Raw genomic sequence first — 56,383 nt, forward strand, 5'->3', positions numbered from 1 at the left:
GCGCACCATGTATATATAAGGACACGTTCGACGCCGTTCAGCCAACCTTCGCTTGTCGCGGTGGGTTGGGTGCCGGCCCGCCGTGGTCTACGTCCTTACGATCCCAAGATCCAGATGCGTCAGTGAGGCCGGGATCCGGCCCAACAACGCAACCGCGCCTGAGTTTTCCCGTGCCCGCCGGGAAAGCCCGGCATCGGCGTCGTTCTGCTTCGGCTGTAGCTGGGCAGGAGTTGGGGGAAGCGTATCGCGATCCAGCCTGACCTTGTCCCGGCCAGGAATGCACGCCGTGGATACCGGGGCGATGAGAGATTCAACCGAAGTCTCTATGGCAGGGGAAAATTGGGCCGCGGAAACAGAAGCTGTGGCCACTTGCATGCCGGCCGATGCCTGTGCGCCGCTGCAGCCAAAGGCCACAAGCAGCATTCCAGCGAACGCCAGCAGGACGGCATGGGCGGCAAGACGGACAGTGAAGGAGCTGCTTCGCATCCGCTGTCCTTTCATTCCCTGTACCGTCAGGGCTGATTCCCCGCACATTCGCACCACTATACGTGAGCTGGTGGGGATCCAACGGGGCAGGAACCGTCCGTACCTGCAGCCCTGGTCCTGCTGATTCCCGCCCCCGGCGGCATTTTTGAAATCTGTTGCTGTCCCGCTAGTTGGGCAACTGTGCTGGGAGGTGGATTTCGGCGTCGAACATTTCTGCGGAGCGCAACATTTGGACGACATGCCGGTGAACACGAGGACAACTCTGAGTGTCATGTCACGGAAAATAACTTTGTGATCCGCGCCAAATCAACGATTCTGCGCGAATCTTCCACCGCCAAGGGAATAAAAGTGACCCACCTCTCAGATCTTTATGGCATTGGGCCAATAAACATGTATACTTGGACGTAGTTGTAGTGTTGCGTTTTTTGTAGTTGAAGCGACGCCATCCTTTCGGGGAAGACGTCGCTTTTCTGGAGAAGCGGACTTACACCGTATAAACGGAGGCCCGAAGGTCGGGCGGAATCTCCAACTTCAGAAGGAAATAGAAACAATGGCAACAGGTACCGTTAAGTGGTTCAACGCTGAAAAGGGCTTCGGCTTCATCTCTCCCGATGACCAGAGCCAGGATGTGTTCGCACACTACTCCGCAATCAACTCCTCGGGCTACCGCTCCCTCGAAGAGAACCAGAAGGTTTCCTTCGATGTTGAGCAGGGTCCCAAGGGTCCTCAGGCAGTCAACATCCAGGCTATCTAATTCTAAAGAAAACGTGCGGGTAACCGCGCATTCTTTAGTCCTTAGGGCTTGAACAAATAGGGTTCGGGATTTATCCCGGGCCCTATTTGTGTTTAACGCTGCGATTTGCCGAATTCCGGCCCGTCATGGCTCCAAATGCCTGCTTGGCGCAGTCCGGGGGCGTTGTGGACATTCGCCCATGGCAGACCAGGCGCGAATGTCAACTGCGGCCCCGCGAGTTGTCCTTGCGACCGGCCCTTGCGACCGGGCCCGTATCGGGGCCGGTGGAACCCGCTGGATCTTGTGGTGGATTCCACCGGCGGCGCTCACGACCGTGCGGCCCACCATGTGGCACCATTGAAGACGATGAACACCAAAGCGGATAAGCGCCAACGCGACGGAATTCCCATGCCGCTTTGGCTGCAAGGGGTGTTTGAGGCTGCGCAAATGTTTGTTATTTCGGCACTTGCGGTCAGTGTTCCACTGCTGGCCACGTGGCTGGCCGGCGGCTTTGGTGAAAAGGACGCCTCTGTCATTGCCCGGCTGGCGGGCCAGATTTGGCTGGTGGGGCACGGCGTTTCGCTGCACCTGACCCAGGCCACAGGTCCCAGCTCCGCCACGGTGGAAACCGGCATCTTCAGCCTTTTGCCCCTGGGTCTGGTGCTGATTCCTTTCTTTCTGTCCTGGCGCTCGGGCCGGCGCCTGGCCAGGGCTTCCTATACTGATCAATTGTGGCAACCCCTTGTGGGTGCCGTGGTACTTTACGCGGGGGCAGGGTTGGCCACAGCCTTTGTCTGCAGTACGCCCGGCATTGAAGCGCCCCTGCTGACCAGCATGCTGGTTCCGGCCATCCCAGCAGCTGCCGGACTCATTGTGGGCTCACGGCTGGAAGCCGGTTCCTGGAGCCGGCTGATCGGCGTGAATGCGGCCGACTGGATCTCCAAGACAAGCCAGGACCAACGATGGGCAGGCTCCTACGCGTGGACTGTGGTCAGCTCAGGTTTCCTGGCCATCATGGCAGCGCTGTCCCTCTCGGCCCTCATGCTCACGGTGAATCTGGCCATGCGCTGGAATGACATCATTGGCGTCTACCAAGCCTTGCGGCCCGGCGCTATTGGCGGCGCGGCACTGACCCTGACCCAATTGGCGTTTATGCCCAACCTGGCCATCTGGGCCCTGGCGTGGGCCGGAGGAGACGGATTCTCCCTGGGTGCAGGCTCAAGCGTCTCCCCGATGGGCACCTCCGTGGCACCTGTTCCGCCCATCCCGCTGTTGGCAGCCCTGCCCACGGGCACCCTGAGTTGGGGATTCGCGGCACTGATCATCCCCGTATCAGCGGGCCTGCTGGCCGGCTGGTGGTTTGTGCGGGCAGGGGAGAACCATTTTGATGAATGGGTTTCCTTGAAGGTGCGCCAACGCTGGCTGTCATTGCCCCTGTCAACACTGTTCGTAGGCGCCGTCATAGGCTCCGTGGCTGCCGTCCTCTCCGGCATTTTGTTCTGGCTTTCCCAAGGATCCATTGGCCTGGGCCGACTCACCGACCTGGGCCCCGACCCCATCACCGCTGCCCTGTGGGTGGGTGCCGAGGTGGGCATCGGTGTCATGGCGGGTTCGCTGCTGGGGCCCTGGCTGGAAGGCGAGCGTGCAGACACCGCCCCCACCCGCCGTCGTACCGAAAGTGCCGAATAGGGACTGCGGTCCGCATCGCCTAAAATCGAACCCATGCGCATAGTTGTTTTAGTCTCCGGAACCGGCTCAAATCTCCAAGCAGTGATCGACGCCGTTGAAGCCGGCTCCCTGCCCCTGGAAATCGCTGCCGTGGGCGCAGACCGGCCCGGCACCTTGGGCGTGGAGCGCTCAGCGGCAGCCGGTTTGGAAACCTTCGTGGTGAACTTCAAGGACTACGCCACCCGCGGCGACTGGGACGCAGCGCTGCTGGAAACAGTTGCGGCATACAAGCCCGACTACGTTGTCTCCAGCGGTTTCATGCGCATTGTGGCGCCCAGTTTCATTGACGCCTTCGAGGGCCGCTACGTCAACACGCACCCGGCGCTGCTGCCGTCCTTCCCGGGCGCCCACGGTGTCCGCGACGCCATGACCTACGGGGTGAAAGTCACCGGATGCACGGTCCACTTTGCCGACGCCGGCGTGGACACCGGCCCCATCATCGCCCAGACACCCGTGGCGATCTTGCCCAACGACACCGAAGAAACGCTCCACGAGCGCATCAAGGTTGCTGAGCGTGAGCTCCTGATTGAGGTGTTGAATGATCTGGCCCGCGCCTAACTCTCACCAGCCCGCCCAGCTGTGACGCACTTGTTGCGCAAATTTCCCCGAGAATGAGGGTTTTGTCGCATCAACTGCGTCACAGTTGGTTAAGGGGCGACGGCGGAGACTTGCCTCGAGTGTTTTCTGTCCAGGAACCAGGTGGAGACTTTGCCCAGCAGCCAGCCCAGGGCAATCGATGCGACGATGGCTATGACCACGGCCATTTGGGTTGAGATGTTGGGCCAGTAGCGGGTCAAAATCCCCACACCCACGGCATAGCCGGACCAGATGGTTGCGGAGACCAGCGAAAACACGGCAAATGCCCGCAAAGAATAACCGGCGGCGGTGGCTGCAATGTTGGAGGACAGCCGTCCCAGCGGGATGAAGCGTGATGTCAGCATGAACATGAAGGGCCGCTGCGTGAGCCGGCGCGTGGCGGCGTCAATGGCCCGTTGACGCCGGGAACCGGCCTTGGCGCCCCAACGAGAATTGCCCAGCAGCTTGGTGATGCCATAAGTGGCCAGGTCCCCGGCCACGGCCCCCACCATCATGGCGAGCACCAACAACCCTGCCCGGGGCCCGCCGTCGAGCCCGGCAAGGGCGCCCAGTGCCACAAACACCGTGGTGCTGGGGATGGGCGGTATCAGGGCGGACACCATGACAAATGCTCCGCCCACAAGGTAGACCCAGAAGCTCGCGAGGAAGCCGGTGGTGTCGGCTGCGAGGTCCATGGGTGGCCTTCCTCAAGTAGTGGGTGCGGCGGAGAGCTTCCTCGCCGTCACAGCCAGTTTACGTGTGTTGGGACCATACACGCGCAGCCTAGGCGCGTTTGCGGCCCAACAGCAGTGAAGCCGCAGCGGTGGCCGCGGTAACCGTGTACACGGCCGGCCAGGCACCCATCTTCTTGGCCAAGGGGTGGGATGCGCCAAATGCCACCACATAGGTGGCGGTCAGGGCCGCTGCCGTCCCGGTACCGGCATTGGACTTCCAGCCAATAAATGCTGCGGCGCCGGCAGCTGCCAAGACGGCGCCGCCCAGCTGGCGGTTCCCCGTGGCACGGGCGGTTTGGTAGCCGCCAAGCAGTCCGGTGGTGGCGAAAACTGTGGGAATCAGGGCGCTCATGGATGGTCCTTACACAGGGAATTTAGGGTCGTCAGTAGACTACCTGCTCAATGTGGAAGAACTCTGTATGTGGCTGCAATCAACGAGAACGCTATTCTCCGTTGTCGCGGAATCCGATGGGGGCACGGCCGAACTCGATAATCTCGGCCTGAACCTCCGGCGTGTAGTAACCAGGCGCTATCAGGGCATCGAACTGGAGCACCTGAGTGGGGGAGCCCTTTTTCCAGTAGACGTTTAGGTACATGGCCGTGCCATTCTTCACTCCCATGCCAAGACTTTGGGAGCCTTTTTTGTCATCCTTCATGAAGTTCTTGGACTCCCACGCGACTAGTTTTCCAGCTGTAAAGCCATAACGCTCATTGGCCGCGGCAACGGCCTCTTCCAAGGCGGGCCACCCTTCGACGGCTTCGAACCATGTAACCACACTGACGTAGCTTGTGGAGGAGTCAACAGACATTTTGAAATCGCTGGTCTTGATGTGCAGCGTGTCTTGGGGAAGCTCCAGCGTGATGTCCATGGGTTTGCCGTGGTCCGTGGCGGCGTAGGCAACGAGGTTCTCATTTAGGGGCAGGCCCACAGACTCTTTCGGCACGGAGGTGGCGGTCAGGTCGAAGCGGCCCACGCCGTCGGCCTTGATCTTCTTGATTCCGGCTTTGTCCATCATGGAAGTGCTGGTGACCGCGGAAGTCTCCTTGGAAGTACTGGGTTGCGTCGGGGTGTTCAGGGAACAGGCGGAAAGAGCTAGGGCGGTAAGGAGTGTAAGGAGCAGCAGGGCCCTGGATTGGCGGCTATTTGCCATCAAAGGGATTCCCATCGGTTAATGAGCCGGTTAGATTCCACTGCGTCTTGATAGCCCTGCTCGGTGACCTGCTGCTCGATGGCGGCCAGATCCGGGCCTGGACGTTGATGCGTTCGGCGGATGTGCTGAAGGTCTTGGCCAGCTCACACAGTTGTGCGGTGTCGGCACCAAGCAAATCGGCCATGGAACTCCTCTGGATTAGGTTCCTCAGCGTAGAGGGAACCCGCAGAACGGCTCAATGGGGAGAGCTCCCCACCGCGTCTTCGCCCTCGGAGCGGCGCAAGTGCCGTGCTGGCGCAAGTGGGGGCGGCTAGTCCAGGGTGGAGCCTTTGGTTTCCGGCGCCGAAACGGCCATCCAGATCACCGCCAGCAGTACCAGCCCGCCCGTCAGGGCAAACGTCAGGGGCAGGCCCAGCACCGGCCACAGCAGGGAGCCGAAGATCAACGGCACCAGCCCGGCACCCACCCGGGAAATGGTGGAGGCCCAGCCAAAACCTGTGGCACGCAAATGTGTTGGGTACAGTTCCGAAACGTAGGTGTACAGCACGGGGATGGCCACCTGAATGACAAAACCAAACACCAGCAGCCAGATCTGCGCGGCCACGGGCGCATCCAGAACCAGCGCGAAGATCACCAGGGACAAGGCTGCGAGGGGGCCGGTGATGGCCAGGATCCATTTGCGCCCCAAACGCTCCACCAGCAACGCGGCAGCAACCACGCCCAGTAGACCAATGCCCGTCATTGCCGCCGTGGCCATGAACGCCTTGTTTTCCGCATAGCCGGTTGCCACCAGGATGGACGGCATCCAAGTCAGGGCACCGTAGTACACCAGCAAAATGGTCAGGAACAACGACCATGCAATGCCCGTGATGCGCCAGTTGAAGCGCCACAGTCCGGCCAGCTGCTCGGTGACCTTGCCCAGTGACAGCTTGGGCGCGTCCGCCGGTTCCGGCAGTTTCCACGGCCCCACCGTGGCACCGGTGCGGCGGATCAGCGTGTCGATGACCTTTTTGGCCTCCACGGGACGCCCTGCCCGCACCAGATACAGCGGCGATTCCGGAATCCCCACACGAACCCAAAACACCAGCAGCGCCGGGAGCACCATGACCAGCATCAGGTAGCGCCAGTTACCAAAGCTGGCCATCAGCACGGCCGAGACGACCCCACACAAAGTGGCGCCAATGGGCCACCACGCATCCATCGCCGTGAGGACTCTGCCCCTGTGCTTGCGCGGGGTGAACTCGCCCACCAGCGCGTAGTCCACGGGGATACAGCCGCCCAGACCAAAACCGGCAATGAAACGGAACACACAAAAGAGCACGATCTCGTTGGAGAAGGCGCCCAGCACTGTGAAGATGGAGAAAATGAGCAGTGTCAGGGTGAAGGCCTTCTTGCGGCCAATGATGTCCGCAATCGATCCCCACGCAAACGCACCCACGGCCATGCCAATGAGGTTCGCGGTGCCGATCCATGCTGCCTGCCCCGGGGTGAGCCCCCATTCCTTGGACAGCAGGGGGATCAGGAAGCCGTTGAGTGTCACATCCCAGGCGTCGAACATGAAGCCCAGCCCGCCGATCAGGAAGATGCTGCCCTGCACCCGCCACCGCCAGGGCAGCTCCTGCACCACGCGGTCGCCAGTCATCAAAGCCGTAGGGGTGCTCATGGTGCCTTCCGAATTAGTTGCTGGCACCAGAATAGACGACGTCGGACACGGCCTTGCGCAGCCCCGTTGCGTCGTCCCCGTCCCGGCTTGGATTGACGCGGTTGCTGAGCAGGGAGACCACCACGCCGCGGCTGCGGTCAACGAGCAGGGAGGTGCCCGTGAAACCGCCGTGCCCGCGCGCCTCAATGCCGTCCACGCCCATGGACGGCTGCTGGTTGATGCGCAGCCCCAGGCCATGCCCATAACCGGGTTCAAGCGGATTGAAGTTGCTGCCCAGGATCTCCGGCAGCTGGCTGCGCCACATTTGGGCAGCCATTGCGGGGGACAGGATGCCGGGCAGTCCCTCCAGCAGCGCCATGCCAAAAACGCGCAGCCCGTCAGCGGTGGCAAACATGCCGGCGTTGCCGCTGAGCCCGCCCAGCGACCAGGCTGCCTCGTCGTGCACGATCCCGCGCACCAGCCCGCGGCCCAGCCCCGGTTGGAACTCCGTCGGCGCACACTGTTCAATGCGCGGAGTGCCGGTGATGCCGTCCGTTGCCAGCTGGTAGAGCAGGCGTTCCTTCACCAGTTGGCCCCACGGCGCCTTCGTCGCGTGCTCGGCCAGCGCCATGATCGTGTTGAACCCGGCGCAGGAGTAGGCAAAGCGCGTCCCCGGCGCCGCCTCCAACTCGGTGGCCAGCAGATCCGCAATGAGGGCGCCACGCTCAAAGCTGCGCCCTTGGGACAATGCTGTGTGCCAGCCCCGCCACTCGGACGGCAGCCCGGAGGTGTGCGTGAGCAGCTGCCGCAAAGTCACGGCCGCCTTGGGTCCGCGGGCATACGCGGGGAGCCGCCGCCCGACGGGCGCATCCAAGTCCAAGACGCCGTCGTCAACCAAGATCAGGGCGGTGACAGTGGTGAATAACTTGGTGACGGACGCCAGATCGTAGAACGTGTCCACGCTGGCGTCCCCGGCCGTGAGTACGGGCAGTTCCACGCCACGCAGCGCCACGGCGCAGCCCACTGCGGGTGCCACACCGTCGCCGACGGCTTGGTCCAGCAGGCCCTGCAGGTTGCGGCGCATATCTGTTGCGGGGAAGTGGTGAGGTGCGTTCATGGGTGAGTTCCGCCGTCGTGCTTGGATAAGGATCAGTGGTCAGTGGGTGCCGGCGTCGATGGCCGCCGGCAGGAAACCTTTATTCTGGGCCAGGAGCTCCACGGCCTGCTCGGCCGGGAGCCCCGTCATGATGGCCAGGACGGCAGCCTTGACATGCCCGCCTGCCGCGGCGAGGGCCGTGGATGCTGTGGCGGCGTCGCATTCGGTGACACGCATCAGGGTGCGCTCGCTGCGGGCGCGCAGCTTGGCGTTGGTGGCCAGCAAATCCACCATGACGTTCTTGTACGTCTTGCCCAGTCGGACCATGGTGATGGTGCTGATCATGTTCAGCACCAGCTTCTGGCACGTCCCCGACTTGAGCCGGGTGGAGCCGCTGAGGAACTCCGGACCCACCTCAATCTCCAAGGCTGCGTCCGCGGCGGCGCCCAGGGCGGAGTTGTTGTTGCAGGCGAAGCCCACCGTGTAGGCGCCCTGCGCCCGCGCTGCCTTGATGGCGGCAATCACGTAGGGGGTGCGCCCGGAGGCGGCAATGCCAACCACCGAATCCGTGGGCCCCAGCTTCAGGGCCGCCATGTCCGCGGCACCGGCTTCCTCGCTGTCTTCCGCGTTCTCCACGGCCTGATCCACGGCGGCCTGGCCACCGGCAATGATGCCCACCACCAGGGAGGGGGCGGTGCCGAAGGTGGGCGGGCATTCGCTGGCATCCAAAATGCCCATCCGCCCGGGGGTGCCGGCACCCACATAGATGAGCCGCCCGCCTTGGCTCATGCGGGAGGCAATCTCATCGATGATCGCAGCAATGACGGGAAGCTGCTTTTCAATGGCCGCAGGGACCAGTGCGTCTTCACTGTTCATGCCAGCCACCAGTTCCGCCGTGGTCAGGGCAGCCAGATCGGGGTACTTCGGGTTGGCGTCCTCGGTGACAAGGGTGCCAATCTCATTGCGGACAGACTCGGTGTGGGCAGAATTTTCAGTCATGGTGTGCTTCCTTGTGAACGGCAGGTCTTGAGAACGGCAGGAGGTGGTTTAGGCGGTTTTCAGCAGGCGCACAACAGCCTCGGCACTGACGCGGCTGAATCCGTGGCAGTGGATGGTGGCGTTTTCAGTTGGCGCATCCGCGACCAAGCCCGCATTGATGACCACAGCTTGGGGAGCCTGCGCCAAAATGAAGTCCACGGTGGCCAATTGTTCAGCCGAAGCCAGTGAGTCCACAATGACCAGAACTGCGCCGGGGGACTGCTTGAGCAGTTCTGCGAGCTCCGGTGCAGGAGTCTGCTGCGCGTGGGCAGAGCTCACGGTGTAGCCGGTCAAGGCCGTGGCAATGAAGTTCTCCGTGGGGCCGGCCGCCATGTTGTGGCCTGTGCGCGCATCCACCAGCGTCACGGCTCCGGAGCCAGCCAACACGGGCTTGGTGCTCAGGGAATCCACCCGGGCGGCGCGGGCAGCAACGGAAACCCAGTCGACGTCGTCGTGCTTGGTTTCCGCAACCTCCCCGGCACACCACTGCGCCAGTTTTTGCACGCGGGCTGCGGCGGTGCGCAGCGTTTCAAGCGGCAGCCGGCCCGAGGTGGCGGCGGCCAGCAGGGCGTCGTACACCTCAACGTAGCAAGACTCATCGTCGCGCCCCGTGGTGTAGGCGTTCAGGGGGTTGCCCACGCACAGCAGGTCATTGCCGGCCAGCAACGCCAGCACGCCGCCCTCGCCCGGGCCAACCGTGGCGCGCACAGCTGCCATGTCCAGGGCATCGGTGATCAAGACACCCTCAAAACCCATCTCACGCAGCAGGGCGCTCGCAGCCGGGTTCAGCGTTGCCGGGGCCTCACCCAACTCGGGGATGATGATGTGCGCGCTCATCATCGACGCCACGCCGGCCTCCGTGGCTGCCTTGAACGGGGGCAGGTGGAACTGTGCCATTTCCGCCATGGTCAGCTCCACCCGGGCGGTGTCCATGTGGGAGTCGGCCACGGTGTCCCCATGCCCCGGGAAGTGCTTGGCGCAGGCGGCCACCCGCTGGGTCTGGATGCCGGTTACTGCCGCGGCCGTGTGGGCGCTAACCAGTTCGGTGTCGGCACCAAAGGCGCGCACCCCAATGACAGGGTTCAACGGGTTCGTGTTCACATCCGCCACCGGCGCAATGGTCAGGTTGATCCCGGCGTCGCGGCATAGGCGGCCAATGGCGCGGCCCGCAGCAACCGTAGTGGGGAGGTCGTTGAGGGCGCCCAACACTGCTGCGCCGGGGATGCTTGAACCGTCCCGGGCCTGCAGGCGGGTCACGTTTCCGCCTTCCTCATCAACGCCAATGACGGCTGCCGGGTTGGCGGCACGGATGGCGGCGGAGAGTGCGGACACCTGTGCTGGTGCATCGGGATCAATGTTGTGGGCAAAGTACACCACGCCGGCCAGGCCGTTCTGCAGGGCCGTCTCCAGCCACTGTGGCACTGTTGTGCCAACAAAACCGGGGAGGATCACGGAGTTGATCAGGCGGGGAAGATCAGGGGAAATGTCGTCAGCTGTGGACGGTGCGTGCTGCAGATCACTGGAAGTCATGAGGAAATCCTACCGGCGCGTAGTGGCCTAAACTTTATATGTCGCCACCATCGAGCCACCCAACGGAGAATTTCTGTGACCAGCGTTCCTCTTAACCGTGTTCCCATCCGCCGAGCATTGATCTCGGTCTACGACAAAACCGGACTGGAGGAGCTGGCCATCGGTCTGCACGCCGCCGGTGTCGCCATTGTTTCCACAGGTTCCACCGCTGCCAAGATTGCCGCAGCCGGGGTTCCTGTCACGGAAGTTTCCGAGGTGACTGGCTTCCCCGAAGCCCTTGACGGCCGCGTCAAGACCCTCCACCCCTTGGTTCACGCTGGGATCCTGGCCGACCGCCGCCTGCCCGACCATGTGCGCCAGCTCGAAGAGATGAACGTGGAGCCCTTCGACCTGGTTGTGGTGAACCTTTACCCGTTCGTTGACACCGTGAACTCCGGTGCCGGCCAGGACGCCGTCGTTGAGCAGATCGACATTGGCGGCCCGTCCATGGTCCGCGCAGCAGCCAAGAACCACCCCTCTGTTGCCGTGGTTGTTGACCCCGCCAGGTACACCGAGGTCATTGCCGCCGCATCGGCCGGTGGTTTTGAACTGGTGGCCCGCCAGCGCCTGGCCGCTGCAGCTTTCGCCCACACGGCCGCCTACGACAACGCCGTGGCAGCATGGACCTCGGCCCAGTTCCTGGATTCCGACGGCGACGGCCTCATCGACTGGCCCGCCTACGCCGGCTACTCGCTGGAACGCTCCGAGGTGCTGCGCTACGGCGAAAACCCGCACCAGCAGGCAGCCCTCTACGTTGACAAGGGTGCTCCCGCCGGCATCGCCCAGGCCGACCAGCTCCACGGCAAGGCCATGAGCTACAACAACTTTGTTGACGCCGACGCCGCCCTGCGCGCAGCGTTCGACTTCGACGAGCCGGCCGTTGCGGTCATCAAGCACGCCAACCCCTGCGGTGTTGCCGTGGCATCCCCGGACGCCGTGGACCCCATCGCCGACGCCCATGCCAAGGCGCACGCCTGCGATCCGCTCTCAGCATTTGGTGGCGTCATCGCCGCCAACCGCACCGTCACAGCGGCCATGGCCCGCACCGTGGCCGGCATCTTCACCGAGGTAGTCATCGCCCCGGACTTTGAGCCCGAAGCCGTGGAAATCCTCTCCAAGAAGAAGAACATCCGCCTGCTGGCCCTGCCCGAGGGCTACGGCCGCTACCCGGCTGAGGTCCGCCAGGTGTCCGGCGGCATGCTGGTGCAGATGGCTGACAAGGTGGACGCCTACGGCGACAACACGGCCAACTGGACCCTCGCCGCCGGTGAGGCCGCCGATGCCGGCACCCTGGCAGATCTGGCTTTCGCCTGGACGGCAGTCCGCGCCGCCAAGTCCAACGCCATCTTGCTCGCCAACAACGGCGCAGCAGTGGGCATCGGCATGGGCCAGGTCAACCGCGTTGACTCCTGCAAGCTCGCAGTGGAACGCGCTAACACCCTCGGCGTTGCCGTGGAATCGGACGTTGATGCAGCCGGTGGCGCCTCGGGTGCCCCCGAAGGTGCTGTCTCGGTGCAGCGATCCATTGGTGCCGTGGCCTCCTCCGACGCGTTCTTCCCATTCGCCGACGGCCTGCAGATCCTGCTCGACGCCGGTGTCCGCGCGGTTGTTCAGCCCGGCGGATCAGTGCGCGACGACGAAGTCATTGCCGCGGCCAACGCCGCCGGCATCACCATGTACTTCACGGGTGCGCGTCACTTCTTCCACTAATCCCCAACTGCTCCCACCGCTCGCAAGCTCGCGGCGGGGCCCTCGCAGTTGTGGGCCCAGGAAGTGGGGGCCCATGTGGGTGCGGAAAGCGGGGACGGGCGCGGCGGCATTGTGGTCCACGACGCCCGCTCACTTCCGGGGCTTAAAACCGTAACGCCCCATCACTTCCGGGGCTTAAAACCGTAACGCCCGCTCAGCAAATGAGCGGGCGTTACGGTTTTAAGCCCCATATCTGAGCGGGGGTTTCGCAAAAGAGCCCCGCACGTGAGCGAGCGTTGGGGGTTAGGCGGCTGCTGCGTTGCGGGCGCCCAATTCCGCATCCAGGCGGAGCAGGCCGTTGCCGTCTGAGCCAATGAGCCGGACGCGGCCAATGATCTCGCCAACGGACGCTTCTTCTTCCAACTGCTCCTCAATGAACCAGTTCAGCATGGGAATCGAATCAATGTCGCCCTCCTGCTGCGCCAGGCGGTACAGGTTGCGGATGGATTCGGACACCTTTTGTTCGTGGGCCAGCGATGCCTCGAAAGCTTCCAAAACCGAGTTAATGGTGACGTTCGGGGCGGTGAGCGTGCCAATCTTGGGGGCAGCGTTCCTGTCAGTCATATGATCGGTGAATTTCTGGGCGTGCACCAGTTCTTCCGCTGACTGGGCCAAGAACCAGCCGGAGATCCCGGGCAGGTCCTGGACATCCATTTCGATGGCCAATTGGCGGTAGACCACTGAAGCTTGAATCTCCAGGGTGATTTGAGCGTTGATGGCGTCTGCGAGTTTTCCTTTGAGTTCCATGCCTCCACGCTATGGCCAATTCGAATCTTGTGCACAGTAATTGAGGCTTACCTCATGTGCACACAGTGTCACTTAATGGACCCGATAGCGGGCAAACGGGCGCACTCGGGTAAGTTAGAAGGGATAGAAATCGTTGCTATTTCGCAGATATCCGTTGAATTTTTTGTAGGAGACGCCTCAACCCATGGCAAAAATCATCTATACCCTCACTGACGAAGCGCCCATGTTGGCCACGTACTCACTCCTGCCGATTGTTGAAGCCTTTGCTTCGACCGCAGGTGTTGACGTTGAAACCCGCGACATCTCCCTGTCCGGACGCATCATCTCCGTTTTCGGCGACTACCTCGCCGAAGACCAGCGTGTTGCTGACGCCCTCGCGGAAATGGGTGCACTGGCCAAGAGCCCGGATGCCAACATCATCAAGCTGCCGAACATCAGCGCCTCCATCCCGCAGCTGAAAGCCGCCGTCGCCGAACTTCAGGCCCAGGGCTTCGCACTGCCGGACTACCCGGACGATCCCTCCACAGATGAGGAAAAGGACGTTCGCGCCCGCTACGACAAGATCAAGGGCAGTGCCGTGAACCCGGTGCTGCGTGAAGGCAACTCCGACCGCCGCGCACCCCTGTCGGTCAAGAACTACGCCAAGACCAACCCGCACAGCATGGGTGCCTGGTCCGCTGACTCCAAGACCAACGTGGCCACCATGGACGACGGCGACTTCCGTCACAACGAGAAGTCGGTTGTCATTGAAGCCGATGACAAGATCAAGATCCAGTTTGTGGCAGCCGACGGTACGCTCACTGTCCTCAAGGACGCGTTCCCGGTTCTGGCCAACGAGGTTGTTGACGGCACCGTTATGCGCGCTGCGGCACTGGATGAGTTCCTCACCGCCCAGGTTGCCCGCGCCAAGGAAGAGGGCGTACTGCTCTCCGCCCACCTCAAGGCCACCATGATGAAGGTCTCGGACCCCATCATCTTCGGTCACGTGGTCAAGGCCTACTTCCCGGAATTGTTCGCCAACTACGGCGACGCGCTGGCAGCAGCCGGCCTGAGCCCGGCCAACGGCCTGGCCTCCATCATCAACGGCCTGGGCGAACTGTCGCAGGACGTTCGTGCCGGCGTCGAAGCAGCCATCAAGAAGGGCTACGAAGACGGCCCCGCCCTGGCCATGGTTGATTCCGATAAGGGCATCACCAACCTCCACGTCCCCTCCGACGTGATTGTTGACGCTTCCATGCCCGCCATGATCCGCACCTCCGGCCACATGTGGGGCCCGGACGGCGCCGAAGCCGACACCTTGGCAGTTCTGCCGGACAGCAGCTACGCCAGCATCTACCAGGTCACGATCGATGACTGCCGTGCCAACGGCGCCTTCGATCCCACCACCATGGGCACGGTGCCCAACGTGGGCCTCATGGCTCAGGCAGCCGAAGAATACGGCAGCCACGACAAGACCTTTGAACTGGCCGAAGCCGGCACGGTTCAGATCGTCAACTCCGCAGGCACCGTGCTGATCGAGCACGACGTCGAAGCCGGAGACATCTGGCGCGCCTGCCAGGTCAAGGACATCCCCGTCCGCGACTGGGTCAAGCTGGCCGTCACCCGTGCCCGCGCCTCCGCCACTCCCGCCGTGTTCTGGCTGGACGAGACTCGCGCGCACGACGCCAACTTGATCATCAAGGTCAACGAGTACTTGAAGGACCACGACACCGATGGTCTGGACATCCAGATCATGTCCCCCGAGAAGGCAACCGCCTTCACGCTGGAGCGCATTCGCCGCGGCGAAGACACCATCTCCGTCACCGGCAACGTGCTGCGCGACTACCTGACTGACTTGTTCCCGATTCTGGAATTGGGCACCAGCGCCAAGATGCTCTCGATCGTTCCACTGATCGCCGGTGGCGGCTTGTTCGAGACAGGTGCCGGCGGATCCGCGCCCAAGCACGTCCAGCAGCTCGTCAAGGAAAACCACCTCCGGTGGGACTCCTTGGGTGAATTCCTGGCCCTGGCCGTCAGCTTCGAACACCTCGCCGTGAACGAAGGCAACGCCCGCGCCCAGATCCTGGCAGACACCTTGGACCGCGCCACGGGAACGTTCCTGTTGGAAAACAAGTCCCCGAAGCGCAAGGTTGGCGAGATCGACAACCGCGGCAGCCACTTCCACCTGGCCAAGTTCTGGGCCCAGGAATTGACAGCCCAGACGGAGGATGCCCAGCTCGCTGACGCGTTCGCCGTCGTGGCCAAGACACTGACCGAGAACGAGGACGCCATCATAGGTGAACTCGCGGCAGTTCAGGGCTCCCCGGTTGACCTGGGTGGCTACTTCCACCCGGATGTCACCAAGGTTGCCGCCATCATGCGCCCGTCAGCAACGCTGAACGAAGCCATCGCAGCCCTGAGTTAATCCCCACGCCCTCCCAATAAATCGCTGACGCGATTTATTGGGGCCCTCGGGCGCGTGGGCCCACCAACCGAAAAGCCCGCCTCCACACAGGAGGCGGGCTTTTTCTGTGCCGTGGCCTGTCCAGTTGTGGGTGCCTGGTTCTAGGCTGGGAACATGCAGCGCGAAGACTTGCCCGCGACTGAGATTCCAGCCAGCGAGACGATTGCCCCAACGAACGGTGGGGTGGCCGCACACGGTCACCGCACGTTCATGCACATGCTGGTCAATACGGCAGTAGCCAACGTCGTGACCAGCTTCCTGTGGTGGGCCCTGACGTTCTGGGTCTATTTGGAGACTCGCTCGGTGCTGGCGACGGGGCTCATTGGTGGGGCGTACATGCTCCTGGTGGCGTTCTTTGGTCTGTTCTTTGGTGTGCTTGTGGACAGATACCGCAAACATGCCGTGATGGTCGGTTCAACCCTGTGCACGCTCGGGTTCTTCGGCATCGCAGGGCTGATGTTTTTGCTGCTTCCCGAACAAGACCTGCTCAGTCTGTCCGGACCATGGTTTTGGATCTTCGCCATGATAGTGCTGATCGGCGCCGTGATAGAGCAGCTGCGCAGCATTGCGCTGTCCACCACCGTGACGTTGCTGGTCCCGGCAGACCGGCGGGCCAACGCCAACGGTCTGGTGGGCACCGTGCAGGGAATCGGGTTCCTGATCACCAGCGTCTTCAGCGGCCTGGCCATTGGCATGCTGGGCATGGGCGGCACCATCATCATTGCCCTCATAGCCTGCACCGCGGTGCTGGTGCACCTACTAACGCTTTCAGTGCCTGAACCCAAAGTTGTCCGGGATGAAGACCGTGAGGGCTTTGCCGAACTACGCGAAGGCGTTGCTGCCGTCCGGGCCACGCAGGGCTTGTTTGCCCTGATCCTGTTCACCACGTTCAACAACCTGACTGGCGGGGTATTCATGGCGCTCATGGACCCGTACGGGCTCACGCTCTTCCCCGTGGAAGTGTGGGGTGTGGTCCTGGGGGTGACAGCCACGGGGCTCATTGTTGGCGGCGGGCTGGTGGCCAAGTTTGGGCTCGGCAAAAACCCCATCCGCACCATGCTGATACTTGTGGCCTGCACCGGAGTGGTGGGAGGCTTGTTCACCATTCGTGATTGGTGGTGGCTTTGTGTTGTTGGCCTCTGGCTTTTCATGATGCTCATGCCTGCCGTGGAGGCCGCCGAACAAACAGTGATCCAGCGCGTGGTTCCCTTCAAAACCCAGGGGAGGGTCTTCGGTTTCGCCATGACGTTCGAGGCGGCTGCTGCGCCCATCACCGCGTTCATAGTCGCCCCGCTGGCCGAATTCTGGATCATCCCCTACATGGATTCGGTGCCGGGACAGCAGCGCTGGGGCGCGCTGCTGGGCGAGGGCGACGCCCGGGGCATTGCCATGGTCTTTCTGGTGACAGGCATCGCCTCGCTGCTGCTGGCACTGGGCGCCCTGTGTACGCGCTCCTACCGCAGGCTCTCTCGCGCCTATGCCGCAGCCGAGGAGAATACGCCGAATTTGGCAGCATGAGAGGGGTTTTTCGTGTCGGTGCGGGCCGCCGTCGTGCCCAAATCACATCCGTTATCAGATCTTTACGTACAAAGTGTGCTCCACATCACTACTGGAGGGTAGTGTCAAGTCTCGTGAAGCCAATGGCCACGCAGGACAACGAAGTCATGCGGGCCTGGATGCTGACTACGGAAGGCGATTTAATGAACCGCAAGAAAGTTATGACGGCCCTCGCCACGGCAGCGACACTAACGCTGCTGATGACGTCGTGCGCCAATCAGGCGGCCACACCCGGCGCCACGAGTGCTGCTGCCGGCGGTGGCCTGAACCTGGATATTCCTGTTCTAACATCCATTGAGACACCCAAGGATGCCGTTCTCCCCGCGGGGGACGGCAAGGCGACTTGCGAGTCCACCACCACGCTGGCCTACATTGGTGCCGAAACTGGCGCCAACGCCCAGCTCGGCATTAACATCTTCAACGGTATTCAGCTGGCCATTAACCAGCACAACGAGGCCAACCCCGGCTGCCAGGTGGCGTTCAAGAAATTTGACACTGAAGGTGACCCCACCAAGGCCACCGGCCCCGTCACGCAGGCCACCAAAGAAGAAAACATCATTGGTGTGGTCGGTTTGCCGTTCTCCGGTGAATCCAAAGCCACGGGCAACATCTTCGAGCAGCAGAAGCTGGTCCACATCACCCCGTCGGCCACCAACCCGGCCCTGGTCGACAACGGCTGGACCACGTTCTTCCGTGGCTTGGGCAACGACGCTGTGCAGGGGCCGGCAGCAGCCAAGTTCATGACTGACCAGCTCGGCGCCAAGAAGGTCTACCTGGTCCAGGACGACTCTGATTACGGCATCGGTTTGGGAGCCACCACCACTGCCGGTTTGGGCGACGCCCTGGCTGGTTCGGACAAGGTGACAACAGGCCAGAAGGATTTCTCGGCAACCATTTCCAAGATCATCAACGCCAAGGCTGATGCAGTGTTCTACTCCGGCTACTTCGCCGAAGGTGCACCGTTCAACCAGCAGCTGGTGGCCAAGGGCTTCAAGGGTGCATTTGTTGGCCCCGATGGTGTCAAGGATGACCAGTTCATCAAGCAGGCCGGTGACGCATCCAACAACGCGTTCTTCACCTGCCCGTGTATCCCCGGTGAATTGATCCCCACCTTCGCTGACGCCTACAAGGCCTTGGCGAATGCCGAGCCGGGTACCTACTCCATTGAGGGCTATGACGCCGCCACGGTACTCCTGGCCGGCATTGATGCTGGCAACCAGGACCGTGCCAAGCTGCTCGAATGGGTCAACAACTATGACGCAGCTGGTCTGAGCAAGCACTACAAGTGGGACGACAAGGGCGAACTGCAGGCCCCGGCCGTGTACGGCTACCGGGTCAAGGATGGCAAGATCGTTCCGATCGGCCCCATCGGCGAGTAGCAACACCTTCTGGATGCTGTGGGGCGCGCAGGTAAGCGCCCCACAGCATCCATTCGGGTATAGCCCCACCCATCCGCTCAATGAGGCAGTTTCGGTTCGATTCGAGTTCCGAGACTGACTGGAACTGGACCAACTTATGCTCTCAACAGTTCTCACAGCTGTTCCCGCGGACAGCGACTGGATTAATTTCGACGTCAACGCGCTGGCCCAAAATTTCTGGAGCGCCACCTTTGACGGCCTGACCTTCGGTGCCATTTATGCACTCGTGGCGTTGGGCTACACGCTTGTTTACGGCGTGCTGAACCTGATCAACTTTGCCCACTCAGAAGTCTTCATCATGGGCTGCTATGGAGTCTTCTTCACCCTCAGTTTTCTGGGGTTTGGCCCATCGGCTCCCAATCTGAGCTTCGGCCAAATTTTGATCAATATCATCCTGGCCCTGATAGCGGCCATTCTGGCAGCGGCGGCAACAGCGTTCCTGGTGGAACGGCTGGCCTACCGGCCATTGCGCAAACGCAACGCTCCTCGCCTGGTCTACTTGATCACGGCCATTGGTGCATCCTTTGTCATCCAGTACCTGATCTTTTTGTGGCGTGGTCCGCTCCCGGAGCCGGCCCTGACAATGTTCATACCCACACCCATCTTTGAGGTGTTCGGAACCATCATTGACTCCCAGCAAATCATCATTGTGGTGGCAGCAGTCATCATGATGGTCATTGTTGACCAGTTCATCCGGCGCTCCCGCACCGGGCGCGGCATCCGCGCCGTGGCCCAGGACCCGGACACGGCAACACTCATGGGTGTGAACAAGGAAAAAATCATTGTCACCACCTTCATCATCGGCGGTATTCTGGCCGGTGCCGCAGCACTGTTTTACGTCATGAAGATCCCCTCCGGCGTGCAGTACAACGGCGGATTCATTCTCGGCATCAAAGCTTTCGCCGCAGCAGTCCTTGGCGGCATTGGCAACGTCCGCGGCGCCCTCCTCGGCGGCTTGCTGCTGGGCTTGATTGGCAACTACGGCCAGATCCTGCTGGGCAGCTCGCAATGGACAGACGTTGTGGCCTTTGTGGTTCTCGTCCTGGTCCTGTTGATCCGCCCCGAAGGCATCTTGGGCACCTCCTTGGGAAGGAGCAAGGCATGAGCACCACAGATGGACCAACCCCCATGCCCGGGGCTAAAGCAGCCCAGGCAGCGGCAAACCGCCAGGCAGCGGAAAAGAATCCCAGCACTAGCGCAGACGCCGCCCACAAGACCGGCTGGTTTGGCCGGTGGAATGAAAAGTGGCAGGCCATGCCGCGCCAGAAGCAGTGGCTGTACCTGATCGCCATCGTGGCAGTGGCCTACCTGCTGCCCATTTTGAACCCGCCCATCCTCTCCACCGAGCCTGGCAACGACTTCCCGCTGGCCTTGTTCTCCATGGCGGTCTACGCATTGGTCGCGGTGGGCCTGAACATTGTGATCGGCTACGCGGGCCTGCTGGATTTGGGCTACATCGCCTTCTTCGCAGTGGGATCCTACACGGCAGCCATGCTGACAAGCCCGGACTCGCCGTTCATCAAGGTCCCCTACCTGTGGACCCTCCCGCTGGCCATTGTGGTGGCCATGTGCATCGGCGTGATCCTGGGCATCCCCACCCTGCGCCTTCGCGGTGACTACCTGGCCATTGTGACGCTCGGTTTTGGTGAAATCATCCGCATCCTGGCCACCCTCATCCCGGCCATGAAGGGCCAGGTGGGCTTCCAGAACGTTGGCCGCCCGCCCGGCATGGGCGAGGATGGGATACCCGTTTTTGCCAACTCCAATGGCACCCCCTGGTATTGGCTGACGCTGACCATTTTGATCATTGTCCTGCTGCTCGCTGGCAACCTGGAGCGGAGCCGCGTGGGCCGTTCCTGGATCGCCATCCGTGAAGACGAAGACGCCGCCGAGACCATGGGCGTTCCCACCTTCAAGTACAAGGTGTGGGCGTTCGCGCTTGGCGCCGGTGTGGGCGGCATGTCCGGGGCCTTGTTCGCCGGCCAAGTGGGCTTCGTGAACAACCAAAAGTTCGACGTCGTCACCTCCATCCTGTTCGTCGCCGCCGTCGTTCTTGGTGGCGTGGGCAACAAGGTGGGTGCCGTGTTTGGTGGGGCCCTGGTGGCTTACATCCCGCTGCGTTTCACGGCCATTGCGGAGTACAAGTACCTAATCTTTGGCCTGGCCCTGATGCTGATCATGATCTACCGTTCCAAGGGCTTGATCCCTGCACGGAACAGGCTGCTGGCCTACGGGCAGGAAGCCTATGCGCGCGTACGCAATGGTCCGCCGAAGAAGCCTGCCGTTGCCACTGAAAAGGAGGTCTAGCCTTGGGTGCACACAGTGAAAGCGTTCCGGTTTCCGAGAATGCGGGCGGCGAATCGCCCATTGAGCTCATCGAGCCCATGGAGGTCACAGAGGCTGTGGCTGATGCCGCCGCGCCGGAGCGTGAGATAGACGTTGCGGTGGGGGACGATTTGGTGGAGGTGAAGAACCTGACAGTCAAATTTGGTGGCCTGGTTGCCTTGGACAACGTCAGCTTCACTATTAAGCGTGGCGAGATCTTGGGCCTCATTGGTCCCAATGGTGCCGGCAAGACTACCTGTTTCAACGCCATGACTGGCGTGTACAAGCCAACCAGCGGGCAGGTCCTGCTTGAAGGCGGCCTGCTCAACGGCATGAAACAGCACAAGATCACCCGTGCCGGCCTGGCCAGGACGTTCCAGAACATCCGTCTCTTTGGTGAGATGACGGCGTTGGAGAATGTTGCGGTGGGCCTTGACGCCCGGCACAAAACCTCAGTTGTGGGTGCCCTGCTGCGCCTGCCCCGGCACAAGGCTGAGGAGAGGTCAGCCATTGAGCGCGGCATGGCGTTGCTGGAGTTCGTGGGCATTGCCGAGCATGCCGGTTCGCTGGCACGGAACTTGTCCTACGGCAGCCAGCGGCGCCTGGAGATTGCGCGGGCCCTGGCCACGGATCCCAAGCTGCTGTGTCTTGATGAACCGGCTGCCGGGTTCAACCCGGCAGAGAAGGAAGACCTCATGGCGCTCATCCGGACCATCCGGAACGACGGCTACACGGTGCTGTTGATTGAGCATGACATGAAGCTCGTCATGGGAGTGACAGATCGAATCGTGGTCCTTGAATTCGGCAAGAAGATCGCCGACGACGTGCCATCCGTGATTAGGGAAGACCCGAAGGTCGTTTCCGCCTACCTAGGGGAGCCTGAAGATGACTTTGCTTGAGCTGAAAGACGTCTCCGTCCACTACGGCCGAATCCAGGCGATCCACAACATGTCCTTCACGGTGGGCGAGGGCGAGATTGTCTCCTTGATCGGTGCCAACGGTGCCGGCAAGACCACCACCATGCGGACCATCTCCGGGCTGCTGAACCCCTCTCACGGGTCCATCACGTTCATGGGTGAGGACATCACCAAGATGAAGGCCCACATCCGTGTGGTGCAGGGGATCTCGCAAGCACCCGAAGGGCGTGGCATCTTCCCCGCCATGACGGTTCTGGAGAATCTGGACATGGGTACTTTTGGGCGCAAGGACAGAACAGGTGTCAGTGACGATCTGGAGCGCGTGTTCACGCTGTTCCCGCGACTGAAGGAGCGCGAAAAGCAGTACGGCGGCACCATGAGCGGCGGTGAGCAGCAAATGCTCGCCATTGGCCGAGCCCTGATGTCCCGGCCCAAGCTGCTCCTCTTGGATGAGCCCTCCATGGGTCTGGCCCCGCAGTTTATCCGGCAGATCTTCAAGATCATCACCGAGATCAACTCGCAGGGAACCACCGTGCTGCTGGTGGAACAAAACGCCAACCAAGCCCTGGCCAGGGCCCACAGGGCGTTTGTTCTGGAGACGGGGGAGATCACCCACAGCGGCACCGGCAAGGAACTGCTGGCCAACCCGGCCATCAAGGAAGCCTACCTGGGCGGCTAGCCCCATTGCGCCGAGGGCGTGCGAAACTGGCGGGGGCGTATGAAATTTCATACGCCCCCGCCAGTTTCGCACGCCCTCGGCGTTGGCAGCCCGGCTAGAGGTCGGTGCGGGTGTCGTTCCAGTAGTGCACGCCCATCTGGCGGCGTGCTTCGTCGAACAATTCCATGATGGCCAGCGAATCAGCCAGCGGCATGGTTGCGCTCTCGAGGAGTCCGCCCTGGATGCAGCGGGTTACTTCACGCAGCTGGTAGGTGTAGCCGCTGCCGGGGTGTTCAAACATTTCCGTGCGCTCGTTGTCCCATCCCACGCTGATCCGCAGGCCTTGGGGGTTGTTGACCGAGCCGATGGTCTCAAGGTAACCCTCGGTGCCGGACACGGTGGCCACGCGCGGCCCGTGCGAGGACAGGTAGCTGATGAGCTGGGCCTGGGCGCCATGGTCGTAGCTGAGCGTCAGGGTGTTTTGCGCATCCACGCCCGACGCCGTCAGTTCTGCGGTGGCCACAACAGCATCCGGCTTGCCGAGAGTGCCCCAAGCCCACAGAAGCGGGTAGACGCTGATGTCCAGGAGCGCGCCGCCGCCATCTACGGGCGCCCAGATCCGGGCGGAATCATCCAGGGGTGCGTTGAAGCCAAGATCGGCGCGAACCCACTTGACCTGGCCAATTTCGCCGGATTCAATGATCTCCAATGCGCGCTGGAAGCCCGGCACAAACCGGGCCCAAACGGCCTCCATGAGAAACAACTTCTTGGCGCTGGCCAAGGCGATCAGGGACCGCGTCTCGGCGGCTGTGATGGTCAAGGATTTCTCGCACAAAACATGCTTGCCAGCTTCCAGTGCAGCCTTGACGATGTCGTAGTGCTGGGCGTGCGGGGTGGCCACGTACACCACGTCAACGTCCGGGTCCGCAACCAGCTGGAGGTAGCCGGGGCCGCTGGTGCCGTCGGGACCGCCGTCGTAATAGTGCGTGGCAAAGCCGAACTTGGCGGCGAACTCCGCCGCACTCTTCTCGCCGCGGGAGCTGACAGCCTGCAGCACTGCGTCTTCGAGCAGAGCCAAGTCCGCCGTGACAGTGTTGGCGATGCCTCCTGTGGCAACAACGCCCCACCGCAGGGCTGTGCCGGTGGCGGCAAGAGTTTCAGGGTTGAACGTGGTGTACCAGTCGGGCGTGCCGACAAAACGTGAGATGGTCATCACGCCATTCTGCCAGCAAGCCCCGCGCATGGCGCGAACATGACGAAGGCCCCTATCCGGCGTCGAAATTAAGTTCGACGCCGGATAAGGGCCTTGGGTAGCTACGTCGCCGTGGGAAGACGAACTAGCCCTTCACGGAGCCGCTCATCAGGCCACCCACAAAGTACTTGCCCAACAAAATGTAGACAATCAAGGTGGGGACGGAGGCGATGAGCGCGCCAGCCATGGAGGCGGCATAATCGGTGAGCTGTCCACCTGCCAGGAAGGACAGGGCGATGGTGACGGGACCATTGCGGCCCGAGGAGAAGAACGCCGCGAAGAGGTAGTCGTTCCAGGCAGAGGTGAACTGCCAGATCAACACGACGACGAAGCCAGGCATGGACACAGGCAGGATGACTGAGCCATAGGTACGCAGAATTCCTGCACCATCCATGCGCGCTGCCTCGACCAATTCATCGGGGACGGACGCATAGTAGTTGCGGAAGATCAAAGTACAGATCGGCAGGCCGTAAACAATGTGCAACAGCATCAGCGAAGGGATGCCCTGCGGCACACCCAGATCACTAACCAGCTGCGTCAACGGGATCATGACGGCCTGGTACGGAATGAACATGCCGAACAGGATCAAGGTGAAGACAATGTTGGAGCCGGGGAACTTCCACTTGGACAGCACGTAGCCGTTGATGGAGCCAAGGAACGCCGAGATCAATGCTGAGGGAACCACCAGCAACACTGTTCGTCCCAGCGAGGGGGCCAACGTGGTCCAGGCCTTGACCCAGCCGTCCAATTCCCAAGTCCGCGGGAGGTACCAGGCACGGGAGGGATCGGCGTCGGCAGTTCCCTTGAAGCTGGTAATGATTAGCACGTAGGCCGGCAGCAGCACAACAATCACGAAGAACAGCAGCAGCGCGTACTTCAAGGTGCGGTTGATGCGGCGTTTGGTGTTGCGCTTGGAATCGGACTTCATGTCCTGCGCGGAACGGGCGCGGTTCTTGTTATTCGCCGTTGCGGTAGTCATTAGCGCTTCTCCGCTCGTGAGGTGTACATCAAGTAGGGGATGACCACCAAGGCGACCAGGACCAACAAGATGGTTCCGATGGCGGCGGCATCTGCATAGTCACTGCCGATGTACTTGACCCACATCAACGTGGCGGGGACTTGAACGTCGTAGGTGTTGGCGTCGGGAACAATGGCCCGGATGAGGTCAAAGAGCTTCAGGGACATGTGGCCGATGATGATCACGGCTGAGAGCATCACGGGGCTCAGCTGCGGGAAGATCACATGGCGGTACAGCTTCCACTCGGTGCAACCATCAATGCGGGCTGCCTCGCGGAGTTCATCGGGGATGCCGCGGAAGCCCGCCAGGAACAGTGCCATGACGTAACCCGAAAGCTGCCAAATGGCGGGAACAGCAATGGCGGCAATGCCCCAGGTGGGGTCGGACCACCAGTCGTTTTGCAGGGCGCCCAAACCGACGCTGTCCAGCAGACGGTTCAGGCCCGTGGTGCGTTCACCGCCGGGCTGGGTGGTCTGCAAGCTGGAGAGCAGCCAGCGCCAAACAACACCCGAGGCGATGAAGGAGATGGACATGGGGAACAGGTACACCGAGCGGAAGAAACCTTCACCCTTGGCTGGCTGTTCCAGAATCCAGGCCCAGAGGAAGCCGAATATCAAGGTGCCACCGAGGAAGACGATGGTCAGGATTAGCAGGTTCCACAGTGAGTGCTGGAAGTTTGGGTCTGCCAAAAGGTTGGAGTAGTTCTCGAAGCCAACGTATTTGTTGCTGGGCTTTGCCGTGTGCTGATTGGTCAAGCTGACACGGAAGTTTTCAATGATGAGCCAGTAGACGAAGATGCCGACCAGGATCATAGTGGGTGCCAGGAGCAGTACGCCCGGACCCCAATGTTTTACACGTTTTAACATGATTTGCCTCCTTCCGAAGAAAATCGGTACAGCATGGCTTGGGGGCGGCGCAACATCACTGTCGCGGCCGCCCCCAGGCTCTATGCGTTTTTGTTACTTGGCGAACTTCGCCGCGATCTCTGCAGCGGACGTCTGCAATCCGTCAACGTTCTTGTCGCCGCCGAACTTGCTCACGGCGGTGCTCAGATCGTTCAACCAGGCAACGGGCACTGCTGCACCGTGAGCCAGGGAGGAAACAATCTTGTCCTGGCCAAAGTCCTTGATGGCGCTCTTCTGGTATTCAGAGAAGTCATCGGTCTTGGCAGTGGTGTTGGCCGGGATGGAACCCTTGACCTTGTTGAAAGCAGTCTGGCCTTCAGCGGAGCCGATGGTGGTCAGCCAGGCCTTGGCGCCGGCCGGGTTCGGAGCACCCTTGGGCAAGGTGAAGGAGTCAGCGAGGAAGTCGAAGGTGCCCGCTGTTCCCGGTGTGGGGAAGTAGACGTAGTCGACGCCGGGCTTGTCGCCGTCCTGAGCGAACTTGGCTTCTGCCCAGTCACCCATGACGTTGTAGGCTGCTGCGCCATCCTGAACGAGCTGCGTGGCCGGAGCCCAGTCGCTGAGGGAGTCGCGGTCGGTGTTGGTGTAGGTCAGGGCCTTTTCGTAGGCCGTGATGGCCTTGGTTACGTCGGCGCCCTTCCAGTCAGTCTTGCCATCCCACAGTCCGTTGTAACCATCGGTGCCCAAGCTGGAGAGCAGGATGTTTTCAAACAGCTGAACCTGGGTCCAGGAACCGGCAACAGCCAAGGGGATCTTGCCCGTGGCCTTGATCTTGTCCATGTCGGCGAACCAGGCATCGAGGTCCGCTGCAGGCTTGGTCGGGTCGACGTTGGCGGCCTTGAGCACTTCAACGTTGGCCCAGACCACGTTTGCACGGTGAATGTTGGAGGGGACGGAGTAGATCTTGCCGTCAACAGTCAAACGATCAACCAGGTCCTTGGGGAACTGGGCCGTGAGGTCATTGTCCTTGTAGAAGGAGGAGAGATCTTCGAGCTGATCAGCGTCGATGTAGTCCTGGAGTTCGGCACCAGCGTGGGCCTGGAAGGAATCCGGCGGGTTGCCAGCCTTCAACTGGGCAGCCAACACGCTCTTGGCCTGTGAACCGGCACCACCGGCAACAGCCAAGTTGTCGAAAGTGACATTCGGGAAGTCGGTGCCAAATACCTTGACCAAGGCATCCAGGCCGGCCTTCTCCGAACCGTCGGCCCACCAGGTGAAAACGCCAACTTTGCCTGTTGCATCCTTGGCGTTGGAGCTGTCACTGGGGGTGTTGTCGGCGCCGCCGCCACAGGCCGCCAGGGTCAGACCCAGCGTTGCAACTCCGGCAAGCAACGATAGACGACGTCGCATGTTTATCCTCCGTGAATAATTGTTCGAAATGATGATCGGCAGGAGTACAAGACGTACCCGCTCTCCAAAAGTTACCTGCATCACAATTTGCAGTCAACTATTTAACGCAACAGATTGGTAACAGTCTGAAATGTTGCCGAAATGAGGCGGCATCAACTTATAGTTTTGGTGGCCGCCTCCGACTGTGACGGGCCCAGTCGTCAGCGCCGGTCCTGTGGCAGGCCGCGGCGGGACAGTGCCAAGGAGATGGCGCCCAGGGCTTCAGCCCGGTCGCCAAGTGATGACATGACAACAGTGGTTCCCTCGCCAATAGCGGGGACGGCATGGCGGATCAAGCCGCGACGGATGGGGTTCAGCAGGGTTTCGCCCAGGGCCGCCAAGGGTCCGCCCACAACGATGATCTCAGGATTGATCATGTTGGCCACGTTGGCGATGGCCCTGCCGACGGCCATCCCGGCGTCGTCAATGACACGCAGGGTGGCCGAATCGCCTGCCATGGCGTGGCGGATGATGGCACCAACCGTCAAGGTCTCACTCTCGCCCCGGCTCAGCAGCTCGATCATGACGGCCGTTGAGGCCACTGTTTCAAGGCAGCCGCGGTTTCCGCAGCGGCACACCAATCCCTGATCAAAGATGGTGGCATGGCCGATCTCTCCGGTGATTCCGGTATGCCCATAGTAGGGTGCGCCATTGAGGATCAGGCCCGCCCCAATCCCGCTGCCGATCTTCAGAAAAACCAGGTCACGGGCAGCCTTGTGCTCGCCCCAGGTGACTTGGGCCAGGGCCCCCAGATTGGCGTCATTGTCGGCAAAAATAGGCATGTCCAGGGCTTCTTCAAGCCGCGCCACAATATTGACTCCCACCCATTCGGGCAGGATGGCCCCGCGAATAACTGTGCCTGTCCTGTGGTCAATGGGCCCCGGAACGCCAACGCCGGCACCCTTGACCTGGCCGCGTTCGATCCCGGATTCTGCCAAGAGATCCGCCAACATGGCCGCGGCCGTGGCAATACTTTCGGAGGCCAGGTGACCAACCGGGAGCGGCGCAAACTTTTCGGCCTTGACGATGAGTCCCGGACTGGCCAGGACCACCCTGACGTGGCTGCGGCCAAAATCAATTCCAGCGGCAATCTCAGGAGTTTCCAGCAGGCTCACGGCCAATGCGCGCCGCCCAGAACTGGTGGTGGGATGGGTGGTGGTCAGCCCTTCTGCTGAAAGGGCTTTGACAATGTTGGAGATTGTTGCCGTGGACAGTCCGGTGGCGCGAGCCAGTTCAGCCTGGGACAAAGCCCCAAGTTCTCGCAGCGTTTCAATGATGAGTCGTTGATTGCGCTGGCGCAGGGCTGATTGTGAACCGGGCTTGGGCATGTGGCCGGCGGCAGGTGTGGGGGCATTACTCATTGTAGTAGCGTGCATCACACCGGGTAATGCAGTCAAGAGGTTAACGCAAAATGGACTCTCACATGCTTTTTGTCTTAACGCAAGAAATGTGAATCCTGTTATGGATGCCAGTTTTACTGCAGGAAGGAGCCTTCACGAGCTGGCCGACTAGGCCCCATGCGTTCATGAGTGTCCAATAGTTGTTGAAATTGTTGGAAATGTTAGTTTTTGGGCATTCGCTCTAGGGCTGGACCAGCTTGTGCTTGCGGGCCAACGCCACGTAGTTTTCGGCGTTTTCGCGAACGTGCTCTCGTTCCTCGGCGCTCAGTTCCCGGCGCACCTTGGCCGGAACACCCGCTACCAGGGAGCCCGGGGGAATGACGGCGCCTTCCAGAACCACCGCGCCACCTGCCACCAGGGAACCTGCCCCAATGACGGCACCGTTCATGATGGTGGCGCTCATGCCAATCAGGCAGTCGTCCTCAATGGTGCACCCGTGGATGACGGCGCTGTGGCCCACACTGACACCGCTGCCAACGTGGGTGGGGAAGCCGGGGTCGGCGTGCAGCACCACATTGTCCTGCAGATTGCTGCCCGCACCGACGCTGATGGAGTTGGTGTCCCCGCGCATCACCACACCGTAAAAGGCGCTGGCGTCAGCCCCCAGTGTGGCCTGGCCAATCAGAACTGCCGTGTGCGCAACGAACGCACTTTCATGCACTGTGGGGGTAATGCCGTCAAAAGTGATCAGTTGATTCATGGTGGATCCGTTCCAGGAGGCGGGCAGGCTGTTGCCAACGCACGCATTTGCACTCTTCTAGCCGATGGTACCCAATGCTGGCTTGCCGCAACGGGCAAATCGTCCCGTGAGCGCCGTTGGGTGGTGAGATTGCACCCACACTTTCTGGCGGCGGCGCCGCTACTGTGGAAGCTGAGGGAACAGCCCGGGCAAACCACTAAGGAGTAAACATGTTGTTGGCGTTGTTGCAGGCTAATGCCGTGCCGCTGGACATGGCGGGGAACCTTGCCGTCATTGATGCAGCGGCCAGTGACGCTGCCGCCGCCGGCGCTGACCTCCTGCTCACACCTGAGCTGTTCGTGCCCGGCTACGATCCCGAACGCATTCACGCCGAATTTGAGCCCGGGCAGTTGCCGCGGCTTCGCCATGAGCTCGCCGATATTGCCAGAAATCATGGCATCGCCCTGGTCTACAGCCTCCCGCGAGTGGACGGCGCCCGCCTCAGTATCAGTGCCACACTGGTGGACGCCGCCGGCGCCGAGCTGCTGGACTACGGAAAAGTTCACCTCTTTGGCGACGCCGAGCGGGCGGCTTTCGTCGGCGCAACGGAAGCTCCCGGCGTCGTGCAGTTCAAGGACCTGTTTCTTTCGATAGTCATTTGCTACGACGTGGAATTCCCCGAGACAGTACGCGCGGCAGGCGTGCGCGGGGCCGACGTGGTGCTGGTCCCCACCGCCCTGGCGCACGGATTTGACGAAGTTCCGCAGGTTTTGGTGCGGGCCCGGGCGCTGGAAAACCATGTGGCGCTCGCCTACGCCAACCACTGCGGCGTGGAATCATCCGTGGCCTTTGGTGGCGGCAGCGTCATTGTCGGGGCCGACGGCGGATTCCTCGCCACCGCCGGGCCGGACGCCACACTGCTCTACGCCCAGCTCGACGCCGAAACCATCCGGTCCACCCGCAAGGACGTGCCCTACCTGTCCGAACGCCGCCCCGAACTCTACGCAGAGTGGGCCCGGCACTAGGGCGCAGGCGGGGAATACTGCAGGGCGATCCAGAGGTCCGCTCGGGTCTGTGCGTCGTTGAGGTCGCGGTCCAGCAGTTCAGCGACGACGCCAATCTGGCGCCGGACGCTGTTGCGGTGGAGCCCCAGCGCCTTGGCCGTGGCATCCCAGTTGCCGTTTTGCGCCAGCCAGCCGCGCAGCACGTCCAAGAGGGCGTCCTGGCGTTCAGGTTCCAGCAACGGTGCCAACACCTGCCCGGCCAGCATGGCCCCGGCTTCGCGGCCCAACAGCCCCGTCACGGACCACGTCACTGAATCCACCCGCAGGGTCTCCGCGGTGGCGCGTGCCCGGGCGCGCAGGGCACCCACTCGCTGATAGGCGGCTGGCAGGCTGTTTAGTTCCACGGGGTCGCCGATGACCAGCCGCCAGCCGAGGCGCTGCGCCTCGGCCACGGCGGCGTCGTCAACCTTCAGGCGTGTCACCGCGGCAAAGCCATATTCGGTGATCTCCACGAGCTTGGTGTCGAAGATGCGCCGCCACTGCAACAGCTCGCGTACGGGGGAGTCGGAGCTGCGCCACTGCGGCGCGTCCACATTGACGCCTTGGACCACGCGCATGGGCGCCGACCGGGTGGAGCCAAGACTTTGCGCCAGCAAGTCCTTGGCGGCCGACACTTCGCGGGCCGTGCCCGTGGCGAGCGTCTCCGGGTGCAGCAGCAACGCGGTGGCCAGCTGGCTGGGGGCCAGTGAGCCGCTGGTGCGTTGCCGGGAGAGCAACTCCAGCAGGCCGACGGCGGAGGAGACAATGTTGTTGTGGGCCGGTGACAACCGTTCGGCCGAACCAATCACCAGGGCGCCAAGATTCACATCCCGGGTGCTGCGCAGCGGGTGCCCCACCACGGACTCGGATCCGGGTGAGGGGTAGCTGTCCAACTCCACGCGGGGGCCTGACCCGGAGAACAGCCGCTGTAGCAGCGGGCCAAGCGTCACGACGTCGGCCGGGTTGCTTCCGGCGCGAGCCCGCACCTTCCCGTCGGCCCCCACCAGCACCGCCCAGCAAGGCACGCGCTGCACTAGGGTTCCCAAGACTTCCTGGTCCGGGCGGGGGGACAGCACCGAGCGCATGAGCATCCGGTTGGTCTCGGCGAGTTGGCGGAACACCTTGGCCGAATCGGACTCCAGAAGCTGGGCAAACTGCAGCCCGATGGCGGCGAACGGCACCGTGGGTGGCACCTCCACCAGTGTCAGCCCGTGGCGTCGGCAGGACGCTGCCAGGGCAGGCGGCACCTCATGGTGGTACGGGGTCAAGCCAAACCCCAGGGCGCAGACCTTGGCCCCGGCCAGCCGCTCCACATAGGCGTCAATCGCATCCGCAGTCCCGCCCTCGCCCAGCAGGGGAAGCCCGGCAGTCAGGACAAACTCGCCGTCCATCAAATACGGCGTGGGGTCAGCCAGCTCGCTCGGCTCCACCCAGCGCAGGCGTGCCTGCAGATTGGCGTCGTGCAAAATGGTCAGCTCATCGGGCAGCTCCGCCAGGAACTGGGCCAGGGTGACAGAGCGGAACCGTGACTCCACTTCCTCATTGGACAGGGGAAGGGAACGGACCCGCTGGCCCTTGGTGTCAGCGGCCATGGGTGTACACCCGCTGCAGTCTCGGGGCGATGCGGTTGATGATCTCGTCGCCATGGCTGTTGATGGCCGCGCCCCAGTCATCGGCGCTCGCCGCCCCCACCTCCGGATCGCCAAACAAAAGCGCCGTGTCACCGACCTTGACGCCGGTCTGGTGCCCCAGATCCACCATGAACTGGTCCATGCAGACCTTGCCGATGACCGGCACCTTGTGGCCGCCCACCATGACGATGCTGCTCCCTGAGATGCCCTTGGGAATGCCGTCGGCGTAGCCCAGCGGGATAAGCCCCAGATAGCGTGATTCGTGGGTGATGGCCCGGTGTTCGTAGCTGACACCCGTGCCCGCAGGGACATGCTTGACCAGTACCACGGGAGCCGAAACGGACAATGCCGGGCGCAGGCTGAAGTCGGCCGGGTCAAGGTGCTCGGCAGGAGAAAGACCGTACATGGCAAGGCCGGCACGCACCATGTCGAAATGGAATTCGGGCCTCGCCAGGATGTTCGCCGAACTGGAGACGTGCCGCAACGTTGGCGTCAGCCCGACGTCGTGCGCCTCCTGGACCGCTTCCTCAAAGTCCGCCACGGCGGCCGTGTTGGCCGGGTGCGCCGGGACATCGGCCCAGGCGAGGTGTGTCCACACCCCGCGGACGGACACGGCGCCGGTGAGTTCCGCCGCACGCGCCGCGGCCACCAGGGCGGGCCAGTCCTCACGGCGGGCGCCACCACGACTGAGGCCGCTGTCCAGCTCAAGATGGATGAACGCCGTCCGGCCCAAAGCGTGCGCGGTCCCGGCCACAACTTCCAGCTGGGCCACACTGCCCAGGGACACATCGATGTCATGCTGCACGGCGTCCGTGATGGCGCCACCGGATGAGGTGGCTAGGTAGAGCCAGGCCAAAATGGGGGTGGTGATGCCATCGCGCCGCAGGGTCAGGGCCTCCGATAACTGGGCTGTCCCCAGCCAGTCGGCGCCGGCGGCCACGGCGGAGCGTGCCGTTTCCAGCAGGCCGTGGCCATAGGCGTTTCCCTTGACGACTGCCATGAAATGCGGGGCTGTGGTGTGAGCGCGTAAGATGCGTACGTTGTGCTCTATGGCGTCCAGGTCAACGCTGACCGTGCCGGTGATGAGTTCCGAGGAGCCGGGAACGGTTGGTGCGTTTAGTCTCATGGACACAGCGTACAGGACGTTTTGCACTCCAATGAGATGCGCATCACAGGAATAGTGTTGAGGAACTTGCACAGCATTACCTGCACTCGCAGGACCACACAGAATGGGATTTAGAGAATGTCACTACGTGATCAGCCCAGCCCGCAGTCAGTGTCGACTGCAACCGCCGGGGGTCCGCACGGAAGCAGGCCAGCCGTTGGCCTGGGGCGGCAACTGCTGCGCCGCAAGCCCCTGGGGCAGATGCTCCATGAAGCCGAGACTGGCTCCGGCGGCCGGAAATTGGTCCGTAGCTTTGGCGTCTTCCAATTGACCATGATCAGTGTGGGAGCCACGCTGGGAACCGGCATCCTGGTGATTCTTGGTGATTCCGTGCCTCTGGCCGGGCCCGCCGTGTTCATCTCCTTCCTGATTGCTGGCATCGCCGCACTGCTCTCCGCCGTGTCGTACGCGGAAATGGCGGGCATGGTGCCGGCGGCAGGATCCAGCTACTCCTACACCTACGTCACCCTGGGTGAGGGCATGGCCTGGATCTGCGGTTGGTGCCTGGTGCTCGAATACGCGGTCTCGGTGGCCGCCGTGTCCGTTGGGGCCGGTCAATACATCAACGAATCCTTGGCCGCCTTTGGCTGGGCGCTGCCGGACGCCATCTCCCAGCCGCCCGGAGCCGGTGGTTTGCTGAACCTGCCAGCCATGGCCATTGTGTTGCTGTCCATGGTTTTGCTGATTCGAGGTGCCAAGGAAAGTGCCTGGGTCAACACGGCCATTGTGATCGTCAAGATCGCGATCCTGCTGTTCTTCTGCGCCATTGCTTTCAGCGCCTTCTCCATAGGAAACTTGAGCCCGCTCATGCCCATGGGCGCCGCAGGCGTCTCCGCCGCAGCATCCCGGGTGTTCTTCTCCTATATAGGGTTCGACGCCGCTTCCACCGCCGGCGAGGAAGCCAAAAACCCGCAGCGTGATCTGCCCCGGGCCATCATGCTGTCCATGATCATCGTGACCACCTTGTATGTGCTGGTGGCTGTGGCCGCCGTCGGCGCCCGCGAATGGACCTGGTTCGACGGAACCCAGGCGGCCCTGGTGCAGATCCTGCTGGAAGTCACGCACCAGCCGTGGATTGCCCTGGTGTTCTCCGTGGGCGCCGTGCTGGCCATTGCCAGCATTGTCTTGACAGTGCTGTACGGCCAGACCCGCATCCTGATGTCCATGTCCCGGGACGGGCTGGTGCCCAAAATATTTGGCCGGATCTCCGAAAAGCGCGGCACTCCCGTGGCCGGCACCTTGATTGTGGGCATCGTGGTGGCGCTGACGGCGGGGCTGGTCCCGCTCGGTGCCCTGGCCGACGCCACCAGCATCGGCACCCTGTTCGCCTTTGCCCTGGTCAACATTGCCGTGATCTACCTGCGCCGCAACCGTCCCGAGCTCAAACGCAGCTACAAGGTGGCGTTCTACCCCGTGACCCCCATTCTGGGCGCGCTCATGTGCATCTACTTGATGGTCAACCTGGGCGGCCACACCTGGGTGGTGTTCCTCGCATGGATGATGGTGGGGTTGCTGGCATACTTTGGCTACGGCCGCCGCCATTCCAAGGTGGCAGCCCTGTCCGAGGACGAATACCAAGAACTCTCCACCCGCAGCATTGAGACGGACAGCGCTCCCTCCGAGGACACCAACACCGTGAAGGCACCGTAACCATGACTGACGCAATCACCATGCTCAACCCTGATTTCCCGTTCAGCTACGACCACTACCTGGCGCACCCCGCCGGCTTGGGCAGCGTCCCGGCGCAGGCCCACGGTACCGAGGTTGCCGTTATCGGGGCCGGGCTGTCCGGTCTGGTGGCCGCCTACGAACTCATGAAGATGGGGCTCAAGCCCGTCATTTTTGAGCCCGAACAAATCGGCGGACGGCTGCGCACAGCCAGTTTCCCGGGGGCGCCGGAAGTTACCGCGGACCTGGGCGGGATGCGCTTCCCGGTCTCCGGACGCGCCTTCTACCACTATGTGGACCAGATGGGACTGGCGAGCGAGGAGTTCCCCAACCCGCTCTCCGGGGCAACCTCCAGCACGGTCATTGAACTGACCGGCGAATCCCACTATGCGGTCACCGAGGCGGACCTCCCGGAGTTCTTCCACGAAGTGGCCCGGGCCTGGCGAGCTTCCGTGAATGACGGCGCCGCGTTCGCCCAGATGCAAGAAGCCATCCGGGTGCGGGACACCAAAACCATCAAGGAAATCTGGAACGCCCTGGTGCCAGCCCTGGATGAGCAAACCTTCTACGGTTTCATTGCCGCCAGCGAAGCCTTCAAAAAGGCCGGCTTCGGCCACCGCGAGGCCTTTGGACAGGTGGGCTTCGGTACGGGCGGCTGGGACACCGACTTCCCCAACTCGATCCTGGAGATCCTCCGGGTGGTCTACACCGACGCCGACGACGGCCACCGCAGCATCGCCGGCGGCGCGCAAAGGCTCCCCGAGGCACTGTGGGAGGACGCGCCGTCGGGCATGGAGCACTGGCCTGAAGGGACCTCGCTGAAGTCACTGCACGCCGGATCCCCGCGCGGTGGTGTGGCCAAGATTGCCCGTGCGGAGGACGGCTCGCTGGAAATTACCGAGCGCTGGGGCAAGACGCACCGTTTCCCCGTCGTGATCAGCACCTGCCAGTCGTGGCTGCTCTCCACCCGCATCAATACGGAGGAATCGCTGTTTGCCGCGCCCATGTGGACGGCCATTGAACGTTCGCACTACATGCAGTCCTCCAAGACCTTTGTCATGGTGGACAGGCCGTTCTGGAAGGATATTGATCCGGAGACGGGCCGTGAGGTCATGTCCATGACCCTGACCGACCGGCTCAACCGTGCCACCTACCTGCTGGACAACGGCCCCGATGCGCCCGCCGTCATCCTGCTTTCCTACACCTGGAACGACGACGCGCTGAAGTGGCTCTCGCTCTCGGCTGAGGAGCGGGTGGAGCTGATGCTGCACTCGCTGGCCCAGATCTACCCGAACGTGGACATTGCCTCACACATTGTGGGGGCGCCCATTACGGTGTCCTGGGAGGCTGACCCGAACTTCATGGGTGCGTTCAAGGCCAACCTGCCCGGCCACTACCGTTACCAGCAGCGGCTGTTCACGCATTTTGACCAGGCGGAGCTGCCCGAAAGCCAGCGGGGCATCTTCCTGGCCGGCGACGACGTCTCCTGGACGGCGGGATGGGCCGACGGCGCCGTCACCACCGCGCTGAACGCCGTGTGGGGTGTGGTCAAGCACCTGGGCGGCAGCTCGGCACCGGAAAATCCCGGCCCGGGGGAGCTGTTGGCCGAGATCGGGCCGATGTCCCTGGACTGAGCGCCGCCGGGCCCTACCAGCGGGGGTGGATGTCCGTGCGCAGCAGCTCGTTGTAAAGGTCTCGGACTCCCTGGTTGAAATCCGCACTGAGGCCACCCAGGGTCCCGGCGGCCGCATTGGCCCTGGCTTGGGCGGTGGACCGGGCGCCGGGGATGACTGTGCTGACGCCGTCACATTGGGCCACCCAGGCAAGGGCGGCCTGCGCCGTCGTCGGCCCGTCCAAATCCTTGGCGAGCCGGGCAAAGCGTTCGGCGGCCTGAAGCCCCACGGCGTAGTCGACGCCGGAGAATGTCTCGCCAACGTCAAAGTGGCTGCCGTCGCGGTTGTAGTTTCGGTGATCGTTGTCCGGAAACGTGGTGGCGGGGGTGTATTTGCCTGTGAGCAGGCCACTGGCGAGCGGGACGCGGGCAATAATGCCAACCCCGGCCTCCAGTGCTGCTGGCAGCACCGCATCCAACGGTTTGAGCCGGAACGCGTTGATGATGATCTGGATTGTAGCCACGTTGGGCCGCGTGATCGCCGCAAGGGCCTGATCGCAGGTCTCCACGCTCAGCCCGTAGTTGGCGATGGCGCCCTCGGCAACCAGCGTGTCTAGGGCGTCATAGACCTCATCCGAGGTGACGACGGCCGTGGGTGGGCAGTGCAATTGGACCAAGTCCAGCGTTTCCACGCCGAGGTTTCTGCGGGAGCGCTCGGTCCAGGCACGGAAATTCTCCAGCACATAGTTTTCCGGCATTTGTTCCAGGCGGCGGCCCATTTTCGTGGCGACGGTAATGCCGGTGCCGTGGTCGCGCAAGAATTTGCCAATGACTTGTTCGCTGCGGCCATCGCCATAAACATCGGCGGTGTCGAAAAATGTCACACCCGCGTCTGCTGATGCGGCCAGGACAGCCAAGGCGTCGGCTTCGCTGACGTCGCCCCAGTCGGCACCCAGCTGCCAAGTTCCCAGCCCGACGGCGGACACAGTGCGATTCGTTTTGCCCAACACATGAGTTTGCATGGCCCCAGCCTAGCCACTTCGGCTGCCGCCTTGGCTATGCGCATCGCCAGCAGCCAGCGGGGCGCAGCTGTGACACTGGCGCAGCGTTCGGTCTCAGTAGTGCGTATGAGCAAAGTGATGGTTAGCTATGCGCATCGCCAGCTGCCAGCGAGGCGCAGCTTTGACACTGGCGCCACGGGTGGTCTCAGCAGTGCGCATGAGCAAAGTGATGTTTGGCTATGCGCATCGCCAGCTGCCAGCGAGGCGCAGCTGTGACACTGGCGCTGCGCCCGGTCTCCGCAGTGCGCTTGGGCAACGTGGTGTTTGGCTATGCGCAGCGTTCTGTCTCAGCAGTGCGCATGGGCGGAGACATTGGCCCAAATTTACGGAATTGTTCAACAATGCCTTGCCTAAATTGTTCAACAACCTGTAGTGTTCCTTGGGATACTTCCTGTGACTCCGGTCACCCAATTTGGATGGATGGAACCATGGCCACCCCGGGCACCAAGCCAAAAATGATTACCCCATCGAAGCGCACGGCCCTGCTGGGTGCCATGTTCCTGATGGCCACCAGCGCCATCGGGCCGGGGTTCATCACCCAGACCACCGTCTTCACCGTCCAGCTGGGTGCGGCGTTTGCTTTTGCAATCCTCGTTTCCATCCTGGTGGACATCGCCGTCCAGCTCAACGTGTGGCGCGTAGTGGGGGTCTCCGGTCTGCGGGCCCAGGAATTGGGCAACAAAGTCCTGCCTGGGGCGGGCTGGTTCCTGGCCATCCTGGTCTTTGCTGGCGGCATGGTGTTCAACATCGGCAATATTGCCGGCACAGGCTTGGGCATCAATGCCATGTTGGGGCTGGACCCCAAGATTGGCGGCCTGCTCTCGGCCGCCGTTGCGATCCTGATCTTCCTGTCCAAAAGGGCCGGCATGGCGCTTGATAGAATTGTGGTCCTGCTGGGCGCCATCATGATCCTGCTCATGCTTTATGTGGCCATCGTCGCCGCCCCGCCGGTCGGTGAAGCGCTGAAGAACACCGTTCTGCCTGACAAGATTGACTTTCTGATCATCACCACCTTGATCGGCGGCACCGTGGGCGGGTACATCACCTACGCCGGGGCACACCGCATGCTCGACTCCGGCGCCACCGGCGTAGCCCACGTCAAGGACATCACCCGCATTTCCGTGCTGGGTGTCATTGTCACCGGCATCATGCGGGTCCTGCTGTTCCTGGCCATCTTTGGTGTGGTGGCCGGCGGAGTCACCCTGACCAGCAGCAACATGGCGGCGGAAGCCTTCGGCGCCGCGGCCGGCGAGATCGGCATGCGGATGTTCGGCGTTGTGCTCTGGGCGGCATCGCTGACATCCGTGGTGGGCGCCTCCTTCACCTCGGTGTCCTTCATCACCAAGTCCACCACCTCCGAACGCAAGCGCAATTTGCTCACCGTCGCCTTCATTGTTGTCTGTTCCATTGCGTATGGGCTGATCGGCCAGGCCCCGCAAAAGCTCCTGATCTTCGCCGGTGCGTTCAACGGCCTGATCCTGCCCGTGGGCTTTGCACTGCTGCTCTGGGTTGCGTGGCGCCGCCGGGACCTGCTCCACGGCTACGTGTACCCGAAATGGTTGCTGATAGTGGGTGCCGCTACGTGGCTGCTCACCTTGTTCCTTGGCTGGCAGTCGCTCTCAGGCCTGGCCCGCCTCTGGACCTCCTGAGGAATCGGCTGACCATGACAACGAAAACGCACGGCGCCCTGCCTGCCAATCCCGGCCAGCTCCGCCCGGACGCCGCCCGCCGGCTCTTCCGCGAGGGCCTCATCACCCCCACAGCCGGCTGGTCGAGGGGATTTGCCCAGGCCAATCTGATCATCGTGCCCCAGGCGCTGGCCTTCGATGTGCTCCTCTTTGCCCAGCGCAACCCCAAACCGTGCCCCATTCTGGGCGTGCTCGACGCCGGCGAGACCACCGGGCCGCTGTTGGCCGGAGGCGACATCCGCACCGATGTGCCCCTGTACACGGTTTATGAAAACGGCATAAAGACCGCCGAGGTGGCGAATATTGCCCAGTACTGGCGTGATGACCTGGTCACGTTCATCGTAGGTTGCAGCTTCACCTTTGAGGCGGCCCTGCAGGACGGCGGCATCAACATTGCCCACATAGACCAGGGCGTCAATGTGCCCATGTACCGCTCAAATATCCGCTGCACGCCGGCCGGTTCCATGTCCGGGCCGCTGGTTGTTTCGATGCGCCCCGTGCCGGCTTCCCAAGTTGCCGACGCCGTCCGGATCACCTCACGCTACCCGGCCGTGCATGGAGCCCCCGTGCACGTGGGCAATCCGGCCGAACTGGGCATCACGGATCTGGGCCGTCCGGACTTCGGGGACCCGGTGGCGATCCCGCCGGGACACATCCCGGTATTCTGGGCGTGCGGGGTCACGCCACAGGCGGCCATCATGGAGTCCCGGCCCGCCCTGGCCATTGGCCACGCGCCGGGCCACATGCTGATCACCGACGCCAGAGACACCCACTACCAGGTGCCGTAGCGGGTCCTGGTGGCTTAGGGGGAGTCGGGCAGGTGCCCGAGCAGTTCAGCCTCGGCCCGGTCCAAGTATCGGCGCAAGGTTTCGGCCGCTTCGGCCCGCTCCCCGGCGACCAAGAGCCGCACCAGGTCCGCATTGAGCTCAACGTAGTGGCTGTGAAAGTCAGGGGCACCGCTCATGGCATGGAACACCAAGCGCATCTGGGCCAGCACCCGCGCCATGATCTCCGCCAGTCCGTGGCTTCCCGTGCCACGGATCAGTTCCTCATGGAAGCGTTGGTTGGCGCTGGCCATCTCTGCCACTGAACCGCGGGACAGGGCTTCGCGGGCATCGGCAACAACGTCGGCTAGGGCGTCGACGTCGAGCTCGGGCCCCCACAGGACCGCGGCGGGTTCCAGCATGCGCCGGACCCGGTAAATCTCACGGATCTCCTCCCGGCCCGGGGAGGCGACAAAGACGCCGCGGTTGGGGATCCGGGTGATGATCATTTCACCGGCCAACACGGTAAATGCCTCGCGCAGGGTGTTGCGCGAGACACCCAGCAGTGACGCCAAGGCCAGTTCGGAGAGTTTGCTGCCCGGCAGCAGTTTCCCGTCCGCAATCCGGGCACGCAACACCGCGGCCACCCATTCGCCGGTGTGTGCGTGGGCAGCCGGGTCAAGCCGGGACAGGTCATCGAGGGCAGCATTCATGGGCATGGCTCCAATCTACCCAACGGGCCGGGGTGGCTGTGCCAGAATCGCGGCCACGTGGCGGTGTCAGTTGATCCGGCCCACCACGTCGCCTTGGACCACTACGGATCCGGATGCGAACGCCCCGTGTAGCAGCGTCCCGCCGCGGTGCGCCGAGACGGTGGTTTCCATTTTCATGGCCTCCAGAACCACTACAGGGTCACCGGCGGCGACGGTGGCGCCGTCGTCGACCAGCCACTTGACCAGGCTGCCGTTCATGGGCGCTGTCAGTGTGGCGGCATCAGCGACGCTCCCGGCATCAGGCGCTGCAGCCGCGGCAGCCACGCCTCCGCCGCCGCGCAAGGACGCGAGCAGCTGTGCCGGCAAGCCGATTCGCAGGGCCACGCCGTCCACATCGATGGTGATTTCCTCCCGGTCGGCACCCGGCTCGGCGCGGGCGATTTCTGCTGAGGCGGCCAGCGTTGCCGCGAACTCAGATTCGATCCAGGTGGTGTAAACGCCGAAGGACCCTTCCTGGGTGAATGCGGGATCGCGGACCACAGCACGGTGGAACGGCAGTACCGTGGGCAGGCCGGCAATGACCATCTCATCCAACGCCACCTTGGCCCGGCGCAAGGCCTGGGCGCGGTCGGCGCCGTGCACAATCAATTTCGCCAAGAGGGAGTCATAGTCGCCGGGCACCACTGAACCGCTGCGCACCCCGGAGTCGACACGGAGCCCCGAACCTGTCGGTGCTTCGAAAGCGGTGATGGTGCCGGGGCCGGGCAGGAAGCCGCGGGCCGGGTCCTCGGCGTTGAGCCGGAACTCAAAGGCATGACCGCGCGGCTCCGGGTCCGCGGTGAAGGCCAGGGGTTCCCCGGCGGCGATGCGGAACTGCTCCCGGACCAGGTCCACACCCGTGGTTTCCTCGGTGATGGTGTGCTCGACCTGCAGGCGGGTGTTCACTTCCAGGAAGGAGACAGTGCCGTCGCCGGCCACCAGGTATTCCACGGTGCCGGCGCCCTCGTATCCCGCGGCCAGGCAGATGGCTTTCGCCGAGGCGTGGATGCTGGCGCGTTGTTCGTCCGTCAGAAACGGCGCGGGGGCCTCCTCAACGAGTTTTTGGTGCCGGCGCTGCAGCGAGCAGTCGCGGGTTCCCACCACCACCACGTTTCCGTGCCGGTCGGCCAGGACTTGGGCCTCCACATGGCGGGGCCGCTCCAGGAAGCGCTCCACAAAGCACTCGCCACGCCCAAACGCGGCGGTGGCCTCCCGGACAGCCGATTCGAAGGCTTCGTCGATCTCCTCGAAGCTGTGCGCAATTTTCAAGCCGCGCCCGCCCCCGCCAAAGGCTGCCTTGATGGCCACCGGCAGGCCATGTTTTTCGGCAAAGGCCCGCACCTCGGCGCCGGAGCCGACGGGGCCGTCGCTGCCAGGCACCAGCGGGGCGCCCGCGCGGACGGCGATGTCCCGGGCGGTGACTTTGTTGCCCAGCTGGCGGATTGCCTCAGGCGGGGGGCCGATCCAGGTCAATCCTGCGTCCAGGACGGCCTGAGCAAAGTCCGCGTTCTCGGACAGGAAGCCGTAGCCCGGGTGGACGGCGTCGGCCCCGGACCGGAGCGCAATGCCGATCAGTTTGTCAATGTTCAGGTAGGTGTCCGCGCTGGCCCGCCCGCCCAGGGCGTAGGCCTCATCGGCCCGGCGCACATGCAGCGCATCGGCGTCCGATTCGGAATATACGGCCACGGAGGCCATGCCGGCATCGGCACAAGCCCGCGCCACGCGCACGGCGATCTCGCCGCGGTTGGCAATCAAAACTTTTTGCATCAGTGACTTCCTTGCTGGTGGCCCGCAAGGCAGTCGCCAAGGCGGGCAAGATTGGACGGGCGTGTGGGCTGTGGCGCCAGAGTGTCGGGGTCAACCATGATGAAGCGGACCCGCGACCCCGGAGTCAGCTGCGCCGCCGCCGGCAGGTCTTCCGGCACCACCACGCCAATGACCGGATAGCCGCCGGTGACCGGGTGGTCGGCCAGGAACAGCACGGGCAGGCCCGACGGCGGGACCTGCAACGCGCCCCAGACCACCCCTTCACTGGCCAGCTCGCCCTCGCGGATGCGTGTCAGGGCCGTGCCCCCGTCGTCCAGCCCCAGCCGGACGCCTATCCTGTTCGACTCGGTGCTGACCCGCCAGGACTGCGCTGACAGCGAGGCAAGCCCGGCCGGGCCAAACCAGTCCTCCCGGGGGCCGGCTGTGAAGCGCAGGCTGGTGACGCCGTCACCGGGCAGCTCGGGCAGGGTGCTGGGCTCCGGGGCGCCGACCACGTGCATGCCGGATACTGTCCCCACCACAATGGTGTCCCCGGCGGCCAGGGGCAGGGGCCCGATGCCTGACAGGACATCGCTTGAACGGCTGCCCAGAACCAGCGGCCCAGCGACGCCGCCGCGCACGCCCACATAGCAGCGCAGCCCGGTCAGGGCGGGGGAGAGCTCCAAGGTTTCTCCCGCCAGCAGGGCAAAAGGAGCGTTTTGGGCGGGGTGCCGTGCCGGGTGCTCGTCGGAGCTGACTGTCAGTTCCACGCGGGCGCCTGTGACGGCCAGGACCTGATCGGTGGCGGCCCGCAGAATCAAGGAACCCATGAGGTTTTCGACGACGGCGTCACCGCGCTGGTTGCCGACCAGCCGGTTGGCTGCACGGGCCGCGGACGGGTCGACGGCGCCTGCCGCGGACACGCCGAGCCCGCCCAGGCCGGGACGGCCCAGGTCCTGGATGAGTGACTGCAACCCCGGCGAGACGATGGCCAGTCCGCCGGCCGGAGCTGCGTCTGTCACAGCTGGGGCGGCGACTGCCGGTACCAGCGAGTCGTCCACGGCGGTGCCGGCGGCGGAGTCGTGCCGCAGGCTCAGGCTGGGCCGGGCCGGGACAAAGCGGACCCGGTCCATGGGGCGGATGAGCGCCGGGCTCTCGCGCGTCAGGGACCACAGGAGTGCGTCGCTGTGCCCGATCAGCTGCCAGCCGCCGGGCGATTTACGTGGGTAGATTGCCGAATAGTCGCCGGCCAGGGCCACGGCGCCGGCAGGCACGTTGGTGCGCGGGGTTGCCCGGCGCGGCACGGACAAGGACCGGTTCTCGCCGCTCAAGTAGGCGAAGCCTGGGGCGAAGCCGCCGAACGCGGCCTGCCAGAGCTGGCCTGTGTGGGCGGCAATGACCGCTTCAGTGCTCAGACCCGTGAGATGGGCGACGTCGGCGAGGTCGGCGCCGTCGTAGTGGACGGGGATCTCAACTAGCTTGCCGGTGTTCGCGGGGGCGCTGCCCAAGGACAAGGACCCGATGGTTGCCGCTGCGGTCTTGGCTGCGGACCGGGAGTCGAACTTGACCAGGACGGTGCCTGCTGCGGCAAGGACGTCGAGCTGGCCCGGCAGGGGTGCTTCGTCCAGCCGGGCGGCCAGTGCCAGTACCGCCTGAAGGTCTGAGAGTTCCACCAAAATGGCGCGGGTGCCGGCAAAATGGGTGGCGGTGACGCTCATGCAAAGCTCGTGATCTGCACGCCCGCGGCCTCGAGGCCGGCGCGCACGGCTGCTGCCATGGCCACGGCGCCTGCCGTGTCGCCGTGGACGCAGATGCTTTCGGCCGGCATCGCGATGATGCTCCCGTCAATGGCCGTGATGGTCCCCTCCGTCGCCAACCGGACCATGTTGGCGGCAACCTGTACAGGATCGTGGAGCACGGCGTTGGCCTCGCGACGAGAGACGAGGGTCCCCTCCGGGGTGTAGTTGCGGTCGGCGAAAGCCTCGGCCACGGCCCGCAGCCCGGCGGCCTCGGCACGGGCCAGGGCGAGCGAGCCCGGCAGCAGGAGCAGGGGAAGATCCGTGCCGAACGCCTTCACGGCGTCGACCACGGCCTGGGCGTGCCCCTCATGATGGACGATCGTGTTGTAGAGGGCGCCGTGTGGCTTCACATATTTGATGGTGGTCCCGGCCGCCCGGGCCATGGCGGAGAGCGCGCCCAGCTGGTAGAGCACGTCGTCGGCAAGCTCGGTGGGGGAGCAGTCCAGGAACCGGCGGCCAAATCCGGCCAGGTCGCGGTAGCCCACGTGGGCTCCAACGGTGACCCCTGCCGCGACCGCAGCGCGGCACGTCGCGGCGATGGTGCTGGGATCCCCGGCATGGAATCCGCAGGCGACATTGGCGCTGGAGACGGAGGTGAAGATTGCCTCATCGTCGCCCATGGTCCAGTTACCGAAGGACTCGCCAACGTCAGAATTTAGGTCAATGAAAGGCATGTGTGATCCCCGTCTCGTTAGGTGTTCCTCTAAGGATGCACTACTTAACGAGATTGTTCAACAATCTTCCGGTGCCGGGTGAGGGTGTTCGTTTCCCCGCACCCGAGCACCGCAGAACGGGGCTAGTCGAAGACGACTGTCCTGTGGCCATCTAGCAGTACCCGGTGCTCGGCGTGCCACTGCACCGCCTGGGCCAGGGTGCGAGCTTCAACGGCGCGGCCCACGGAGACAAAATTCTCCACCGAGTGGCCGTGATCCACGCGGATCACTTCCTGCTCAATGATGGGACCCTCATCCAGGACGGCCGTGACGTAGTGGGCCGTGGCGCCAATGATCTTCACGCCGCGGGCGTGGGCCTGGTGGTACGGCTTCGCGCCCTTGAAGGAGGGCAGGAAGGAATGGTGGATGTTGATGGCCTTACCGGCCAGGTGTTGGCAGAGGTCATCGGAGAGGACCTGCATGTAGCGGGCCAGGACCACCAGCTCCACGTTGTGCTCGGCAATGAGTTCCAGCAGGGCTGCTTCGGCGTCGGCCTTCGTATCGGGCGTAACGGGGATGTAGTAGAACGGGATGCCGTAGAACTGGGCCAACGGCTCAAGGTCCCTGTGGTTGGAGACAATGGCCGGAATCTCGATGGGCAGGGTGCCTGAACGCTGCAGGAACAGCAGGTCGTTGATGCAGTGCGCCGCCTTGGATGCCAGGATCAAGGTGCGCACGGGTGCGCCGGCGCGGTGCAGCTGCCAGTTCAGGCTGAAGGTTTCTGCAACCGATTCCAGGTGCTCACGCAGGCGGCTGAAGGAGGTGGTGGTTTCCACGGCAACGCGCATGAAGAACGAGCCGGTGTCCGGATTGCCGTACTGGTGGGAATCGGTGATGTTGCAACCGGCTTCCAGCAGGGATCCGGAGACGGCGTGGACAATGCCTGGCTGGTCCGCGCAGGAAAGTGTCAGGACATATCCGGCGGGGGAATGGGGAGAGTTCAATTCAGTCACCCGTTCAACGTTACCGCCCAAATGTGCCCCTGTACTACAATTGGGGTGTTGCGACTGGCGATGAGGTGGGACACCACCGGGGAGCAGCACGAAGAGAAGACCTTAAGATCGTACGCCTGGGACGCGAGGTCAAGTAAAGCCAATGCGCGTGGTTGGCCGTCAGTAATCTTGGTGCACGCTTTTTCGCTAAGCCTCAGGGCGCACGGCAAAGTTACCTGCCAAGATTAAGTTCAAATACGGCCACCAACGCATTAGCGATAATCTTTCCTAGAAGAGTTTTTTCGTGCTGCCTACTCAGGAGTCTGTAGTGTCTTTTAGCCCCACCCAGTCCGTGACCAACGCCCCGCTCTCCGAGCTGGACCCGGAAATTGCAGCCGTCCTCAAGGACGAGCTTGGCCGCCAGCGCGACACGCTGGAAATGATTGCATCCGAAAACTTCGCCCCCCGCGCAGTACTTGAAGCCCAGGGCTCAGTACTGACCAACAAGTACGCCGAAGGCTACCCGGGCCGCCGTTACTACGGTGGCTGCGAGTACGTGGACGTGGCTGAAAACCTGGCTATCGAACGCGTCAAGGACCTCTTCGGTGCCGAATACGCCAACGTTCAGCCGCACTCCGGTGCCCAGGCCAACGCCGCCGCCCTTGCCGCCATGATCAAGCCCGGCGATAAGATCATGGGCCTGTCCTTGGCCCATGGTGGACACCTGACCCACGGCATGAAGCTGAACTTCTCCGGCAAGCTGTATGAGGTTGCCGCCTACGAAGTTGAGCCCGACACCTTCCGCATCGACATGGACAAGCTGCGCGAGCAGGCCATCGCCGAGAAGCCCCAGGTCATCATCGCCGGCTGGTCCGCTTACCCGCGTCAGCTGGACTTTGCAGCTTTCCGCTCCATCGCCGATGAGGTTGGCGCCCTGCTCTGGACGGACATGGCCCACTTTGCTGGTTTGGTTGCAGCAGGCCTGCACCCGAGCCCGGTGCCCTACTCCGACGTGGTCACCTCCACGGTGCACAAGACCCTCTCAGGCCCGCGCTCCGGCGTGATCCTGGCCAAGAAGGAGTGGGCCAAGAAGCTCAACTCCGCCGTCTTCCCGGGACAGCAGGGCGGACCGCTCATGCACGTCATCGCCGCCAAGGCAGTTGCTTTCAAGATTGCCGCCGGTGAAGAGTTCAAGGAACGCCAGGCCCGTGTGCTCGAAGGCGCCAAGATCATTGCCGAGCGTTTGAACGCTCCCGACGTTGCCGCAGCCGGCGTGTCTGTGCTCACCGGTGGCACGGATGTTCACCTGGTTCTGGTTGACCTGCGCAACTCCGTGCTGGACGGCCAGCAGGCTGAAGACCTCCTGCACAGCGTTGGCATCACCGTGAACCGCAACGCCGTCCCGTTCGACCCCCGCCCGCCGATGATCACCTCCGGCCTGCGCATCGGCACCCCGGCCCTGGCCACGCGTGGCTTCGGTGCACCGGAGTTCACCGAAGTTGCCGAAATCATCGCAGCAGCACTGAAGGGTGGCGCAGATGTTGACGCCCTCAGCGCCCGCGTGAAGGCACTTGCCGCGAACTTCCCGCTCTACCCCGGCCAGGAAGAATGGTAAATCGCATGACTGCTCAAATCCTTGATGGCAAGGCCACAGCCGCGGCCATCAAAGCCGAGTTGACCGAACGTGTGGCCGCCCTCGCGGCCCGCGGCGTCACCCCGGGCCTGGGCACCATTTTGGTTGGCTCGGATCCGGGCTCCCAGTGGTACGTGGGCGGTAAGCACAAGGATTGTGCCGAAGTAGGCATCAACTCCATCCGCATCGATCTGCCCGAGACGGCCACCCAGGATGAAGTCCTGGCAGCCGTCCGCCAGCTCAATGAGGACCCTGCCTGCACCGGTTACATTGTGCAGCTGCCCCTGCCTGCGCACATTGACCAGGACGTGGTGCTTGAAGCCATTGACCCGGACAAGGACGCTGACGGCCTGCATCCGATGAACTTGGGCCGCCTGGTGGCCAATGTGAACCGGCCCATGACGTCCCCGCTGCCGTGCACCCCCAAGGGCTGCATCGTGTTGCTGGAACGCCACGGCATCACTTTGGCTGGCAAGCGCGTTGTGGTGGTGGGCCGTGGTGTGACCATTGGCCGGCCCATGGGCCTGCTGCTGACGCGCCGCGACATCAATGCCACAGTGGTTCTTGCCCACACCGGGACCAAGGATCTGGCCGCTGAACTGCGCCAGGCCGACGTCGTTGTGGCTGCCGCAGGCGTGCCGCACATGATTAAGGCCGCGGATCTCAAGCCCGGTGTCATTGTCCTGGATGTTGGCGTGAGCCGCGTGGATGACGGCAACGGCAAAGCTGTTGTCACCGGTGACGTGGAGCCCGCAGCGGCAGAGGTTGCCAGCTGGATCTCCCCGAACCCGGGCGGCGTTGGACCCATGACCCGGGCCATGCTGCTGGCCAACGTGGTTGAGGCGGCAGAGCGCGCCTAGCGCTTGCGTCCCCGAAACGTGGGTGGGCCAGCGCGCCCGTCCCCGCTTTTCGCGCCCGTCCGGACGGGCGCGAAAAGCGGGGACAGGCGCGGCGGCTGACTGGGCCCGCCACGTTCCTAGGGTTCGATCGATTCGACCCGTTCGGGGCGCCCATCCACCCACGCCACCAGTTTGCGCACGTTTTCGGGCAGGGTTTCATCGGTGTAGCGGACGCTGACCGGTGGGCCGGTCTCCTCCAAGGAGATGTCATAGAGCAGGGCATCGGGCCAGTTGCGGGCAGGCGGCGCTGTTGGCTGCACCGCAGGCTGGGACGCCAGATGGGCGCGGGCCACCGCCCCGGCAAAGTCCTGCGCAGCGGGTTTCGGCAACGTTTGGGCGTCAAGTTCGGTCTGGGTCACCATGCCGGCCAGCCCGCCGCCCCTGCGAATCGTCAGCTTCATGTACGGACACCGACCTCTTTCCATGCGTTGTGGACGATGTCCTGCTCCGTGGAACTAAACAGGGACCCGGCAACGTCCACGGTGGCCTGGGCGGCCTCGTCGAATTGCGAGTTGGGGCGCAGCCGGGTGGTCAATACTTTGTACCAAATCTTTCCGGCCTTCTCCCATGATTTGCCGCCCAAGGCCGTGGCCGCCAGGGCGAAGGCATGGTTGGGGATGCCCGAGTTGATGTGCACCCCGCCGTTGTCGTTGCGGGGGTCATTGTTGTCCGGCAGATCCACGTAGTCGTCCATGTGGCCGGGCTGCCGGTCGCCGGAGTAGGCGGTGCCGGGATTCATCATGGAGCGCAGGGCTGCCCCCAAGGCTGGAACCAGGATTCCTTCCCCGATCATCCAATCTGCCTCGGCGGCAGACTGCTTCAGGCTGTATTGCTTGACGAGGGAACCAAACACGTCGGAGAAAGATTCATTCAAGGCCCCGGACTGTTTGCTGTAGACCAGGCCTGCAGTCAGTTCGGTGATGCCGTGGGTCAGTTCATGGGCTATGACATCCAGCGACCGGGTCAGCCCGCCAATCTGGAAGATTCGCCCACTGCCGTCGCCGTAAACCATTTGGGAGCCGTCCCAGAAAGCGTTGTCGAACCCAACACCGTAGTGCACGGATGAAACCAGCTCCAGCCCGACCCCGTCAAGGGAGTTGCGCTTGTACACGTCCCGGTAGAATTCGTAGGTAGCGCTACTGCCGTCGTAGGCCTGGTTGACCGCAGCATCTTCCACCGGCGGCTGGCCCCAGTCGCGGGCCCGCACTCCTGGCAGGAAAGTCCGGCCATTGGTCTTGTTGTCGTAGATGGTCAGGCGCCGTTGCGGTGTGACGGCGAAGCCCACCATTTGCCCGATATTCAGGTTGAGTTGGCGATTGAGCCGGCCCATCACGGCTCGTTGGGAGCGGATGGCGGCGGAGGTGGCCAGGGCTCGGACAGCTGCCTCGCGTTGTTTGGGGGTGCCGTCGACGGCCAAGCGGCCCAGCATATCCGGCGGGGCAATGCTGCAATGGGCTCGCCCATGAACTCTAGACATGTCCTTGCCTCGTCTTCCTGTGGTGGTGGAAATTTCAGTGCTGACCAAGACGCTGCTCAACTGAGCAGCGGGACGCGGAAAATCTGCCCGGGGAAGATCAGGTTGGGATTGACGATAGTGTCCCTGTTGGCGTCAAAGATGTCGGTTGCCGTGGTGTTTTGCCCTTGTTGCGCGGCGATCTTGGTGAGATTATCCCCGCTCTTGACCTCATAGAGTTTGAAGCCCGCCAGTGCCGTGAACAAGGTGACGCGGACAAGGTTCAGATCGGGGCCGGGCGGGTGGATGCCGGAGGGGTCATCACCAAACACTTGCAGTGTTACGTGGGCGCCCCGGGCAGGGGTGTTTCCCAGCGTCACCACATTGCCGAAGTCGTGGATGACGCCCATGGAGCCGGCCCCGTGGATATTGCCGCTGCCCAGGGTGTGCCCGGCATTGTCCAGAACTTTCCACAGAACCACTGCCTCAAAACCGGTGCCGAAGCCGGCAATCACAAACGCCTTGCCAATCACGTCATTGTGGCGCGGCTGGCGAATCTCAATCAAACGTGGAGCAACCATGGTGTCCTCCTCAGAGCCGTTTCCACCATGATGCGCCTGATCGTGGCCCGGGGCAAGGTCTCCTTCCAAGCACCCCACACACGAATCATTGCGTGCACATCTTGACGTGCGGTACCACGTGCTTAGGCATTTGCCCCGAGAGATGTCAGCTGCGCGCCTTGGCGGGGATGGTCACCTCTTTGAGGATCAGGAGGATTCCGGCGGCTGCGGGGATGGCGACAAGCGCTCCGGGCAGGCCGGCAAGGGTCCCGCCGGCGAGCGCGGCGATGAGCACGATGGACCCGGGAACTTGCACTGCTTTGCTCATCACCTTCGGGGTGAAAATGTAGGCTTCGAGCTGCATGTAGATGAGCATGGCAATCAGCACGATCAGCGCAGCAGTCGGCGACACGAACAGGGTAAGGATCGACATGAACGCCGTTGTCAGCACCGTGCCGATGAGCGGGATGAGGGTGATGAAGAACGCGGCGACCGAGATGACAAGCGCGAACTTGTTGCCGACCAGCGTCAGCACGATCAGGCTAAAGGACGCATTGAGGAACGCCAGTACGACCATGCCGCTGAGATACCGGCCAATGTTCTGCATGATCCGTTCAGCCAGTTCGACGATACGTTCGCGGTGCGACGCCGAGACCAGCGAATAGATCGCTGCTTTGGAGGAATCCAGTGTGCCGGTGAAGTAGATCGTCAGGATAAAGACGAACATCGCCGTCGACGTTGCGCCGACCACGGCGACGCCAAACTGAAGGAGACCCCCGCCGATCCCGGTCCAGGTGGCCGGGTTGGTGAGGAAATCGACGACGGCGGAGTAAATGTTCGCCAGCAGTCCGCCACTGCCCGAAGACGCCTCCTGGAACCACTCCTGGGCGTGCAGGTCCGCGAGCATCGCCGGCAGTCCTCGCACAAAAGCGACAGCCTGGTTGATGACGAGCGGCAGGACCAGCCAGAGCAGGCCGACGATGACCAGGATGAAGAGTAAATTGACGGTGAGTATCGCGACACCGCGTTTCAGGCCACGACGTTGAAACCAACGCACCAGCGGGTCCAGGCCGAGCGTGATGAACGCGGCGGCGAACACAGAGAACACGACCGTCCCGATGCCGGCGATCGCGGCGGCCATCACCAAGGCTGCCAGCACGCCGAGCGTTGCGGTGAACGCCCAACGGAATGGGTGGTTCGCGAATGCGCTGGTACCCGTTTCGCGGTGTTCGCGGTGCCGGGCCTTCCGCTGGAGTGTGCGGCGCCGGGCCTTTTGCTGGAGTGTGCTCATGGCGTCAACTTACTCCCGAGCCTGCTGGGAAACCAGTGCCCACCCTTGCGACCGATGCGTCCTGCTGTAGGAATAGTAGGAATCGGGTGAGGCGCCTGGCTAATGTTCGGCGCATAATGGGTGTTGTATTGCGGGTACGCGTAGATCTGGGCGAGGATGCTCGAGATGGAGGTGCTGTGGTGACATCCAACGACGAGGACGCATCCCGACGGCAGCGGTGGGAGGGCCGGACCCGGAATCCGTTGTTGTTCGGTTCGGCATTCTTCCTACTGGCCTATTCCGTGCTCATCCTCGTGCCCCAGATGGCCGTGATGTGGCGGGTCGTTGTGATCGCGGCGCTCAGTATTGTGTGGGCGGCGTACATCATCGATCTTCTCGTGCGGGTATCCCTCACACCGCGGGGTCAGCGGTCCGAGTTCATCCGCACTCACCCTGCCGATACGGCATCCGCGTTCATCCCGTGGGTGCGGCCGTTCACACTGCTGAAGTACCTGTCCCGGATCCCGTGGTTTAGCAATGCGAATGGTGACTCGATCCGTTCGCGGATGGTAGTCGCAGCCCTGGCCTACACGATTTTGTTCGTGTATGTGATCGCGCTCGGTGTACTCGCCGTTGAACGCAATACACCCGACGCGACGATCGTCAGTTTCGGCGACGCGATTTGGTGGGCGTGTGTCACGGTCACGACCGTGGGCTACGGCGACTTCAGTCCGGTCACCGTGATCGGCAGGACGCTGGGGGTGGTCCTGATGACCGGCGGTGTGGCGATCATTGGCACGGCAAGCGCCACCATCGTCTCCCTATTGAACGAGCGGATCGGCCGTGCTCGCCAGCAGCACCTAGCCTCGCAAGTCGATCCGCCAACCACGTCGTCCGCTGAGACCTGAGGCGAGGAAGACAATGTCCGACGCACCGTCCACGCCATGCTGACCCGACGCGAGCAAAAGGAGAACCTCCCATGACAATGGAACAGCAGGAGAACTCGGACACCGCCCGGTCCAGGATAGGCACGTGGCTTGGTGCGACGGCAATCGGCCGCTTCGTCCTGCGCATCGCGAACGCGCTCGTCGAGATCGAAGTGTTCGACCGAGCGATGACGCTCGCTGCACAAGCATTCACTTCGATACTCCCGCTCGTGATCGTCGTCGCAGCCCTCCGCGAGGGAGACGCGAAACCGATCGGAGCGGGCCTGTCCAACTACTTGGGGCTCAACGGCTCCGCAGCCAGCGTCCTGGAGAAAGTCGTCCCGGCCGCGTCGGATGTTTTCAGTGCACTTGGATGGTTCGGCATCCTGCTCCTGATCGTCTCGGCCACCGCATTCTCGCGAGCACTCGAACGGTTCTACTCCCGGGTTTGGTCGAAAGGAAAGAGTGGGTTCCGTGCCGCGTGGCGACCGTTCGCGGTGATCGCGACCATCCTTCTGGGACTAGTCGTACTCCGGTTCACCCGGTCAGCCATCCAGACAGACGGTGGCTTTGTCGCAGTCCGGGGTTTGGTTGTGTTCGTGCTGTGGACCGGTGTGTGGCTTCTCGCCGGATGGATCGTCCTAAACCGGACCGTCTCATTCCGGTCATTGTTGCCTGGTGCGGTTCTCTGCGGCATCGGACTTGCGATAGTCGGCGAAGTGGGCCGGATCTACCTGCCGATCGCCCTGACATCATCGGCAGAGCAATTCGGTGCTCTCGGCATCACCATCGCCTACGTCGGATGGCTCTTTGTCATTATGTGCGTGGTCGTCATCGCTGTGACCGCCGGGCACGTACTTACGGTGGAGTACGGTGTCTTGAGCAGCGTGAATCCGCACAGCGACCATCCGCTCAGCGTGCAGCCGCACAGCGACGACGGCTGAGCTCGGCAGCACCGCCATCATGTTGCGGGACTGGCGTGAAGGGCTCTCTGATCGTTGTGCGAGGAGCTTCGGACGGATACGGTGATTCCGCACCCTCCACGTTGGTGAACGCCAGACCGGCACCAAGAGCAACGGTGAGCCAGGTGCTTAGCAGGTGCCCTTCACGGCATCATTCAGCGCCGTCAGGGAGGTACGCAACGCCCGGACACCTGTGCCGACATCGGCGATTGCCTGCACCGACGGCGAGGTCTTGGCCGTGTCGATACTTGAACTGACCGAGGCAGAAGCCTGCTCGACGGCGTCGATCTGGGTGGCGAACTCGTCCTTGGCGTCGACCTTGAGCTTGGCTACGTCGGACTTCACCTGGGTGAGGTTGTTCTGCAGCTCCGTCAGAGCGCCCTGGGAGAGGTCCACGGTCGTCACAGCCGAGACGGACGTCCTGAGCGAGTCGACCGCCGAACAAACAGCTGTCGTTCCAGCTGTCGTTCCAGCGGTAGGTCCGGCTGTCGGTCCAGCGGGCGGTGCGGCCGTACTGCATCCCGCAGTGAGCAGTGCCGCCAGGAGGGCGCCAGTGGCCAGAAACGATGCAGCAGCCCGAGTCATCATCTCAGCCATGCTACCCCCACTGGACGGCGAGGGCCACGGCCGCCCCATTTCGCGCTTGGCCAACGTTGCTGGCCGCGGCGACTTTCCCGCCGGTAACGCGCCAGTAACGCGGTAAGTCACACACTGGCCCTGACCGCAATAGCGAAGGCGTGGGATTGCGCCGGAGCTTTTGCGGACAGGCGCTGAGGATTTTCGGGAGGGTCAAATGACGTGGAGTGGCTGGTTTAATCATGGTGCCCCGGCGGGTGGGTTCGTTGCGGGGCCTGCGATTGTGTCGCGGGATGATTCCGTGTGCAACATTTATGTTCGCGGCACTGACGGTGCTTTGTGGCAGAAAGCGTATTGGGGCGGGCAGTGGCATGCCTGGGGCCGCCACAACGACGGCGCGGTGCTGGCCTCGGAGCCTGCTGCGGGCTCGATGGGTGAGAACCACGAGCATGTTTTCACCCGCGGCACGGACGGGAATGTGTGGCAAAAGTTCTGGACCAGCACTGCCGGGTGGAGTGGCTGGTTCAACCTTGGCGCCCCGGCCGGAGGTTTCATTGCGGGGCCGGCGATTGTGTCGCGGGATGATTCCGTGTGCAACATTTACGTTCGCGGCGCTGACGGTGCCTTGTGGCAGAAAGCGTATTGGGGCGGACAGTGGCATGCCTGGGAACGCCACAACGACGGCGCGGTGCTGGCTTCGGAGCCGGCGGCAGACACCATGGGCGGGAACCACGAGCACGTGTTCGTCCGCGGCACGGACGGGAACGTGTGGTCCAAGGCGTGGACGCTTGTTCCCACGGTGGTGCTGCACCTGAAGATTCTCACGCCGCCCACAAGCTTCACGGTGGACCAAATGGTCCAGTCCATGCGGGACGTCTATACCAGCCGGGGAATCAACGTTGTGGTCGGTTCGACCCAGAACCTGAACCTGCCGCTGCTGACTGACCTGGACGTTGGCGTCTGCGACATGGGTGTCACCACCGCCGAGCAGAATGTGCTGTACGGCAACCGGGACAATGTGGGTGCCAACCATGTGGCCGTGTATTTTGTTCGCACCACCAATCCGCCCTCCAACGGGTGTGCAGCATTTCCCGCCGGCCGCCCCAGCTGTGCCGTGGCCTCGACCGCCAGCAGCTGGACCCTTGGGCATGAGGTGGGTCATGTGCTGGGCCTGCGACACGTCACGCCCTGGGACAGGCTCATGATGGACGGTGGCACGTGGAACATCACCAACCCGCCACCGGATTTGATCGACGCCGAACGCGTGACGTTGGACGCCAGCGCCCTGACAGTGAACATCTAGGAGTGTGTCATGAACCTAACCATGGAAGACGTCCTGCGAGCCCTGGATCCCGACGAGGTTGACTATGCAGCAGCCTCCCAACTGGGGCCCGATGCGCTGCCTTTCCTGATGACCCTGGTTCAGGGCCAGGATCCGGGATTGGCGGCCAAGGCTGCGTATTTGGCCGCTGTCGTGGAAGGTGAGCTGTCCGAGCGAGTGGTCACAGCCGCGGCGGCGAGCGGTGATGTGCGTGTTCGGGTGGCGGCAGCCCATGCGGCCTCCATGCTGGCCGCCGAGCCTGCCAGCCGCGTGCTGGGAACGCTCTTGTTGGATAGCGACGCAGGCGTCCAGAAACTCGCCCTGAAGTCGGTGTCGGCCGGGCTGTCACCGGATCTGATGGTGAAAGTCCAAGAGGTCAGCGTCAACGGTTCAAGCCAAGGCCTGCGGGACTATGCTGTGCAGGCCATGGAACGGCTGCAATGACCTAGCCGTGCCGAAACAAGGCAGCCTGCACGCGTGAGGCCAAGCCAAGCTTGCCCAGCACCCGCGAGACATGGGTTTTGACAGTGGTTTCAGAAATGCCCAGTTGCCGGCCAATCGAGTAGTTGCTGAGGCCCTCGCCCAGGCACTCAAACACCTCCAGCTCCCGGTCCGTCAAGACCTGGAGTTCGGGGCGTTGCCCCTGTGCAGGGGTCGGCCCGCTGCCGGGGGACAGGGCGGCTGCCACAATGCGGGCAGTCACCTCCGGAGCCACAACCTGGTCCCCGCCATGCACCCGCCGTACCGCCTCGGTGATGGCGACCGGTTCGGCGCTCTTGAGCAGGAATCCCGCAGCCCCGGCCTCCAAGGCGCCAAACAGGTACGAATCATGATCGAAGGTGGTGAGTACCAACACCTTGGCCAGGCCTTCGGCGCAGATGGCCCGGGTTGCGCCAATGCCGTCCAGGCCGGGCATGCGCAGGTCCATCAGGACCACGTCGGGGCGCAGGGCGCGGGCCATGCTCACCGCGAGGGCACCGTCACCGGCTTCGCCGACGACTT

53 protein-coding genes and 1 riboswitch (1 of these 54 cut by a window edge) are annotated in these 56,383 nt (G+C 63.1%); of the genes, 23 read left to right on the plus strand and 30 right to left on the minus strand.

Annotated elements, in window-relative coordinates; translation table 11 throughout:
- Positions 1-87 precede the first annotated feature (87 nt).
- Entirely contained in the window at positions 88-486 is a 399-nt protein-coding gene (locus CVS27_RS02300) for a hypothetical protein (protein WP_103464138.1), read from the minus strand.
- Between the two features lie 550 nt (positions 487-1,036).
- Between CVS27_RS02300 and CVS27_RS02305 the strand changes: the two genes are divergently transcribed.
- The 3 genes from CVS27_RS02305 (at position 1,037) to purN (ending at position 3,505) form a co-directional block, all read left to right on the plus strand.
- Positions 1,037-1,240: a cold-shock protein gene (locus tag CVS27_RS02305; RefSeq protein ID WP_038467205.1), complete on the plus strand. Its 204-nt coding sequence runs from the start codon at positions 1,037-1,039 to the stop codon at positions 1,238-1,240.
- Positions 1,241-1,585: 345 nt separating this feature from the next.
- A complete protein-coding gene (locus CVS27_RS02310; protein WP_103464409.1) occupies positions 1,586-2,908 on the plus strand; it encodes a cell division protein PerM in 1,323 nt (440 codons plus the stop codon).
- 33 nt (positions 2,909-2,941) lie between these two features.
- Complete coding sequence (purN, locus tag CVS27_RS02315; protein WP_103464139.1) at positions 2,942-3,505, plus strand: phosphoribosylglycinamide formyltransferase; 564 nt, start codon at positions 2,942-2,944, stop codon at positions 3,503-3,505.
- An 89-nt stretch (positions 3,506-3,594) separates the two neighbouring features.
- On the opposite strand, the gene CVS27_RS02320 is transcribed toward purN, so the two are convergent.
- The 8 genes from CVS27_RS02320 to CVS27_RS02355 all read right to left on the minus strand — a co-directional run bounded on the left by CVS27_RS02320 (position 3,595) and on the right by CVS27_RS02355 (position 10,714).
- Positions 3,595-4,218 (minus strand): DedA family protein, encoded by a 624-nt coding sequence (locus CVS27_RS02320; protein WP_103464140.1) that lies wholly within the window; start codon positions 4,216-4,218, stop codon positions 3,595-3,597.
- Between the two features lie 88 nt (positions 4,219-4,306).
- A complete protein-coding gene (locus CVS27_RS02325; RefSeq protein ID WP_103464141.1) occupies positions 4,307-4,609 on the minus strand; it encodes a hypothetical protein in 303 nt (100 codons plus the stop codon).
- A gap of 91 nt (positions 4,610-4,700) precedes the next feature.
- Entirely contained in the window at positions 4,701-5,408 is a 708-nt protein-coding gene (locus CVS27_RS02330) for a hypothetical protein (protein ID WP_133162856.1), read from the minus strand.
- A complete protein-coding gene (locus CVS27_RS02335; protein WP_103464143.1) occupies positions 5,398-5,592 on the minus strand; it encodes a hypothetical protein in 195 nt (64 codons plus the stop codon). Before CVS27_RS02335 ends, CVS27_RS02330 begins: the two co-directional genes overlap by 11 nt.
- Positions 5,593-5,718: 126 nt before the next feature.
- Complete coding sequence (locus CVS27_RS02340; RefSeq protein ID WP_103464144.1) at positions 5,719-7,071, minus strand: MFS transporter; 1,353 nt, start codon at positions 7,069-7,071, stop codon at positions 5,719-5,721.
- Between the two features lie 13 nt (positions 7,072-7,084).
- Positions 7,085-8,167, minus strand: a complete 1,083-nt coding sequence (locus CVS27_RS02345; RefSeq protein WP_103464145.1) for a serine hydrolase domain-containing protein — start codon at positions 8,165-8,167, stop codon at positions 7,085-7,087.
- Positions 8,168-8,206: 39 nt separating this feature from the next.
- Positions 8,207-9,145, minus strand: coding sequence for an N-acetylmuramic acid 6-phosphate etherase (gene murQ / locus CVS27_RS02350; RefSeq protein ID WP_103464146.1), 939 nt, complete (start codon positions 9,143-9,145; stop codon positions 8,207-8,209).
- A gap of 48 nt (positions 9,146-9,193) precedes the next feature.
- Positions 9,194-10,714, minus strand: a complete 1,521-nt coding sequence (locus CVS27_RS02355) for a glycoside hydrolase family 3 protein (RefSeq protein WP_103464147.1) — start codon at positions 10,712-10,714, stop codon at positions 9,194-9,196.
- Between the two features lie 75 nt (positions 10,715-10,789).
- Between CVS27_RS02355 and purH the strand changes: the two genes are divergently transcribed.
- Positions 10,790-12,463, plus strand: coding sequence for a bifunctional phosphoribosylaminoimidazolecarboxamide formyltransferase/IMP cyclohydrolase (gene purH, locus CVS27_RS02360; RefSeq protein WP_103464148.1), 1,674 nt, complete (start codon positions 10,790-10,792; stop codon positions 12,461-12,463).
- A gap of 282 nt (positions 12,464-12,745) precedes the next feature.
- On the opposite strand, the gene CVS27_RS02365 is transcribed toward purH, so the two are convergent.
- The gene (locus CVS27_RS02365; RefSeq protein WP_103464149.1) at positions 12,746-13,249 is read right to left on the minus strand and encodes a ferritin; all 504 of its coding nucleotides are present in this window, start codon (positions 13,247-13,249) and stop codon (positions 12,746-12,748) included.
- A 184-nt stretch (positions 13,250-13,433) separates the two neighbouring features.
- Here CVS27_RS02365 and CVS27_RS02370 point away from each other — a divergent pair, with 184 nt between their 5' ends.
- The 7 genes from CVS27_RS02370 to CVS27_RS02400 all read left to right on the plus strand — a co-directional run bounded on the left by CVS27_RS02370 (position 13,434) and on the right by CVS27_RS02400 (position 22,588).
- The gene (locus CVS27_RS02370; RefSeq protein WP_103464150.1) at positions 13,434-15,653 is read left to right on the plus strand and encodes an NADP-dependent isocitrate dehydrogenase; all 2,220 of its coding nucleotides are present in this window, start codon (positions 13,434-13,436) and stop codon (positions 15,651-15,653) included.
- Positions 15,654-15,806: 153 nt separating this feature from the next.
- A complete protein-coding gene (locus tag CVS27_RS02375) occupies positions 15,807-17,210 on the plus strand; it encodes an MFS transporter (protein ID WP_103464151.1) in 1,404 nt (467 codons plus the stop codon).
- Between the two features lie 182 nt (positions 17,211-17,392).
- The gene (locus CVS27_RS02380; RefSeq protein WP_103464410.1) at positions 17,393-18,628 is read left to right on the plus strand and encodes a branched-chain amino acid ABC transporter substrate-binding protein; all 1,236 of its coding nucleotides are present in this window, start codon (positions 17,393-17,395) and stop codon (positions 18,626-18,628) included.
- A 136-nt stretch (positions 18,629-18,764) separates the two neighbouring features.
- Entirely contained in the window at positions 18,765-19,772 is a 1,008-nt protein-coding gene (locus CVS27_RS02385) for a branched-chain amino acid ABC transporter permease (protein ID WP_103464152.1), read from the plus strand.
- Entirely contained in the window at positions 19,769-20,974 is a 1,206-nt protein-coding gene (locus tag CVS27_RS02390) for a branched-chain amino acid ABC transporter permease (protein ID WP_103464153.1), read from the plus strand. Before CVS27_RS02385 ends, CVS27_RS02390 begins: the two co-directional genes overlap by 4 nt.
- Positions 20,975-21,051: 77 nt before the next feature.
- Complete coding sequence (locus tag CVS27_RS02395) at positions 21,052-21,891, plus strand: ABC transporter ATP-binding protein (protein ID WP_103464411.1); 840 nt, start codon at positions 21,052-21,054, stop codon at positions 21,889-21,891.
- On the plus strand, positions 21,878-22,588 hold the full coding sequence (locus tag CVS27_RS02400) for an ABC transporter ATP-binding protein (RefSeq protein WP_103464154.1): 711 nt from the start codon (positions 21,878-21,880) through the stop codon (positions 22,586-22,588). Before CVS27_RS02395 ends, CVS27_RS02400 begins: the two co-directional genes overlap by 14 nt.
- Positions 22,589-22,682: 94 nt before the next feature.
- Here CVS27_RS02400 and CVS27_RS02405 read toward each other — a convergent pair whose 3' ends face one another.
- From CVS27_RS02405 to CVS27_RS02430, 6 genes are all read right to left on the minus strand, one after another.
- The gene (locus CVS27_RS02405) at positions 22,683-23,780 is read right to left on the minus strand and encodes a Gfo/Idh/MocA family protein (RefSeq protein WP_103464155.1); all 1,098 of its coding nucleotides are present in this window, start codon (positions 23,778-23,780) and stop codon (positions 22,683-22,685) included.
- A gap of 124 nt (positions 23,781-23,904) precedes the next feature.
- Entirely contained in the window at positions 23,905-24,747 is an 843-nt protein-coding gene (locus CVS27_RS02410; protein ID WP_103464412.1) for a carbohydrate ABC transporter permease, read from the minus strand.
- Between the two features lie 50 nt (positions 24,748-24,797).
- Complete coding sequence (locus CVS27_RS02415) at positions 24,798-25,703, minus strand: carbohydrate ABC transporter permease (protein WP_103464156.1); 906 nt, start codon at positions 25,701-25,703, stop codon at positions 24,798-24,800.
- 93 nt (positions 25,704-25,796) lie between these two features.
- The gene (locus CVS27_RS02420; RefSeq protein WP_103464157.1) at positions 25,797-27,089 is read right to left on the minus strand and encodes an ABC transporter substrate-binding protein; all 1,293 of its coding nucleotides are present in this window, start codon (positions 27,087-27,089) and stop codon (positions 25,797-25,799) included.
- Between the two features lie 200 nt (positions 27,090-27,289).
- Positions 27,290-28,489 (minus strand): ROK family transcriptional regulator, encoded by a 1,200-nt coding sequence (locus tag CVS27_RS02425; protein ID WP_103464158.1) that lies wholly within the window; start codon positions 28,487-28,489, stop codon positions 27,290-27,292.
- A gap of 220 nt (positions 28,490-28,709) precedes the next feature.
- A complete protein-coding gene (locus tag CVS27_RS02430; RefSeq protein WP_103464159.1) occupies positions 28,710-29,228 on the minus strand; it encodes a gamma carbonic anhydrase family protein in 519 nt (172 codons plus the stop codon).
- Between the two features lie 209 nt (positions 29,229-29,437).
- Between CVS27_RS02430 and CVS27_RS02435 the strand changes: the two genes are divergently transcribed.
- Positions 29,438-30,232: a nitrilase-related carbon-nitrogen hydrolase gene (locus CVS27_RS02435; protein ID WP_103464160.1), complete on the plus strand. Its 795-nt coding sequence runs from the start codon at positions 29,438-29,440 to the stop codon at positions 30,230-30,232.
- Here CVS27_RS02435 and CVS27_RS02440 read toward each other — a convergent pair.
- The gene (locus tag CVS27_RS02440; RefSeq protein WP_103464161.1) at positions 30,229-31,842 is read right to left on the minus strand and encodes a PucR family transcriptional regulator; all 1,614 of its coding nucleotides are present in this window, start codon (positions 31,840-31,842) and stop codon (positions 30,229-30,231) included. The two genes, CVS27_RS02435 and CVS27_RS02440, sit on opposite strands and share 4 nt — an antisense overlap.
- Complete coding sequence (alr, locus tag CVS27_RS02445) at positions 31,832-33,007, minus strand: alanine racemase (protein WP_103464162.1); 1,176 nt, start codon at positions 33,005-33,007, stop codon at positions 31,832-31,834. The genes CVS27_RS02440 and alr overlap by 11 nt, the downstream gene beginning before the upstream one ends.
- Positions 33,008-33,247: 240 nt before the next feature.
- On the opposite strand from alr, the gene CVS27_RS02450 reads away from it, so the two are divergent.
- Positions 33,248-34,696, plus strand: coding sequence for an amino acid permease (locus CVS27_RS02450; RefSeq protein WP_243400039.1), 1,449 nt, complete (start codon positions 33,248-33,250; stop codon positions 34,694-34,696).
- 2 nt (positions 34,697-34,698) lie between these two features.
- Positions 34,699-36,348 (plus strand): flavin monoamine oxidase family protein, encoded by a 1,650-nt coding sequence (locus CVS27_RS02455; RefSeq protein WP_243400022.1) that lies wholly within the window; start codon positions 34,699-34,701, stop codon positions 36,346-36,348.
- Between the two features lie 13 nt (positions 36,349-36,361).
- On the opposite strand, the gene CVS27_RS02460 is transcribed toward CVS27_RS02455, so the two are convergent.
- Entirely contained in the window at positions 36,362-37,348 is a 987-nt protein-coding gene (locus tag CVS27_RS02460) for an aldo/keto reductase (protein ID WP_103464164.1), read from the minus strand.
- A 467-nt stretch (positions 37,349-37,815) separates the two neighbouring features.
- Here CVS27_RS02460 and CVS27_RS02465 point away from each other — a divergent pair, with 467 nt between their 5' ends.
- Positions 37,816-39,036, plus strand: coding sequence for an NRAMP family divalent metal transporter (locus tag CVS27_RS02465; protein ID WP_243400023.1), 1,221 nt, complete (start codon positions 37,816-37,818; stop codon positions 39,034-39,036).
- 14 nt (positions 39,037-39,050) lie between these two features.
- Positions 39,051-39,863, plus strand: coding sequence for a putative hydro-lyase (locus CVS27_RS02470; protein ID WP_103464166.1), 813 nt, complete (start codon positions 39,051-39,053; stop codon positions 39,861-39,863).
- Positions 39,864-39,877: 14 nt separating this feature from the next.
- Here CVS27_RS02470 and CVS27_RS02475 read toward each other — a convergent pair whose 3' ends face one another.
- The 5 genes from CVS27_RS02475 to purU form a co-directional block, all read right to left on the minus strand.
- Positions 39,878-40,558, minus strand: coding sequence for a GntR family transcriptional regulator (locus CVS27_RS02475; RefSeq protein ID WP_103464167.1), 681 nt, complete (start codon positions 40,556-40,558; stop codon positions 39,878-39,880).
- A 60-nt stretch (positions 40,559-40,618) separates the two neighbouring features.
- On the minus strand, positions 40,619-42,358 hold the full coding sequence (locus CVS27_RS02480; RefSeq protein WP_103464168.1) for an acetyl/propionyl/methylcrotonyl-CoA carboxylase subunit alpha: 1,740 nt from the start codon (positions 42,356-42,358) through the stop codon (positions 40,619-40,621).
- On the minus strand, positions 42,358-44,055 hold the full coding sequence (locus tag CVS27_RS02485; protein WP_103464169.1) for a 5-oxoprolinase subunit B/C family protein: 1,698 nt from the start codon (positions 44,053-44,055) through the stop codon (positions 42,358-42,360). Before CVS27_RS02485 ends, CVS27_RS02480 begins: the two co-directional genes overlap by 1 nt.
- Positions 44,052-44,810, minus strand: a complete 759-nt coding sequence (locus CVS27_RS02490; protein ID WP_074711615.1) for a LamB/YcsF family protein — start codon at positions 44,808-44,810, stop codon at positions 44,052-44,054. The genes CVS27_RS02485 and CVS27_RS02490 overlap by 4 nt, the downstream gene beginning before the upstream one ends.
- A 122-nt stretch (positions 44,811-44,932) precedes the next feature.
- Positions 44,933-45,793, minus strand: a complete 861-nt coding sequence (gene purU / locus CVS27_RS02495) for a formyltetrahydrofolate deformylase (RefSeq protein ID WP_103464414.1) — start codon at positions 45,791-45,793, stop codon at positions 44,933-44,935.
- A 49-nt stretch (positions 45,794-45,842) separates the two neighbouring features.
- Positions 45,843-45,931, plus strand: a riboswitch (ZMP/ZTP riboswitch).
- 178 nt (positions 45,932-46,109) lie between these two features.
- On the opposite strand from purU, the gene glyA reads away from it, so the two are divergent.
- Both glyA and CVS27_RS02505 read left to right on the plus strand, forming a co-directional pair.
- Complete coding sequence (gene glyA / locus CVS27_RS02500; RefSeq protein WP_103464170.1) at positions 46,110-47,396, plus strand: serine hydroxymethyltransferase; 1,287 nt, start codon at positions 46,110-46,112, stop codon at positions 47,394-47,396.
- A complete protein-coding gene (locus CVS27_RS02505) occupies positions 47,390-48,274 on the plus strand; it encodes a bifunctional methylenetetrahydrofolate dehydrogenase/methenyltetrahydrofolate cyclohydrolase (RefSeq protein ID WP_243399684.1) in 885 nt (294 codons plus the stop codon). The genes glyA and CVS27_RS02505 overlap by 7 nt, the downstream gene beginning before the upstream one ends.
- A gap of 116 nt (positions 48,275-48,390) precedes the next feature.
- Here CVS27_RS02505 and CVS27_RS02510 read toward each other — a convergent pair whose 3' ends face one another.
- The 4 genes from CVS27_RS02510 to CVS27_RS02525 form a co-directional block, all read right to left on the minus strand.
- Positions 48,391-48,714, minus strand: a complete 324-nt coding sequence (locus CVS27_RS02510) for a protealysin inhibitor emfourin (protein ID WP_103464172.1) — start codon at positions 48,712-48,714, stop codon at positions 48,391-48,393.
- Positions 48,711-49,790 carry a M4 family metallopeptidase gene (locus CVS27_RS02515; protein WP_243399683.1) on the minus strand — a complete coding sequence of 360 codons (1,080 nt, stop codon included), beginning with the start codon at positions 49,788-49,790 and terminating at the stop codon, positions 48,711-48,713. Before CVS27_RS02515 ends, CVS27_RS02510 begins: the two co-directional genes overlap by 4 nt.
- Before the next feature lie 56 nt (positions 49,791-49,846).
- On the minus strand, positions 49,847-50,347 hold the full coding sequence (locus tag CVS27_RS02520) for a LysM peptidoglycan-binding domain-containing protein (RefSeq protein WP_133159041.1): 501 nt from the start codon (positions 50,345-50,347) through the stop codon (positions 49,847-49,849).
- Between the two features lie 145 nt (positions 50,348-50,492).
- Positions 50,493-51,617, minus strand: coding sequence for an AI-2E family transporter (locus CVS27_RS02525; protein WP_103464175.1), 1,125 nt, complete (start codon positions 51,615-51,617; stop codon positions 50,493-50,495).
- 179 nt (positions 51,618-51,796) lie between these two features.
- Here CVS27_RS02525 and CVS27_RS02530 point away from each other — a divergent pair, with 179 nt between their 5' ends.
- Positions 51,797-52,504, plus strand: coding sequence for a potassium channel family protein (locus CVS27_RS02530; RefSeq protein WP_165788237.1), 708 nt, complete (start codon positions 51,797-51,799; stop codon positions 52,502-52,504).
- 71 nt (positions 52,505-52,575) lie between these two features.
- On the plus strand, positions 52,576-53,466 hold the full coding sequence (locus CVS27_RS02535; protein ID WP_103464177.1) for a YhjD/YihY/BrkB family envelope integrity protein: 891 nt from the start codon (positions 52,576-52,578) through the stop codon (positions 53,464-53,466).
- Between the two features lie 147 nt (positions 53,467-53,613).
- On the opposite strand, the gene CVS27_RS02540 is transcribed toward CVS27_RS02535, so the two are convergent.
- Positions 53,614-53,889, minus strand: coding sequence for a hypothetical protein (locus CVS27_RS02540; RefSeq protein WP_103464178.1), 276 nt, complete (start codon positions 53,887-53,889; stop codon positions 53,614-53,616).
- A gap of 148 nt (positions 53,890-54,037) precedes the next feature.
- Between CVS27_RS02540 and CVS27_RS20700 the strand changes: the two genes are divergently transcribed.
- The 3 genes from CVS27_RS20700 to CVS27_RS02550 all read left to right on the plus strand — a co-directional run bounded on the left by CVS27_RS20700 (position 54,038) and on the right by CVS27_RS02550 (position 55,825).
- Entirely contained in the window at positions 54,038-54,187 is a 150-nt protein-coding gene (locus CVS27_RS20700) for a hypothetical protein (RefSeq protein ID WP_165788238.1), read from the plus strand.
- 174 nt (positions 54,188-54,361) lie between these two features.
- Complete coding sequence (locus tag CVS27_RS02545; protein WP_133162857.1) at positions 54,362-55,363, plus strand: DUF8189 domain-containing protein; 1,002 nt, start codon at positions 54,362-54,364, stop codon at positions 55,361-55,363.
- A 9-nt stretch (positions 55,364-55,372) separates the two neighbouring features.
- Complete coding sequence (locus CVS27_RS02550) at positions 55,373-55,825, plus strand: hypothetical protein (RefSeq protein WP_103464180.1); 453 nt, start codon at positions 55,373-55,375, stop codon at positions 55,823-55,825.
- 1 nt (position 55,826) lies between these two features.
- On the opposite strand, the gene CVS27_RS02555 is transcribed toward CVS27_RS02550, so the two are convergent.
- A protein-coding gene (locus CVS27_RS02555) for a response regulator (protein ID WP_103464181.1) crosses the window boundary here: on the minus strand, positions 55,827-56,383 show its 3' portion. Its footprint extends 112 nt past the window's final position; only the last 557 of its 669 coding nucleotides appear in the window; the start codon falls outside the window, past its right edge; its stop codon occupies positions 55,827-55,829.

This window comes from Arthrobacter glacialis (genome assembly GCF_002909445.1).
Taxonomy (GTDB): Bacteria; Actinomycetota; Actinomycetes; order Actinomycetales; family Micrococcaceae; genus Specibacter; species Specibacter glacialis.

Coding starts and splice junctions, on each gene's coding strand:
- CVS27_RS02300 (WP_103464138.1), bottom strand. CDS start 486: ATGCGAAGCAGCTCCTTCACTGTCCGTCTTGCCGCCCATGCCGTCCTG.
- CVS27_RS02305 (WP_038467205.1), top strand. CDS start 1,037: ATGGCAACAGGTACCGTTAAGTGGTTCAACGCTGAAAAGGGCTTCGGC.
- CVS27_RS02310 (WP_103464409.1), top strand. CDS start 1,586: ATGAACACCAAAGCGGATAAGCGCCAACGCGACGGAATTCCCATGCCG.
- purN (WP_103464139.1), top strand. CDS start 2,942: ATGCGCATAGTTGTTTTAGTCTCCGGAACCGGCTCAAATCTCCAAGCA.
- CVS27_RS02320 (WP_103464140.1), bottom strand. CDS start 4,218: ATGGACCTCGCAGCCGACACCACCGGCTTCCTCGCGAGCTTCTGGGTC.
- CVS27_RS02325 (WP_103464141.1), bottom strand. CDS start 4,609: ATGAGCGCCCTGATTCCCACAGTTTTCGCCACCACCGGACTGCTTGGC.
- CVS27_RS02330 (WP_133162856.1), bottom strand. CDS start 5,408: ATGGCAAATAGCCGCCAATCCAGGGCCCTGCTGCTCCTTACACTCCTT.
- CVS27_RS02335 (WP_103464143.1), bottom strand. CDS start 5,592: ATGGCCGATTTGCTTGGTGCCGACACCGCACAACTGTGTGAGCTGGCC.
- CVS27_RS02340 (WP_103464144.1), bottom strand. CDS start 7,071: ATGAGCACCCCTACGGCTTTGATGACTGGCGACCGCGTGGTGCAGGAG.
- CVS27_RS02345 (WP_103464145.1), bottom strand. CDS start 8,167: ATGAACGCACCTCACCACTTCCCCGCAACAGATATGCGCCGCAACCTG.
- murQ (WP_103464146.1), bottom strand. CDS start 9,145: ATGACTGAAAATTCTGCCCACACCGAGTCTGTCCGCAATGAGATTGGC.
- CVS27_RS02355 (WP_103464147.1), bottom strand. CDS start 10,714: ATGACTTCCAGTGATCTGCAGCACGCACCGTCCACAGCTGACGACATT.
- CVS27_RS02365 (WP_103464149.1), bottom strand. CDS start 13,249: ATGGAACTCAAAGGAAAACTCGCAGACGCCATCAACGCTCAAATCACC.
- CVS27_RS02370 (WP_103464150.1), top strand. CDS start 13,434: ATGGCAAAAATCATCTATACCCTCACTGACGAAGCGCCCATGTTGGCC.
- CVS27_RS02375 (WP_103464151.1), top strand. CDS start 15,807: ATGCAGCGCGAAGACTTGCCCGCGACTGAGATTCCAGCCAGCGAGACG.
- CVS27_RS02380 (WP_103464410.1), top strand. CDS start 17,393: ATGAACCGCAAGAAAGTTATGACGGCCCTCGCCACGGCAGCGACACTA.
- CVS27_RS02385 (WP_103464152.1), top strand. CDS start 18,765: ATGCTCTCAACAGTTCTCACAGCTGTTCCCGCGGACAGCGACTGGATT.
- CVS27_RS02390 (WP_103464153.1), top strand. CDS start 19,769: ATGAGCACCACAGATGGACCAACCCCCATGCCCGGGGCTAAAGCAGCC.
- CVS27_RS02395 (WP_103464411.1), top strand. CDS start 21,052: ATGGAGGTCACAGAGGCTGTGGCTGATGCCGCCGCGCCGGAGCGTGAG.
- CVS27_RS02400 (WP_103464154.1), top strand. CDS start 21,878: ATGACTTTGCTTGAGCTGAAAGACGTCTCCGTCCACTACGGCCGAATC.
- CVS27_RS02405 (WP_103464155.1), bottom strand. CDS start 23,780: ATGACCATCTCACGTTTTGTCGGCACGCCCGACTGGTACACCACGTTC.
- CVS27_RS02410 (WP_103464412.1), bottom strand. CDS start 24,747: ATGAAGTCCGATTCCAAGCGCAACACCAAACGCCGCATCAACCGCACC.
- CVS27_RS02415 (WP_103464156.1), bottom strand. CDS start 25,703: ATGTTAAAACGTGTAAAACATTGGGGTCCGGGCGTACTGCTCCTGGCA.
- CVS27_RS02420 (WP_103464157.1), bottom strand. CDS start 27,089: ATGCGACGTCGTCTATCGTTGCTTGCCGGAGTTGCAACGCTGGGTCTG.
- CVS27_RS02425 (WP_103464158.1), bottom strand. CDS start 28,489: ATGAGTAATGCCCCCACACCTGCCGCCGGCCACATGCCCAAGCCCGGT.
- CVS27_RS02430 (WP_103464159.1), bottom strand. CDS start 29,228: ATGAATCAACTGATCACTTTTGACGGCATTACCCCCACAGTGCATGAA.
- CVS27_RS02435 (WP_103464160.1), top strand. CDS start 29,438: ATGTTGTTGGCGTTGTTGCAGGCTAATGCCGTGCCGCTGGACATGGCG.
- CVS27_RS02440 (WP_103464161.1), bottom strand. CDS start 31,842: ATGGCCGCTGACACCAAGGGCCAGCGGGTCCGTTCCCTTCCCCTGTCC.
- alr (WP_103464162.1), bottom strand. CDS start 33,007: ATGAGACTAAACGCACCAACCGTTCCCGGCTCCTCGGAACTCATCACC.
- CVS27_RS02450 (WP_243400039.1), top strand. CDS start 33,248: ATGCTCCATGAAGCCGAGACTGGCTCCGGCGGCCGGAAATTGGTCCGT.
- CVS27_RS02455 (WP_243400022.1), top strand. CDS start 34,699: ATGACTGACGCAATCACCATGCTCAACCCTGATTTCCCGTTCAGCTAC.
- CVS27_RS02460 (WP_103464164.1), bottom strand. CDS start 37,348: ATGCAAACTCATGTGTTGGGCAAAACGAATCGCACTGTGTCCGCCGTC.
- CVS27_RS02465 (WP_243400023.1), top strand. CDS start 37,816: ATGGCCACCCCGGGCACCAAGCCAAAAATGATTACCCCATCGAAGCGC.
- CVS27_RS02470 (WP_103464166.1), top strand. CDS start 39,051: ATGACAACGAAAACGCACGGCGCCCTGCCTGCCAATCCCGGCCAGCTC.
- CVS27_RS02475 (WP_103464167.1), bottom strand. CDS start 40,558: ATGCCCATGAATGCTGCCCTCGATGACCTGTCCCGGCTTGACCCGGCT.
- CVS27_RS02480 (WP_103464168.1), bottom strand. CDS start 42,358: ATGCAAAAAGTTTTGATTGCCAACCGCGGCGAGATCGCCGTGCGCGTG.
- CVS27_RS02485 (WP_103464169.1), bottom strand. CDS start 44,055: ATGAGCGTCACCGCCACCCATTTTGCCGGCACCCGCGCCATTTTGGTG.
- CVS27_RS02490 (WP_074711615.1), bottom strand. CDS start 44,810: ATGCCTTTCATTGACCTAAATTCTGACGTTGGCGAGTCCTTCGGTAAC.
- CVS27_RS02505 (WP_243399684.1), top strand. CDS start 47,390: ATGGTAAATCGCATGACTGCTCAAATCCTTGATGGCAAGGCCACAGCC.
- CVS27_RS02510 (WP_103464172.1), bottom strand. CDS start 48,714: ATGAAGCTGACGATTCGCAGGGGCGGCGGGCTGGCCGGCATGGTGACC.
- CVS27_RS02515 (WP_243399683.1), bottom strand. CDS start 49,790: ATGTCTAGAGTTCATGGGCGAGCCCATTGCAGCATTGCCCCGCCGGAT.
- CVS27_RS02520 (WP_133159041.1), bottom strand. CDS start 50,347: ATGGTTGCTCCACGTTTGATTGAGATTCGCCAGCCGCGCCACAATGAC.
- CVS27_RS02525 (WP_103464175.1), bottom strand. CDS start 51,617: ATGAGCACACTCCAGCAAAAGGCCCGGCGCCGCACACTCCAGCGGAAG.
- CVS27_RS02535 (WP_103464177.1), top strand. CDS start 52,576: ATGACAATGGAACAGCAGGAGAACTCGGACACCGCCCGGTCCAGGATA.
- CVS27_RS02550 (WP_103464180.1), top strand. CDS start 55,373: ATGAACCTAACCATGGAAGACGTCCTGCGAGCCCTGGATCCCGACGAG.